Genomic DNA, 55,763 nt, shown 5'->3' with positions numbered 1-55,763 from the left:
CGGCCTCGTAGCCCGCGATCGCGAAGGCCTTCAGCATGACCTCGGGCTCGTGGTTGCGGATGGCGCCGGAGGACAGCTCGATGCCGTTGCAGACGATGTCGTACTGCCACGCCAGGATGTCGAGCGGGTCCTTCTCCTCCAGGTCCTTCATGCCGCCCTGCGGCATGGAGAACGGGTTGTGGGAGAAGTCGATCTTGCCGGTCTCCTCGTCCTTCTCGTACATCGGGAAGTCGACGATCCAGCAGAAGCGGAAGACGTTGTCCTCGAAGTGGCCGGCGCGCTTGGCGGCCTCGACCCGGACCGGGCCCATGATCTTGGAGACCTCGTCGAACTCGCCCGCGCCGAAGAACACGGCGTGGCCGGGGACCAGGCCCAGGCGCTCGGTGAGGACCTTGACGTTCTCCTCGGTGAGGAACTTGGCGATCGGGCCGGTCAGCGAACCGTCCTCGCCCACGCGCACCCAGGCCAGGCCCTTCGCGCCCAGCGAGACGGCGAAGTCGCCGAGGCCGTCGAAGAACTTGCGCGGCTGGGCGGCGGTGTCCGGGACGGCCAGGGCGCGCACGTGCTTGCCGGCGAACGCCTTGAACTCCGAGGCCTCGAACACGTCGGTGATGTCGACGAGCTCCAGCTTGGCGCGCAGGTCGGGCTTGTCGTTGCCGTACTTCAGCATCGACTCGCGGAACGGGATCCGCGGGAACGGCGAGGTGACCTCGCGGCCGCCGCCGAACTCGGTGAAGAGCTCGGTCATCAGGCGCTCGATCGGCTGGAAGACGTCCTCCTGCTCGACGAAGGACATCTCGACGTCGAGCTGGTAGAACTCACCCGGCGAGCGGTCGGCGCGGGCGTCCTCGTCGCGGAAGCAGGGCGCGATCTGGAAGTACCGGTCGAAGCCGGAGATCATCAGCAGCTGCTTGAACTGCTGCGGGGCCTGCGGCAGGGCGTAGAACTTGCCCGGGTTCAGGCGGGACGGCACCACGAAGTCACGGGCGCCCTCGGGGGAGGTCGCGGTGAGGATCGGGGTCGCCATCTCGTTGAAGCCGAGCGCCACCATCTTCGAGCGGATCGAGGCGATGACCGCCGAGCGCAGCATGATGTTGCGGTGCATGCGCTCACGGCGCAGGTCGAGGAAGCGGTACTCCAGGCGGCGCTCCTCGTTCACACCGTCGTCGGTGTTGATGGTGAAGGGCAGCGGGGCGGCCGCGCCGAGCACCTCGACCTCGGAGACCTCGATCTCGATCTCGCCGGTCGGCAGCTCCGGGTTGATGTTGTCCGCGCCGCGGGAGACGACCTTGCCGTCGATGCGGACGACGGTCTCCTTGGAGACGCTGCTGAGGGCCTCGTTCGCGGCGGTGCCGGGGCGGGCGACCAGCTGCGTGATGCCGTAGTGGTCGCGCAGATCGATGAAGAGGATGCCGCCCAGGTCTCGACGGTTGTGCAGCCAGCCGCTCAGTCGGACGTCGGCGGCGACGTCAGAGGCGCGGAGCTCGCCGCAGGTGTGGGACCTGTACCGATGCATCAGTCATCCAGTTCTACGCGATACCAGGGTGGATTCAACCGTCCCAAGGTTACCGTCCGGGACGGTGACGGGTCGGGCACTGGGGCCCGCCTGCGCAAATACACCCGGCAGGGAGCGAACAGGCACGTATCGGATGCGACCTGTAAAGATGACCGGGTGCGTACCGAGGATGTCCTGGCCGCCGTCGCCACGGGTCTGTGGCGATGGGACAACGCCTCCGGGACGGTCTCCCTCGACGGGGAGGCCGCCCGGCTCCTCGGGCTGCCCGCCGAACCGGTGGTCCTGCCGGAGGCCGCCGTACGGTCCCGCTTCCACCCGGTGGACTGGAACGAGATCAACGGGATCGTCAACCTGGCCGTCGCCGAGGGCACCCTCGCCGAGGCCCGGCTGCGGATCATGGACGTGGACGGGCGGGTGCTGCGGACCGTGCGCAGCCGTTCCAGACCGCTGGAGCGGTGGGCGGCCGACGGGAGCCCGGACTACGAGCTGATCGGCACCATCCAGGAGATCGCCGAGCCGCAGCCGGGCACCACGGCCGTCCACACGCCCATCACGGGCGACTGGCGGCGCTCCCGCGAGGCCTTCCTGCTGGACGCGGGCCGGGCGCTGGCGGAGGCCCGGTCCACGGCGGAGGTGCTGCGGGTCGCGGCCTCGCTGTCGATGCCGGGCTTCAGCCCCGACGGGCTGGCCGTCTTCGGCGTGGCAGGGGACCGGCTGTCCGTCATCGGGCACCACGGGCACGACGCCGGCGACGAGGGCCCCTTCACGGACATGCCGCTGGAGACGGACTACCCGGCCGCGGAGGTCGTCCGTACCGGCCGGGCGATCTACCTGGCCTCCCCCGAGGACTACAAACGGCGCTTCCCGGCCACCTGGCCGCTCGCGCAGCGCTTCGACCGGGTCTCCTGGGCCTTCCTGCCGCTGATCGTGGCCGGGCGGACCATGGGCGCCTGGATGGCCGCCTTCAAGCAGCCCGCGTCCTTCTCCCCCGACGAGCGGTCCGTCCTGACGACCGTGGCCCGGATGCTGGCCCAGGCCCTCCAGCGGGCCGGGGTGGCCGAGTCCGAGCGGGAACTGACCACCGGCCTGCAGCGGTCGATGATGCCGCAGCTCGGCCCGGAGATCCCCGGCATGCGGATCGCCGCGCGCTACGTCCCCACCGGCGGCGGGCTCCAGGTCGGCGGCGACTGGTACGACATGATCCCGCTGCCGTCGGGCCGGTTCGCCCTGGTCATCGGCGACGTCCAGGGCCACGACGTCCGGGCGGCCGGGCTGATGGGCCAGCTGCGGATCGCCGTACGGGCCTACGCGTCCGAGGGGCACCGGCCGGACGCGGTGCTCTCGCGCACCTCCCGCTTCCTCGCCGGGCTGTGCGCCTCCCAGGAGTCCGGCGCGCAGGAGGACCCGGACGCGCAGAGCCCGCGGTTCGCGACCTGCCTGTACGTGGAGTGCGACCCGCGGACCGGAACGCTGGAGGTGGCCCGCGCCGGCCATCCCGACCCCGCCGTGCGGATGACCGACGGCACCGTCCTGATGCGCCCCACCGCGGGCGGGCTCCCCCTCGGGATCGTCCCCGACACCGACTACCCGACCACCCGGTTCACCCTGGAGCCGGGCGAGACGATGATGCTGTGCACCGACGGGCTCATCGAGACCGGCGGGCACGACCTCGACACGGGCTGGGCCCGGCTGCGCGCGGTCCTGGAGGCCGGCACCCACGAGGCCGCCGGCCACGAGGACGGGCACCTCGAAGCTCTGGCCGACCTGCTGGTCCAGGCCGTGCACGGACCGTCCTCGCACCACACCACCGGCCCGCTGGCCGATCGCCGCGAGGACGACATAGCCGTGGTCCTGCTGTGCCGCGAGGGCGCTGCCTGCGGCTGCGGCACCCCGGCGGCGCACCCGGCCCGGCCGGCCCGCCGCACCATGCTGACCGTGGCCCAGGCGGAACCGGAACGCATCGCGGGCGCCCGCCGGCAGGTGAGGGAGCTGCTGCACGACTGGGCCGACGAGGAGCAGCTGGACTCGGTGGTGCTGATGGTCTCCGAGATGGTCACCAACGTCCTGGTGCACACCGACGGCGACGCCCTGCTGGTGGCGGAGGCGGTCGGCGAGCTGGGGGAGCGCCGGCTGCGGGTGGAGGTCGCGGACTCCAGCGACGAGCTCCCGCACAAGCGGCACCCGGGGGAGATGGCCTCCAGCGGCCGCGGGGTGCTGCTGATGGAGATGCTGGCCGACGCGTGGGGCGTGGACCCGCGCGGCGAGGGCAAGTCGATCTGGTTCGAGCTGTACGAGGAGTCGAAGCGGCCGGACGCGTAGGAGCGGGCGCAGCCGTGGTCGGCCGGCCGCGCAGGAGCGGGCGCAGCCGTGGTCGGCCGGCCGCGCAGGAGCGGGCGTACGCGTGGAGCGGACGGACGCGCGTATTGCGGTCGGGCCCGGGGGCCGTTGCGAGGCCGCGTGGTTGGATGACGCCGTGCCGAACTCCCTTCTCCCCGAACCGGTGCGGCGGCTCGCCGCCTGGTGCGCCGTCGTCCTGCTGGCCACCGCCGTCCTCGCCGTCGGCGTATGGCTGTGCACGGTCCTGCAGACCGTGGTCACGCCGGTGCTGCTGGCGGTGCTGGGCACGGCCCTGCTCGGGCCGATGCACCGCCGTCTGGTGGGGATGGGGGTGAACCGCTCGCTGGCCGCGGCCCTGACCTGCCTGGCCGTGGTGGCCGTCGTCGGCGGGGCCTCGTACATCGTCGTACTCGCGCTCATCGAGACCGGCGACCAGATCATCGACGCCCTGCGGCGGGCCGGGCAGATGCTCGCCGAGCACTTCGGGGCGGTGGGCACCTCGCTGGAGGACATCACCGCGAACTCCAAGGACCTGCTGGCGAAGTTCGGCAGCACGGCGGCGTCCGGTGTGGTCGCCGGGCTCAGCGTGGTGGGCTCGGTGCTGGCGATGGTCCTGCTCGCGATGGTGCTGATCTTCTTCTTCCTGCGCGACTCCGACCGGGCCGTGGTCACTCTGCGCTCGGTCGTGCCGAGCCGTTCCGGGGACCTGATGGAGGCGATGGGGCGGCGCGCCTTCGAAGCCGTCGAGGGCTTCATGCGCGGCACCACCTTCGTGGCCCTGATCGACGGCGTGCTGATCGGCGTGGGTCTGCTGATCCTCGACGTGCCCGGCGCGCTGGGCCTGGCCGCCCTGGTGTTCGTGACGGCCTACATCCCCTACCTCGGGGCGATCCTCTCGGGCGCCGTCGCGGTCCTCGTCGCCTTCGCCGACCGCGGCTGGGTGATCGGCCTGTGGGCACTGGGCCTGGTGCTGCTGGTCCAGATGATCGAGGGGTACGTACTGCAGCCGGTCGTGCAGAGCCGCACCGTGCAGATGCACCCGGCCGTGGTGATGCTGGCCATCACCGCCGGAGCGAGCGTCGCCGGGATCCTCGGCATGCTCCTCGCGGTCCCGCTGACCGCGGCGGTCTTCGGCGTGATCTCGGAACTCCGCGCCCGCTATGCCGAGGCGGAGGCGCCGCCGCAGCCGGCGGACTCCGCCTGACGGACTCCACCACGACGGCACGGGCCGCGTCCCCGGAAGGGGGCGCGGCCCGTGCCCGCTTCGTGGCCCGTTCCTGGGCCGTGGCCCGTTCGACCTCACCTCCCCGCCCGACACCACCTGCGCCCAGGAGATCCTCGGCGGCCTCACACCCGAGCCCGAGCCCTCGGCACACAGCTGACGGCCCAGTCCTGACCTCCTAGCCCCTCGGGACCACCGTCCAAGGCATTGGCCCCGAGGGGAACCGGTTCGAGTTCATCGCTTCCCAGACGTCATGACGATAATAGTGCTACGCTCACTAGCATCATGTTGCTGAGACTGGACACCACGGACAGCCGTCCACTCCACGAACAGGTAGCGGGGGCGATCCGGCGCGCCATCGCCGAGGGCGAGTGTGCGCCGGGGGATCGACTGCCTCCGGCCCGGGACCTCTCCCAGGCGCTCGGAGTGAACGCCAACACGGTCCTGCGCGGGCTGCGGGCTCTGCGAGACGAGGGGGTGCTGGAGTTCCGGCGGGGTCGCGGGGTCACCGTCGCCGAAGGCGCGGACCAGCGGTCCGAACTGCTGAGCAGGACTCGGCAGTTGGTGGCCGATGCCGCACGCCTCGGATACAGCAAGAACGATCTCATTGAAATGATCAGGGGGCTTTCGTGACTGACCGTACGAAGCGGACGAGCGGCACGCGCTGGGGAGCGGCGGCTTGGGCGGTGGGCGTACTGGCTGTGCTGGCGGGGCTTCCGCCGGCCGCGAGCAGCCGGCTGCCGCAGCACCTTGCCACGCATTGGGGCGGTGGGGCTCCTGACGGTTCGATGCCCTTGTGGGCGGCTGCCGTGTTCCCCGCACTGATCTGGGCGGTTCTGGCGCTCTCCATCGCCATGGCCGGCCGGCGCGGAGGCGCGCCCGCAGGGGCGTGGATCGGGGTGTCCCTGCTGTCCGGCGGCGTGTTCCTGGCAGGCGCCCAGGCTTCGATCGTCCGTGCCAATCTGGACCGGGCCGACTGGCGGGATGCCGGTTCGGTGGGCACGGGGATGGCCGTCACGGCGGCGGTCGCCGTCGCCGCCGGCACTCTCGGATGGCTGGCCGGACGGCGTGCCTCGCTCCCGGTCCACGCCGAACAGGACGCACGCGGCGAGGTCATGGAGATCCCTGAGGGTGAGCGCCGCGTCTGGCTCTCCCGTACCGCGAACCCCTGGCTGCACCTGACCGCAGCCCTCACCGGCCTCGTGGCGGCGGCCGCCGTACTCGCGGCCGCAGGCGGTCTCATCGGTCTGCAGTGGGCACTTGTCGCCCCGTTCGCGATCGCTTCGGTCCTCGTGCTGTTCTGCGCCTCGGTGCAGGCACGGGTGACGAAGTCCGGACTGGAGGTCGCCTTCGGTCCACTCGGCTGGCCGGTGCGTCGCTGGTCGGCGCAGGACATCGTTTCGGCGCGTGCCGAGATGCGGACCCCGGCGCAGGTCGGCGGCTGGGGCTACCGGCTCAGCGGCCTGGGCACCACGGTGATGCTCCGGGCCGGCGAGTGCCTGGTCATCCGTCCGGCCAAGGGCACGGAATTTGCCGTGAGCGTCGATGACGCCGAACGCGGCGCCGCACTGCTCAACGCCCTGTCGACCCGACATGCCAGCTAATCAATTAAGCCATTCTGGCGAAAACGATTCGCCCGAATGACCCCGATTGACACCCCTCGGATACCCGAAGTCAAGCACCCTCGCCGACGCTGGCCGGAAAGAAACGGAAGATCGCCGGAAGACGCCTTTCCACTTAAACCTGCTGTGAGCGCAGTCATATTTGCTCGACTCATGATCATTTCCTATGCGAATATCACGGAGGAAGTTCACACATCGGGGGGCGAGTGAACAGCCATCTTGCTGCTCCCTGATGTTTTTCTAACGAGGGGAATGACGTTGAACATCAAGCAGCGCGGCATCCTGGCGGTCGCGGGCGTTACGGCAGCAGCCCTGTGCGTGGCCGCAGCCCCGTCGGCGATGGCCGACGCGGGTACCAAGTCCGTCGCGACCGCCTCGGTCGCGTCACCGGCCTCGGCCAAGGCCGATGGCGAGAAGGTTTTCCGGGGCCTGTTCTTCGGCCAGGGCGAGGTCGGCAGCGACCTGTCGAAGCTCGAACTGTTCGCGGAGGCCCGCCAGCACGTCGACAACGACGACCTTGACGAGGTTCGCGCCTCGAACGCCGTCATCGACCTGATCAACAAGCGGTCCCCCGCCTTCTTCGCGGAGCTCAGTGCGAAGACTCGCAGTGGCGACCCCCGCCAGGTCGAGAAGGCCGTCACGGACGCCCAGAACATGCTGATGGCAGTGGCGCAGAAGGACGACAAGGCCACTCCCATCGAGAACGGCCAGCTGTGCGGCGTCACTGTCGCGGTCGGCGCGGCGGTCGTCCACGTCGCCGCCGTCGTGACCGCGGCCGGCGCCGTGGTGACGGTCACCGTCGCGGTGGGAGCGAACTTCGTCAAGGGCAAGAACTGGTTCTGGAGCCCGCAGCCCACCACCGGTGACGGCACCCCGCTGTCGAAGGACGAGGCCGTCGCCCAGGTGACGAAGGCACTCAAGGCCGCCTGAGCGAAAGGGGGCGGAGAGGCTGCAGACTCTCCGCCCCCGATGCTGCGTTCCCGTCCCAGCGGCAGAGGATCCTCCCTTCCCTCATGAACAGCAAAATCCGGGCGGCCTGTGCCGCATTCACCCGCAGCGGTAACGGCGCCGTCTCCGTATCCCTTAAATCGGTCGTCATCGTGTGTGCCACTTGGTCGGTGATCGTGCTCTATGCAGTGCAGGAACAGGTCCCGAAAAACGTCATCACATTGCCAGCGCAAAATAAGGTGAAGCACACGGTGGTGAATATCGCACCACAGGGCTGGGCCTTCTTCACCAAGTCCCCGCGTGATCCCGAGGTCGTCCCCTACAAGAAGACCCCAGAGGGTTGGCAGACACTCTCCCTCACCCCGCACGCCTCTCCACACAATGCCTTCGGGCTCGACCGCGAATCACGCGCCCAGGGCGTCGAAATCGCCATGCTGCTCGCGGCCGCCCAGAAGTCGGACTGGCGCGACTGCACCGACAGCGGGCAGACCTGCCTGTCCAGCTCCGGTGATACCGCCCGCCAGCTGGAGAACAGTTCCCCCGACCCCACACTGTGCGGAACCGTCGGCCTACTGCAGGAACGCCCCACGCCGTACGCGTGGCGTGACCTCGTGCCCGAGCCCCACTCCACCGAACGCGTCATGGTGCTTGAGGTGACCTGCTGATGCGCAAGCGCACCATCACCCTCCCATGGGCCGCCGGCTACGGCCTGGCCCGCACCCTTCTGGCGCTCGGCACCTTGGGCACGCTCGCATTCAGCGACAGCGCGACCCTCTTCCGGGAAGTCGCCACCGTCGGCCACTACCCGCTGTGCCGGGGCGTCACCGGAGCAGGAGCCTTCTGCCTGGTGCCCCCCGATCATTTCGAGGTGATGCGCTGGATCTGTTGCGTCGTCCTCGTCATCGCAGCCAGCGGCTGGCGCCCCCGGTTCACCGCCATCCCCCACGCCTACGTCGCGTTCAGCGTGTTCACCGGCATCTCCATCCCCGACGGCGGAGACCAGATCACCTGGATCCTCACCTTGATCCTCGTCCTGGTGGCCATCGGCGACCCACGACGCTGGCACTGGCAGCCACAGCCGTCCGAGCCCACGGAGAGCACCCGCCCAGCCCTGGCCCTGATCGGGGTCAGCGCGATCACCGTGGCCCGGATCCAGATGGCCGTCGTCTACTTCCAGTCCTGCGTTGCCAAACTGCCCCACGCCGAATGGGCAGACGGCAGCGCCCTGTACTACTGGATCAACAACTACGCCTTCGGAGCCCCCGACTGGCTCCGCCCTGCCCTGAACACCGTGGTGGACAACCCCCTGGGCGTCGCCGCGCTTACCTGGGGCCCCCTCGTACTGGAGATCGTTCTCGCCGCCGCGCTCCTGCTGCCGCAGAAGGTGCGGTGGGCCCTTCTGCCCGCGGGCGTCCTCTTCCACCTCGGCATCGCCATCGTCATGGGCCTGTGGAGCTTCGCCTTCGCCATGTGGGCCGGCCTGCTGCTGCTCCTCGCCCCCTACGGACACGACCCTCGTCTCACACGGTTGTGGCGCAAGCGGACCCAACCCGCCAAACCCGAACGCCCGGCCGTCGAGACACCTGTCAGCGAGCCCGTCCAGGCCTAACCGACGGCCCACGTAGAAGAACCTGCCGATCACTCCACGTAAGGACCGTGCCCGTGCGCTCCAGCACGCGAAAGACCCTCACTGTCGCCCTCGGCTCGGCCGCCGCGATCCTGCTGGCCGCCTCCCCGTCCTCCGCAGCCGGACTGCCGTGGTCAGCCGGCCACGGCACCGCCACCGCCAGCGGCACCCGATGGCTCGAAAAGGGCAGCGGCATCCTCACCTCGACGCTCGCCGTCGAGGGCGAGCTCAAGAACACCGGCCCCGGGTGCTACTCCCTGTGGTCCATGACGATCCACGACTTCGCCCCCATGCCCGCCCGCAACATCGCCACGCAGTGCGGCCCTGGTACCAAGCCTGTCAGCTTCAAGGCCTACTACGCTCCTACCACCACAGGCAGTGTCTACGTCTGCAAGGGCGAGGGAGCCCAAGACTGCGGCCAGCAGATCTCCGTCACCACCTGGCCCATCCGGAAGCCGACCTCGCAGCCCGCCGCCTCCGAGTAGCCGAGCAGCCGAGCAGCCGAGCACAGGGTGGGCCGCAGACAGATCCTCAGCCCGCAACTGCGAGCGCCGCAAGGCAGCAGCCGTCGTAGAACCAGCTGGCTCGCACCGGCCGACGGCGCGGACGGTACTGGCTGACACCAGTACCGTCCGCCCCTCAAGCGTGCCGATCCGGACGGACACCCAACCACGTACCGAGGAGCGAACGACATGTCTCCGGACGCGGTAATCGTCGGCACGGGCCCAAACGGGCTGGCCGCCGGCGTCACCTTGGCGCGCGCAGGGCTTTCCGTCGCACTCTACGAAGCACGCGACACCATCGGAGGAGGCCTACGCACCGAGGCCCTCTTCGACAGCGACATCCCGCACGACATCTGCGCCGCTGTCCACCCGATGGCCCTGGCCTCCCCCTTCTTCCGCGAGTTCGAGCTCACCCAACGGGGGGTGCAGATGCTGCACTCCCCCGCCAGCTATGCCCACCCCTTGCCCCACGGAGCCGCAGGCATCGCCTACCGCGACCTCGACGCCACCTGCGCCGGTCTGGGAATCGACGGCCCGCGCTGGCGCAGCCTCATGCAGCCCCTCCTCGACCACTCCGACGGCATCGTCAGCCTCCTTCTGTCCGGTCACCGTGCCCTTCTCCGTGACCCGATCGCACCGCTGCTTCTGGCCCGGGACGTTCTCGGCCACGGCACGCGCCTGTCCGCAGCCCGGTTCGCGACGCAACAGGCACGCGCCTTGCTGACCGGCGTCGCAGCGCATGCCGTCGGCCGGCTCCCCTCGCTCGCCTCCGCCGCGGTCGCGATGCTGCTTGGCCACCTGGCGCACGGCAGCGGATGGCCGGTCGTCGGCGGCGGCAGCGCTCGCATCGCTGACGCCCTGGCTGCGGAAATCACGGCGCGTGGGGGAACGTTCCACACCGGCCACCTGGTCTCCGACCTGGCCGAGCTTCCCCGGACCACGGCCGTCCTCCTGGACGTCAGCCCCAAGATATTGGCCCGCATCACAGCGGGCCGCCTGCCAACCGCCTATGAGCGCGCGCTCACCCGCTACCGTTACGGTCCCGGCGCTGCCAAGGCGGACTTCCTCGTCACCGAACCCATCCCCTGGGCTGACAGCACCGTCGGCCAGGCCACCACCGTCCATCTCGGCGGCACTCAGGCCCACATGATCCGGACCGAGACCGCCACGGCGGCCGGCATCCTCACCGACGAACCGTTCGTCCTCGTCGTCGACCCCGCCATCGCCGACCCGGGAAGGGCGCGCCCCGACAAGCGCCCGATCTGGGCATACGCCCACGTCCCCAACGGCGACACCACCGATCCGGTCGAGCTGATCAGCGCACGCATCGAGCAATACGCCCCCGGGTTCCGTGACACCGTCATCGCAAGCCGAGGGATACCGGCCGCAGCGTACGAGACCTACAACCCGAACTACGTGGGCGGAGACATCGGCACGGGCGCCATGACCATCCGCCAGTCCCTTCTGCGCCCCGCTCCACGCCTCAACCCCTACCGCGTCCCCATCCCCGGCGTGTATCTGAGTTCCGCCGCGACACCACCCGGACCGGGCGTTCACGGAATGTCCGGCTACTACGCTGCTTGCGCCGCACTGCGCCGCGAATTCGGCATCCCCGTACCGCCTCCGCTCGGCCCCGAACCCCCAACCGCCGACAGGAGCCGAAGCCGACGCCTGCTCTGAGTCATCGGAAGCAGGCGATGCAAGAGGGCAGGCCGGCGATCTCAACGGGCGTGTCGCCGGCGCCAGACGCCCTGCCTCAGGGGCTCAATCGCGCGCTGGTGGGCGAGGTCACTCGCCCACCAGGTCTGCGTCGTGGCCGTGCCCGCTTCGTGGCCCGTCGGCGTCAGTCCTCGTCCGCCTGGCCCGCGCCGCGGTGGCCGAGGCCGGTGCGGGCGGTGGTGGGGATGCGGCCGAGCCGGCCCGCCTGGAAGTCGTCGAAGGCCTGCTGGAGCTCGTGCTTGCTGTTCATGACGAACGGCCCGTAGTGCGCCATCGGCTCACGGATCGGGCGCCCGCCGAGGAGGACGATCTCCAGGTCGGGGGCGCTCGAGTCCTGGGACTCGTCCGCCCGCACCGTGAGCGATCCGCCCTCGCCGAAGACGGCCGTCTGCCCGGTGTGGAGGGGCCTGCGGTCCTCGCCGACCGACCCGCGCCCGGCCATCACGTACGCCAGGGCGTTGAAGTCCTCGCGCCACGGCAGGGTGATCTGCGCTCCCGGTGCGACGGTCGCGTGGATCATGGTGATGGGCGTGTGGGTGATGCCGGGGCCCTCGTGGCCGTCGACCTCACCGGCGATCACACGGAGCAGCGCACCGCCGTCCGGGGTGGTCAGCAGGGTGACCTTGCCGCCGCCGATGTCCTGGTAGCGCGGGGGCATCATCTTGTCGGCGGCCGGGAGGTTCACCCACAGCTGGAGGCCGTGGAAGAGACCGCCGCTGACGACGAGGGACTCCGGCGGGGCCTCGATGTGCAGGAGGCCCGAACCGGCGGTCATCCACTGGGTGTCGCCGCCGTTGATGACTCCGCCACCGCCGTTGGTGTCCTGGTGGACGAAGGTTCCGTCGATCAGGTACGTGACGGTCTCGAAGCCGCGGTGCGGGTGCCACGGGGTGCCCTTCGGCTCGCCCGGCGCGTACTCCACCTCGCCCATCTGGTCCATCATGATGAACGGGTCGAGGTACTGGTAGTTGATCCCGGCGAACGCGCGCCGCACCGGGAATCCCTCACCCTCGAACCCACTGGGAGCGGAGACGACAGCCAGCACCTTGCGCGGGACGGCGGCCTGCGGCTCGGCCACTCGCGGAAGCGTCAACGGGTTCTCAACAGTCACTGCGGGCATGGTCAGGACCTCCTTCTGATCCGAGTTTAGTTGAAACTCGAACTTTCTGCCACACCCCACAGAACAGAGGAGCCCCGGAGGGAATTCCCTCCGGGGCTCCTAGCCGTCCGACCTGCGGTTACGGGCCGACGATGCGCAGTGAGTTGTAGGGCGTGAGGTCCACGTCGACGTACGTCCACGGGGCGATGGTGATGTCGCAGTTGGTGCCGTTGCCGTTCCGGCAGAGCTGTGCGTACCAGCCGGGCGACTGGTTGTTGAACACGCGCTTCACGCCGTACTGGTTGTAGAAGGGGTGGTTGCCGCGGGTGAAGTACTCCTTGGGCCAGCCGTTCCAGTTCGCACCCCCGTAGATGCACGCGGCACCGTAGGAGCAGTTGGCGAAGGTGCCGCCCGCGGCAGCCGCGCCGGCCGGGGACGCCGCCAGGACCCCCGTGCCCAGCGCCATCACCCCCGCGGCCGCGACCGTCGCCAGCTTCGTGCGTATCGACGTACGTGACATCGCAGTCTCCCTTTCCGTAGGAGCGGGATTCCCCCCGCGGCACCGATACTCGGCAGCCGCCGGCACCGGCGCGATGCTTTCGGGCGTCGCCGAAACGTTCAGCCGCCGCTGTGCAGCAGGTCCACGCCCAGGCCCGTCGCCGAGTGCAGGACCGCCTTGCCGTCCCGCCGGGTGGTGATCAGGCCGGCGGCGCGCAGGGTCCGGGTGTGCTCCGACACCGACGGCAGGCTGATGTCGAGGTCCCGGGCCAGCTCACTGGTGGTGCGCTGCTGGACCAGCAGCTGCAGCACGGCCGCCCGGGTACGCCCCAGCAGCGCGTCCAGCGCGCCCTCTGCCGGGCCAGGGCCGACCAGCGGCAGCGGGGTCATCGCGGGGTACAGCAGCACAGGGCGCCCCGAGGGGTGCCCGGCGAGCAGCGGGCGCCCCGTCCAGAACGGCGACGGCATCAGCATCAGGCCCCGGCCCGCCAGCCGGACCTCGTACGCCGGGTCCTGGTCGACCTCGAAGGCCGTGCCCGTCCAGCCCGCCGCCGGGTGCGTGCTCGCCAGCGCCGCCCTGATGCCGTGACCGGCCAGCAGCCGGGTGCGCCAGGCCACGTCCGCCTGGAAGGACTGCCGGATGCGCGGCCAGTGCGGGGCGACGAGCACCTCGTACGCCGACCGCAGCGCGCCGTCGAGCTGGTCCCACGCCTCGCGGTCCTGCCCCCACAGCGCACGCAGCCAGGACCCGCCGCCGGGGGCCCGGGCGGCGACGCGGCCCAGCTCCTCGGGGGCGAGCCGCGCGCCCGCCTCCCGTACGGCCGCCAGGCCTTCCTCCAGGGTGCGCGCGTACGGCTCGACGAACTGCGGGTTGTCGCCGTCCGGGCGCAGCAGATCCAGCACGGGGCGCACCCTGCCCGGCAGGCCCTGCGTGGCACGGGACCGCCAGCGGCCGAAAACCGCCGCCTCGTCGGTGCGCTGCCAGGCGACCAGCGCCATGGCCAGCTCCACCATCGGCAGCGGCTCGCTCGCGAAGGTGACGTTGAACAGGTCCTCGGCGGTGAAGTGCACCCTCAGCAATGCCGCCCCCGTCAGGTCCGGCGCCGGTCAGCCGTCTGCGAAGCAACGGCGTCTAGCCATACATGCGGCGCATCGCGAAGTCGACCATCTGCTCGACCGCCTTCGCGTCGAAGACCATGCGGTGGTCGCCCTCCATGTCGAGGACGAAGCCGTACCCGGTCGGCAGCAGGTCGATCACCTCGGCGCCGGTGATCACGAAGTACTTGGACTCCTTGCCGGCGTACCGGCGCAGTTCCTTGAGCGTGGTGAACATGGGGATGACCGGCTGCTGCGTGTTGTGCAGCGCCAGGAATCCGGGGGTGTCGCCGCGCGGGCAGTACACCTTCGACGTGGCGAACACCTGCTGGAAGTCCTCGGCGGAGAGGGACCCCGTGGTGAAGGCCCGCACGGCGTCCGCGAGGGAGGGCGGGGACGGCTCCGGGTACAGCGGCGCCTGCCCGTACCCCTGCGGGGGCTGCTGGGCGGCGTACTGCTGCTGGGCACCCGGGTTCTGGTCATAGCCGTACATGGGCCGAAGCCTACCGAGCGCCTGCGGTCATACCGGCCGGTACCGGCCACCGATCCCCTACGGCTCCCCTGCGGCTCCCCTGCGGCTCCCCTGCGGGGTGCGGTCAGCAGCCCTTGAGCGCGGCCACGAAGGGCCCCCAGGCCGCGGCGCCGATCATGACCACCCCGCCGTCCGGCCTCTTGGAATCCCGAACGGGGACCACCCCGGTGAGCCCATCGGCCACCTCGACGCAGTCGCCGTTGTCACCGTTGGTGTAGGTGCTCGTCCGCCAGACGGCCTTGCTCAGATCAGTCCCGCTGGTTGCCATTTCGGAGATCCTCGACTGTCGTTTCGATCATGGCGAGGGACGCCTCGGACGACAGTGCGGCGGCCCTGAGCCGATCGTATGCCTTGGCATACCGCTTCACGATGGCCGGATCGTCGATGAGTTGCCCGTGGTACGGGCCCTCCGTGTACATCACGGGCGGCTCGTCGTCGAACTCCATGAGCTTCACCGAGTGCGCCATGAAGGGGCTGAGGGGTGCGTTCCACGGAAGAATCTGTGGAACGATCCGGCGACTGCGCGCGAGGGTCGCCACGTGGTCCAACTGCTCCGCCATCTCCCCGGGCGGCAACAACGGGCTCCGCAGCAAAGGCTCATGCAGCACCACCCAGTACTCCGGCCGTTTCGGGTCTTCGAAGAGCCGGCCCCGCCGAAGGCGGTTCCGCACCTTCTCGTCCACCTCCTCCGGGAGGTCCAGCGGGTGCGTAACGTGTGTGATCGCCCGGGTGTACGGAGCCGTGTGCAGCAGTCCGGGGATGAGCGCGGGGCCCCACTCCTCGATGGACCGGGCCCGCTTCTCCATTTCGGCGACGGGCGCGAAGTACTCGGCCAGCCCTCCGCGTCGCGCGTTCCGGACGTCCTCACAGCACCTTGCGAAGAAGCCGTCCGTGCCGAGCACCTGGTCCACGTGCCGCGCCAGGTCCAACGGCATGCGGCGCCGGGCTCGTTCGATCTCGCTGAGGTAGCTCACACCGTAGAAGCTCCCGGCGACCGTCTCCTCGAGCGTGAGCCCGAGTTGCTCCCGCCTCCAGCGCAGCTCCTTGCCGTAGAAGGCCGGCACGCTCGCCGAGCCGTCGATCTCCTTGCGTGCGGCCATCGCAGGGCCTGCCTTCCACACTCCGTGCTGTGGACCGGAAACCCTTCCCACGGTAGGGGGCCGGGCGCCAGCCTGTGAGGGCTTCGTCACACTCCGCCACGGAAGGGTTTGCCATGAGCGACCACCCCCACGACCGCGAGGCCGCCGCGGCCCTCGACGCGCTGCGCGGCGCGCTCGCCGCGCACGGGATCACCCTGCCCTCGCTGGACCTGCACCTGCCCTCCTACGCCGGGCGCTACGGCACGCCGCCGCTGATCACCCTCGGCAACTGCAGCGCCGCCACCGCGCAGCGGATCGCCTCCGCGCTGGCGAAGCCGTGAACGAACTCGTGATCCGGCTGAACGCCACCGCCCGGGCGGCCCGGACACTGCGGCACGCCGTGCGGGAGCACCTCGGCCCGGAGTCCGGCGACGCCGAGCTGTGCGTCACCGAGCTGCTGGCCAACGTCGTCCGCCATCTCGGCGAGGGCACGCCCGTCACCCTGCGGATCAGCGGAAGGGCAGCCCGTACGCGGGTCGAGCTCACCGACCCCGCACCGGCGGCCCGGCCCGTACGGCGGGAGGCGGACGCAGCCGACGAGTCCGGGCGCGGGCTCGCCCTGCTCGAGGCGCTGGCGCTGCGCTGGGGGGTCACCCAGGGGCACGGCACCAAGACGGTGTGGTGCGAGCTTGACCCTGGTCACAGTCGGCGCGGAAGGGTTGCCGTTATTACCGGCGGGTAGCATCATGTTGTTACCGATTGGTATGTACGAGGAACCTGTCTCCCCGAGCCTTAACGGAGCCGTCGCCATGGGGCACTACAAGTCGAATCTCCGCGACATCGAGTTCAACCTCTTCGAGGTGCTCGGCCGCGACCAGCACTACGGCACCGGTCCGTTCGAGGAGATGGACACCGAGACCGCCAAGAGCGTCCTGTCCGAGATAGCCCGCCTCGCCGAGAACGAGCTGGCCGAGTCCTTCGCGGACGCCGACCGCAACCCGCCCGTCTTCGACCCGGAGACCAACACGGCGCCGGTCCCGGCCTCCTTCAAGAAGAGCTACAAGGCCTTCATGGACTCCGAGTACTGGCGTCTGGGCATCCCGGAGGAGATCGGCGGCACCGTCTCCCCGCGCTCCCTCGTCTGGGCCTACGCGGAGCTCCTGCTCGGCTCGAACCCGGCCGTGTGGATGTACTCCTCCGGCCCGGCCTTCGCCGGCGTCCTCCACGAGGAGGGCAACGAGGCGCAGAAGAAGATCGCCCAGATCGCCGTCGAGAAGCGCTGGGGCTCCACCATGGTCCTCACCGAGCCGGACGCCGGCTCCGACGTGGGCGCCGGCCGCACCAAGGCCATCCAGCAGGAGGACGGCTCCTGGCACATCGAGGGCGTGAAGCGCTTCATCACCTCCGGTGAGCACGACATGGAGGAGAACATCCTCCACTACGTCCTCGCCCGCCCCGAGGGCCACGGCCCCGGCACCAAGGGCCTGTCCCTCTTCCTCGTCCCGAAGTTCCACTTCGACTGGGAGACCGGCGAGCTGGGCGAGCGCAACGGCGTGTACGCCACGAACGTCGAGCACAAGATGGGCCTCAAGGCCTCCAACACGTGCGAGATGACCTTCGGCGACCAGCACCCCGCCAAGGGCTGGCTCATCGGTGACAAGCACGACGGCATCCGCCAGATGTTCATGATCATCGAGTTCGCCCGCATGATGGTCGGCACGAAGGCCATCGCCACCCTCTCCACCGGCTACCTCAACGCGCTGGAGTACGCCAAGGAGCGCGTGCAGGGCCCGGACCTGGCGAACTTCATGGACAAGACCGCGCCCAAGGTCACCATCACGCACCACCCCGACGTGCGCCGCTCGCTCATGACGCAGAAGGCGTACGCCGAGGGCATGCGCGCCCTCGTCCTCTACACCGCGACCGTCCAGGACGAGATCCAGGTCAAGCAGGCCGCCGGCGAGGACGCCTCCTCCCTCATCGGCCTGAACGACCTGCTCCTGCCGATCGTGAAGGGCTACGGCTCGGAGAAGTCCTACGAGCAGCTCGCGCAGTCCCTGCAGACCTTCGGCGGCTCCGGCTACCTGCAGGAGTACCCGATCGAGCAGTACATCCGCGACGCCAAGATCGACACCCTCTACGAGGGCACCACGGCCATCCAGGGCCAGGACTTCTTCTTCCGGAAGATCGTCCGCGACCAGGGCGCCTCGCTGAACATCGTCTCCGAGACGATCAAGAAGTTCCTGGCCGAGGCCGTCGGCGGCGAGGAGCTGGCCGGCGCCCGCGACGCGCTCGCCAAGGCCGCCGTGGACCTGGAGGCCATCGTCGGCCAGATGATCGTCGACCTCACCGCCACCGGCGAGGACGTCAAGAACATCTACAAGGTCGGGCAGAACACCACCCGCCTGCTGATGGCCTCCGGCGACGTGGTCGTCGGATACCTGCTGCTCAAGGGCGCCGCCGTGGCCGCCGAGAAGCTGGCGACGGCCTCCGCCAAGGACGTCCCCTTCTACACCGGCAAGATCGCCGCCGCGAAGTTCTTCGCCGCGGAGGTCCTCCCGGGCGTCTCGGTCCAGCGCCAGCTGGCCGAGGCCGTCGACAACTCCCTCATGGAGCTCGACGAGGCCGCCTTCTAAGGCACCCCGCCCCACCCGCAGCAAGCGCTGCGCCCGCACCCGCACAGCGGCCGGGTCCCCCGCACAGGGACCCGGCCGCTGCCGCGTACCCGGACCCCCACCAAGGCCCTGTACTGCGGCTTTCCCCCGATGTCAGTCGTTCATGGGACGCTCGTACGCATGAGTCCACAGGATCAGCACGGCAGCAGGGGGTACTCCGTCCCCACCGGGCGGCCGTACGCCCTCAAGGAGCTGCAGGCGAGCCTGGGCAGCCTCGGCGACCACCTGCGCGAGCTCTACGACGGCGCCCACCCCGCCGAGTACGACACCATCGCCGACGCGCTGTACGTGGCCTTCCAGACGGCCGCCGGACTGGCCCCCGCCAGGAGCTACACCGGCTGCCCCGAACACCCCAACGGCGCCCTCGACCCCGAGGCGCCCGACGGCTGGGGACGCTGCCTCATCTGCAACGACCGCCGACGCCTCGGACAGCGCCGGCACGGCCGCCCCGCCGCCCCCGCACCCGCCGGCGAGCAGCGGCGCCTGGGCTACCCGGTCCCGGACGGCCCGTACACCCTCCACGCCCTGCGCACCCATCTGCGCACCGTCGAGGACCAGCGGTTCCACCTGGGCCTGTCCTCCCCCGCCGAGGACTTCGTGCGCATCGCCGACGACCTGCACCGCGCCTTCATCGTGGCCCGCGAGCTGTCCCGCCCGCGCAACGCCTCGGGCTGCTCCGAGCACCCCGGCGCCCCCATCGACCCCGACGCACCCCCCGGCGAGGCCTGCATCTTCTGCGCCGGACGCCGACGGCGCGCGCAGCGCTCCCCCCAGACCCCCGAGATGCTCCCGCGGATCCGCCGGGGCGAGCGCAGGCAACTGCAGCGCAGGTTCGAGCGCCCGCCGGGCTGAGCCGGGCCCGAGCCGATCCGAGCCCCGCCGGTCCCGACCGATCCGCGATGCGCCGATCCGCGATGCGCCGATCCGAGGTGAACCGATCCGAGATGAACCGATCCGGGCCGGGCTGCCCGCAACGCGCCCGGTCCGGCCATGCCCAACACGAACCCGACGCTCGTTAAGGTGAACCACTCGGCTTCCACCCCTCCCGAGCGGGAGGGATTCCCACACTCACGCGTGAGGGGTCCCGTCCCGCCACGGACCGCCCCGACCGAGAGGAGGACTCCCGATGAGGTCCCGCACCCGCCCCACCCCGAGCAGCATCCGGCCCGGCGGCCGGCGGACCGACCGCGGCGTTCCCGTCCCGGCCGTCGGCGGCCCTCCGGGCCGAGCGCACCGACCGCGGCTGTCCGAAGGCCCGCGACCGTTCCACGGCCCGCGCGTCCGTCGGATAGAAACGGTATGTGAACGACCGCTGCGCGGCAGGAACACCCACACCGCCGCCGCGATCGCTCACGATCCGCACACCAGCACAGGTCACAGCCTCACGCCGCGGCACACCGCCGCAGCGAGGCTCCGAGCCGGAAATGCGTTTCCTCACCCGGCTGAAGCCGGGGGCTTCCACACAAGGGAAATACGATGAGCTCTCCCGCCCGCTTCGATCGCGGCCACACCGACGATCTGATGACCTTCCTGACGGCCAGTCCGTCGCCGTACCACGCCGTGGCCAACGCGGCCGAGCGGCTGGAGAAGGCAGGCTTCCGGCAGTTGTCGGAGACGGACGCCTGGGACGCGGGCACCGGGGGCAGGTTCGTGCTCCGCGGCGGCGCGCTCATCGCCTGGTACGTCCCCGAAGGCGCCTCGGCACACACCCCGTTCCGCATCATCGGCGCCCACACCGACTCGCCGAACCTGCGGGTCAAGCCGCTCCCCGACACCGGCTCCCAGGGCTGGCGGCAGATCGCGGTCGAGATCTACGGCGGCACCCTGCTCAACACCTGGCTGGACCGGGACCTGGGCCTGGCCGGGCGGCTGACCCTGCGCGACGGCACCGAACGCCTCGTCAACATCGACCGGGCGCTGCTGCGCGTACCCCAACTGGCCGTGCACCTGGACCGGTCGGTGAACACCGACGGCCTCAAGCTCGACAAGCAGCGGCACATGCAGCCGATCTGGGGCCTGGGCGAGGCGCACGAGGGCGACCTCATCGCGTTCCTGGAGGAGGAAGAGGGCCTGGAACACGGCTCGGTGGCCGGCTGGGACCTGATGGTCCACTCGATCGAGCCGCCCTCCTACCTGGGCCGCGACCGCGAGCTCGTGGCGGGCCCCCGGATGGACAACCTGCTGTCCGTGCACGCCGGGGTCGCGGCGCTGGCCGCCGTGTCCGGCGCCGCGAAGCTCGACCACATCCCGGTGCTGGCCGCCTTCGACCACGAGGAGAACGGCTCCCAGTCGGACACCGGCGCCGACGGCCCGCTGCTGGGGAACGTGCTGGAACGTTCAGTCTTCGCGCGCGGCGGTTCCTACGAGGACCGGGCGCGGGCCTTCGCCGGCACCATCTGCCTGTCCTCCGACACCGGGCACGCCGTGCACCCCAACTACGGCGAGCGCCACGACCCCACGCACCACCCGCGGGTCAACGCCGGCCCGATCCTGAAGGTCAACGTCAACCAGCGGTACGCCACCGACGGCAGCGGCCGCGCGGTGTTCGCCGCCGCGTGCGAGCGGGCCGGCGTCCCGTGGCAGACGTTCGTCTCCAACAACTCGATGCCGTGCGGCACGACGATCGGCCCGATCACGGCCGCCCGCCACGGCATCCAGACCGTGGACATCGGCGTCGCGATCCTCTCCATGCACAGCGCGCGCGAACTGTGCGGCGCGGACGACCCGTACCTCCTCGCCAACTCCCTGGTGGCCTTCCTGGAGGGCTGACCCCCCAGGAAGGCGGACCGCCTCGGTCCCGGTCGCCGGTGCCGGCGTCAGTCCTGGTCGTCGTCCATCCCGGCCAGGACGAGGGGCAGCCGGGCGGCGCCGTCGGCGGTGACCCGGACCGGTACGCCCCAGTCCTGCTGGTGGACGTGGCAGGCCGGGTACTCGTTGGCCGGGTCGTCGTCGCAGGACGCGGCCATCGCCGAGACGTGCAGCACGCCCTCGGTGACGGCCGGGTTCAGCTCCAGCTCCCGGAACAGGTCCGTCCCGGCACCCTCGCCGCCCGTCAGCAGCTCCGGCGGGGTCGAGGAGACCAGCAGGCGGGTGGAGGGACCGTAGCGGGTGTCGAGCTTCTGCCCGCTCGGGGCCCGGAAGACCACGTCCAGGCGCAGCGTGCCGGGCGCCACCTCGGTGGCGGCCCGCTGGGTGCGGTGGGCGACCGCGTCCACCCGTACCGCCTCCTCCGGAAGCCGCAGCCGCGTCAGGCGGTGCCGGGCGGACTCGACGACCACGATGTCCTCGCCGGCCAGCACGGCGTCGCTGGGCTCGCGCAGGTCGGTCGCCAGGGTCGAGACCTGCCCGGTGACGGGGTCGTAGCGGCGCAGCGCGTGGTTGTACGTGTCGCACACCGCGACCGAGCCGTCGGGCAGGGCGGTCACCCCGAGCGGGTGCTGGAGCAGGGCCTGGGCCGCGTCCCCGTCCCGGTGCCCGAAGTCGAACAGGCCGGTGCCGACGGCGGAGGTGACCGCGTACCCGGTGTCGGTGGGGTGGACGTACCGCAGGGCGCTGGTCTCGGAGTCGGCGACCCACAGCCGGTCCCCGGCGGCGGCCAGCCCGGACGGCTGCGCGAACCAGGCCTCGGCGGCCGGCCCGTCGTGCAGCCCCTCGTTGGTGGTGCCGGCGGCGACCTCGACGGTCCCCGCCTCCGGGTCCCAGGTCCACAGCTGGTGGACGCCGGCCATGGCGATCCACACCTTGCCCTGCCACCAGGCCACGTCCCACGGCGAGGACAGGTCCACCTCCAGGGCCGGGCCGGAGGTCGGCGAGCCCTGCCACCACTGCCGCCCGGTCCCGGCGACCGTCTCGACGGCCCCGCTCCCCAGGTCGAGGACGCGCAGCGCGTGGTTGACGGTGTCGGCGACGACCACCCGGCCGTCGGGCAGCAGCGCCAGCCCCTGCGGCTCGCTGAAGCTGTCGCCGCCGAAACCGCGCTCGCCGCTGCCGATGCGGCGTACGACGCTCTCCCCGTCGGCGGCCAGCTCCACCAGCTGGTGCCGCGTCGAGTCCGAGACGAGGAAGTTCCCGCTGGGCAGGAGCAGCGCCTTGCCGGGGAAGCGCAGGTCGCTCGCGACGGGCTCGGGCGCCACGTACGGGCCGTCGCCGCGCCGCAGGGTGCCCTTGGCCTCGTGCTCGGCCTCCAGCTCCTCGACGAGCTTCGCGATGGCATGCGCGTGCCCCTCGCCGGCGTGCTGGGCGACGATGTACCCCTCGGGGTCGATCACGACGAGCGTGGGCCACGCGCGCACGGCGTACTGCTTCCAGGTGGCGAGCTCGGGGTCGTCGAGTACGGGGTGGTGCACCTCGTAGCGCTCGACGGCGTCCACGACGGCCGCATGCTCCGCCTCGTGCACGAACTTGGGCGAGTGCACACCGACGATCACGACGGTGTCGCGGTGCTTCTCCTCCAGCTCGCGCAGCTCGTCGAGGACGTGCAGGCAGTTGATGCAGCAGAAGGTCCAAAAATCCAAGATCAATGTGCGACCTCGGAAGTCGGCGAGCTTCAGGTCCTTCCCGCCGGTGTTGATCCATCCGCCCTTGCCGATCAGCTCGGGAGCACGGACACGGGCACGGCGGGGCGCGGGCGCGGGGGTGGGCGCCGGGGCAGCATCGTTCATGTTTCAAGCTTGCCATCCGCTTGTGAAGGCGGGATCACGCCCGTACGAAGCGACTCAGGGCACCCGTTCGACCGTCATTCCGTCACTTCGTCACCCCCTGACTCCTCCCCAGCACCGTCTCTCGTCGCCCAGACGATCCGGCAGCGCTCGTCGCCATCGAACCTCACGCCCACCCGGCCTCGCCGGACCTCCACTCGATCGATTGCGAGGCCGAGACGGTCACGCCTTCCGGCCGCATCGTCGGCGTCCCAAGCCTCACGCAGCAGGTCCGCGTCCAGGAGGGGAGCGATGTCCGCGGAAGGGATCGGCGTCCGCATCAGGTCCGCGCGCAACCCCTCGATCCGGGCACGAAGTCGTCCGGCGAGCCGGTTGTACCGGTCGATCGCGTCTGCGCCGGTGAACTCGCCACGGACGTACCTGGCCTCCTCCAGGTCCGCCAGACGGGCCACCTCGTCGGCGATCTCCGCCTCGATCGCGTCCCGCTTCGCGAAAACCTCCGGGTCCTCCCTCCGCACCCAGCGATCGGTGATCACGGCGAGCAGCGGGTCCTGGGGCTCCAGGGACGGCAGGCGTGAGAGGAATGCCCGGGTCACGTAGTCGTCGATGCTCTCCACCCGAGCTGATACGCCCGAGCATCCCCGCCCCATCCGGTGGCTGGAGCACTGGTACGACGTGCCGGCCTTGCTCATCCGGGCCCCACAGAGCCCACAACGCGCTATGCCAGTGAGCAGTGACTTGCCCTGCTTGTGGCCGTGCCGCTTCCCCGCCAGAGGGAACGTGCGCGCTTCAAGCTGGCGGAGGATGAGTTCGCGCTCCCCGACCGTGATGATCCCCTCACCGATGCTCACGGTCTCCAGCGTCTCCGGGTCTCGGTAGGCAGAGACCCGGTTCATGTACTTGCGTGTCCCATCCGGCTGCTCCTCGTACTCGGTCTGCGGCATGAGACCGGCGAAGGCCGGTGATCGAAGGAGTTGCATGACGCTGGACGAGTTCCACTCGCCTCCACGGGCGGACTCCACCCCGTGCTCGTTCAGCAGCCGGGCGATGTGGACGAGCGCCTTCCCGGACAGCGCTTCGTCGGCGATCAGGCGGGCATAGACGGCGGTCTCGGGGTCGTGGACGAGCTTCTTCGCCTCCGGATCCACCAGCAGCCCGTAAGGCGGCTGTCCGCCGATCCACTGGCCCCGCTGCCGTAGGTACCGCTTGGCGTTGCCGACGCGCATCCCAAGGTTGCGGGACTCGTTGCGCGCCAGTTCCGCCAGTATCGCGATGGTGACGCGGGCACTGTCGTTCTTCGTGTCCAGGCCGTCCATGACGGAGACCAGCCGTCCGCCGGCCCGGCCTATGTCGTCCAGCGCCTTGCCGACCTCGCCGATGCCCTTGCGGGACAGGCGGTCGAGCTTCCAGACGATCAGAACGCCCACGACGCCGGCCGTGGCTGCTGTGATCGCTGCATCGAACCCCTTGCGGCTGACGTTCTTGTAACCGGAACGTCCACGGTCGATGTGGACCTTGCGGACGGTCAGTCCGTTGCGCTCCGCCCATGCGCGGCAGTCGGCTTCCTGGCGGTCGATCGCCGTCTTGCCCTCCCGGTCCAGGGACAGGCGCAAGTACAAGTCAGCAGTGGTGTGTTGGTGCACCTTCCCAACGCTAGCGAGGGGTGCTCATATTGGTTCAGGAAATCCCAAAAACGACGACAATGCACTTACCTCGCAGATCGGCGACTTCAGATCCTTGCCACCGGTATTGATCCAGCCCCCCTGGCTGATCAGCTCGGGGGCACGGACACGGGCACGGCGGGGCGCGGGGGTGGGCGCCGGGGCGGCGTCGTTCATCCTTCAAGCTTGGTATCCGCCCCTGAACGTCCCGTCACGCCCGTACGACAATGCGCCCATGGGGCAATCAGTGATCGATCTGGGGTTCGTCACCGCGCCGTCCGGGGTGCTCGTGCTCGGCATGGGCGGGTGGATCGACGTCTGGCAGGAGACCGGGCGGCCGCTGTCCGAACGGGCGGCGGAGGCCGTGCGGGCGGGGGGCGGGCATCTGCGGGACGACGAGGCCGAGGCCGTCGCCGTGGCGGCGGCCGCCGACCGGTCGCTGCCGGTCCGGGCGACCGCCCAGCGGTCACCCTTCGACGGGGAGCCGACGATCGCGGTCCTGGAGGTCGGTCTGGGGCTGCCGTGGACCGGGGCCGCCGAGGTCGTGGTCGGGGACCTCCCGGTGGACCGCTGCGGCATGGTCCTGGGCGACGCGCGCGCCCTGGACTCCTTCACCGGGCTGGGGGACGCCGTGGGCAACGGGCTGGCCGATCTCTCGTACTGGGGACTGCACGCAGAGGCCGCGCACGGGGTGTTCGGCGGCAGGCCGATCGGGCCGGCCCACGACGGCGGCCCCCATGGCTGGCAGGACCTCCCGCTGTCGGACGCCCGGGAGCTCGCGGGCCGGCTGGAGGCCTGGGTCGAGCAGCACGCGCAGGGCCGGGGACTGATGGTTTCGGTGGAGCCGCACACCGACCTCCACCTCGCCCGGCGCGCCGGGCGGGCCCATCCCCTGCTCGCGGGACAGGTCGAGGTCGCCGGGTGCGCGGTGCTCGGCATCGACTGGGACCCGGGCGACCACGCGATGCGCCATGGCGGCGAACGGGAGTACGGGCAGGTCTACCCGGTCACGCTGACCGGCGACGCCTCGGGACGGTCGGTGCTGCGATGGACCATTCCTCCGTACGTGGACGAGGACAAGGGCGAGCACCCGCAGGGGTGACGACGGGGGGCGGGAGCCCGTGGGAGCGTGGGCACGGGAAGGAAGGGAGGCGTCCGGCATGACCACCGCGCACGACGACAGCGAGGGCATCGATCCCGAACGCGCGCTGAAGTACGCCGTCCGGCACCACAGCGGAGACCGCACCGAGATCGTCGAAGGGGTCATCACCGACCGGACGCCGAGCTGGGACCACGAGAACGCGGTGGAAGAGATCCGCGATCAGATCCGCCCTCGGGTCAAGGAACTGGACTGCGTCACCGGCTCGGGGAACCTGGACCTGCCGGGCTCACCGAACTGGTACATCCCCGATCTCGCTGTCGTTCCGAGGGCGATGGCCAAGGGCGGGGGCGCGCTGCTGCCGGACCAGGTGCTGCTCGTCGTCGAGATCACCTCCGCGTCCAACGCCGAGACCGACCGCTTCGTGAAGCGCAAGCGGTACGCCGAGTACGGCGCGCCGCTCTACCTGCTCGTCGACCGGCTGGAGCGGTCCGTCACCCTGTTCGCCGAGCCCGGGAGCCTGGGGTACACGAAGGTGGACGGGCCGCATCCGTTCGGGACGGTCGTGCGGTTGCCGGAGCCGTTCGGGGTCGACCTCGAAACCGGTGGGCTCTAGGACCGCAGGGGCAGGCGGGCCAGCCGGCCCGATTCCAGGGCTACGTACAGGGCTCCGTCCGGGCCGAAGGCGAGGCCGTGGGGTTCCGTGCCGGGGGCGGGGAGCAGGTGTTCCTCGATGCGGCCGTCGGGGGTGATCGCGCCCACCCGGTTCGTGCCCCACTCGGTGAACCAGCACCGGCCGTCCGGGCCCGCCGTGATGGCGTGCGGCCGGCAGGCGGGGTCGGGCAGCGGGTACTCGGTGACCTCGCCCGCGGTGGTGATCCGGGCGATCCGCCCGACGCCGATCTCCGCGCACCACAGCGCACCGTCGCCGCCCGCCGTGATGCCGACGGGGCCGGCGTCCGGGGTGGGCAGCGGGTGGACGGTGATCCGGCCGTCGGTGGTGATGCGGCCGACGGCGTTCGCCCGGTTGAGGGTGAACCACAGCGCCCCGTCCGGGCCGGGTGTGATGAAGGAGGCGAAGGCGGCCCGCACCGGCAGCGGGTATTCGGTGACCTCGCCGGCCGGGGTGATGCGGCCGATGAGGTCGGCGTGCAGGGCGGTGTACCAGAGCGCGCCGTCGGGGCCCGCGGCGATGCCGAACGGGCCGCTGCCGGGGGTGGGCAGGTCGTACGCGCCGAGCTCCCCCGACACCGTGACGCGGCCGATGCGGTGGTCCCGGGCGCGGGTGAACCACAGCGCGCCGTCGGGGCCCGCGGTGATGACGGAGGGCCCGCAGTCGGCGGCTCCCGTGTCGTACCGGGTGACCTCGCCGGCCGTGGTGACGCGGGCGAGCGCGCCCGCGTGCACGAGGGTGGTCCACAGGGCGCCGTCGGGTCCGGCGGCGAGCGAGTAGGGGCCTTCGCCGGCAGCGGCCACGGGGAGGGCGGTGGCGGTGGGGGTGTTCGTCACAGGGCTCCTCGCAGGGGTGCGGGGGTGGTGAGGTCGAGGCGGGCGCCGCGCCAGCGGTCGAGCAGGCGCCGGTCGTGGCTGACGACGACCAGGGCTCCCGGGTAGTGGTCGAGGGCGGCTTCCATCTCCTCCGCCAGCGCGAGGGACAGGTGGTTCGTGGGCTCGTCGAGCAGCAGTACGTCGGCAGGCCGGGCCACGAGGCGGGCCAGCGCGAGGCGTTGGCGCTGGCCGGTGGAGAGCTTCCCGACGGGGGTGTCGAGCCGGTCGGCGGCGAACAGGCCCAGGGAGAGCAGCCGTTCGGTGCCCTCGGGGCCGAAGGCCTCGCGGACGGTGCGGCCGGCCGGGCCGGGGTCGGGCTGCTGGGGCAGGTGGCCGGTGCGGCCGCGGCGGGTGATCCGGCCGCTGTCGGGCGCGAGGTCACCGGCGAGGACGCGTAACAGGGTGCTCTTTCCGGCCCCGTTCGGTCCGGTGACCAGGAGCCGGTCGCCCGCGGAGAGTGCGATGTCGAGCGGGTGCAGGCGGCCGTGTACGCCGATGCCCCGGGCGTCGAGCAGCGGGCCGGCGGCTGCGGGCACCGTCGCGGTGGTGCGCGGCACCGTGGTGAAGCGCAGCGGGGCCGCGGGGGCGGGGACCGGCGCGGCCAGCAGACGGCGCAGCCGTTCCTCGGCGTTGCGGACCCGGCCGGCCAGGGACTGCTGGACGCGTCCGGCGGCCCGGTCGTAGGCCATCTTGTTGCCGTCCTTCATGGCCCGGCCGGGGGCCACGCGCCGTGCGGTGGTGGCGGCGGTCTCGCGCAGCCGCTCGGTCTCGGCGCGCCAGTCGTCGTGGGCCTGGGTGCGGCGGGCGCGTTCGGCGGCCTTCTCCGCGAGGTAGCCGGTGTAGCCGCCGCCGTAGCGGGTGAGGGTGCGGGTGTCGGCGTCGGCCTCGACGAGGGTGGTGGTCACGCGGTCGAGGAAGGTCCGGTCGTGGGAAACGGCGACGGTGGTGCCGGCCCGGCCGCGCAGGTGCTCCTCCAGCCAGGTCAGGGCCGTGTCGTCGAGGTGGTTGGTGGGCTCGTCGAGCAGCAGGACCTCGGGGGAGGCCGTCAGCAGGGCGGCGAGGCGGAGCCGGACCCGTTCGCCGCCGGAGAGGCCGCCGACGCGGCGGTCGCGGTCCAGCGTGACCAGGCCGAGGCCGTGCAGGGCGCGCTCCAGCCGGGCGTCGGCGTCGTAGCCGCCGCGCAGTTCGAAGGCGGTCAGGAGGTCGCCGTACTCCGGCAGGCCGCTCTCGTCGCCCTCGGTCATGGCCCGTTCCAGTACGCGCATGCGGGCCTCGACGGTGCGCAGGTCCGTGAGGCCGCGGTCGATGACGTCCTGGACGGTGAGGTGGCCGGGGAGGTGTTCCTCCTGGGCCAGGTGGCCGAGTCCGCCGGGGGCCAGGACGGTGACGGTGCCCTGGTCGGGGGTTTCGAGGCCGGCCAGGAGGCGGAGCAGGGTGGACTTGCCCGAGCCGTTCTCGCCGATGATCCCGGTGCGCTCGCCGGGGGTGAGGGAGCAGGTGACGGAGTCGAGGACGAGGCGGCCGTCGTAGGACTTGGTGACGGTGCGGAGGCTGAGCTGGGTGAGTTGGGCGAGGCGGGCGGGCCGGGTGGTTCCGGTGGTGGGGTGCGAGACAACTCCCTAAAGCGACGACTGTTGCGTTAGAATGCTGACATGCCCACCACCACCTCCGCAAGCGGTTCTCGTCCGGGAGGCCGCAGCGCCCGGGTCCGCGCCCAGGTCCTCGAAGCCACCGGGGCGCAGCTGGTCGAGCACGGGTACGACGGGCTGACCGTCGACGCCGTGGCCGAACGGGCCGGAGTGCACCGCACCACCGTCTACCGCCGCTGGCGGGACATCGGCGGGCTGCTGGCCGACCTCCTGGACGCGGCGGGCGACGACGGCTGGGAGCCGGCGGACACCGGAACGCTGGAGGGCGATCTGACGGCGCTGAACGAGGAGATCCTGGCCGGGGTCGCCGCCGATCCCCCGCTGACCACGGCGCTGATCGCCGCGTCGTTCCGCTCGGCCCAGGCCGCCCGGGCGCTGCGGGCCTTCTGGGAGGACCGGTACGCCCGCTGCGCGGTGGTCGTGGTACGCGCCGAGCAGCGGGGCGAACTCCCGCCGGGCACCCGGTCCCGGGAGCTGCTGGTCACGGCGACCGCGCCGATGTACCACGAGCTGGTCCTGCTGGGCACGCCGCCGGACCCGCACCTCCCGGCCACCGCCGCCCGCACCGCCGCCCTGGCGGCCCGGGCCGGCGCCTTCACCGGGCCGTGACGGGCCCAGGCCGGTAGCGTGCGGGAGCGTGACGGACAGCACTCCGCCGAGCGGGCGGACATTCGAGGCCCTGAACGCCGACGCCATACGCAGCACCGGGCAGTTGCGCGAACTGTACGAGGATCCGGGGGAGATGGCCCGCCGCAAGACCGTCGACCGGATCCACGACGCCGCCCGCGCGGTCATCGGACGGTCGTCGCTGGTGTTCGTCGCGAGCGCCGGGGCCGGGGGGACGTGCGACGTGACGCCCCGGGGCGGGCCGCCCGGATTCGTCGCCGTCCTCGACGAGTTCACCCTGGCGATCCCCGACGCCACCGGCAACAAGCGGCTCGACACCGCCCACAACATCGTGGAGACGGGCCGGGCCGGGCTGATCTTCGTCATCCCGGGCCGGGCCACCACGCTGCGCGTGAACGGCCGGGCCTGTATCAGCGCCGATCCGCGGCTGCTGGAGCAGCTGACCGCCGTCGGCAAACCGCCGCGCAGCGCGATCGTCGTCGGCGTCGAGGAGGCGTACCAGCACTGCCCGAAGGCGTTCCTGCGCAGCGGCGCGTGGCAGCCCGGGCAGTGGCTCGCCGAGGACGCCGCCCCGAGCTCCGCCGAGGTCACGCTCTCCCACCTGGACATGCCCGGGCTGACGATCGAGGACGTCCGCCGGCAGGAACGCGAGTCGCTGCTGTACCGCTACGAGTAGCCGGGCGACCCGCGGCCGACACCCCGGCGGCCGGGGCAGCCGGGGCAGCCGGGCAGCCGGGCAGCCGGACTACGCGTCGCCGAACAGGGCGCTCAGGCGCGGCAGCCGGGCGGCCAGCTCGGCCTCGTCGTCGAAGTCGAAGTCCCAGGCCGGGTCCAGGGGCGGGTAGCCGATCGTGAAGGAGTCGGAGGGGAGTTCACGGCCGGTGGCGTTCTCGTACGCGGTCCACGCGATCGAGAGCGCCTCCTCGTCCTCCAGCTCCAGGCCCTCCGCCGCCGCCTCGCGGACCGCGGGGTGCTCCGCGAGGGAGTCCGGGTCGGCCAGGGCGGCGTCGAAGACCTCCCGGCCCTGGGTGAGGAGCCAGCCGCGGAAGTAGTCGAAGCCGTCGTCCGAGCAGCCGCCGTTGATCATGTAGGCGGCGGCCCAGAGCGGGCTGCGGTAGGACTCGGCGAGCAGGTCCCACAGCACCTGCTGAGCCGCGAGCATCTCCGCCTCGGGGCGGGCCGCGAGCAGCTCCGCGGCCCGCCGCGCCACCGCGTCCCGGTCCGCGTCCCCGTCCGCGTCCCGGCCCGCTTCCCCCTCCGCCGCCGTGTCCGCGCGCGCCGTCTCGATCAACTGCCAGAACGTCTGCTTGTCCATGCCCAGAGCCTGGCACCCGGCACTGACATCAGCCGAGGAAGGAGCGGAGGGATCCGGCGAGCGAGGTGACGAAGGCGTCCCGGACCCCCGCGGGGACGAGGTCGAGGGACAGGTAGGGGTTGAGGTCCTCCAGCTCGACGAGGAGCAGTTCGCCGGAGGGGGCCCGGCAGGCGTCCACCCGCTGGATGCCGTGGGAGAGGGTGTTCCACTCGACGAAGGAGCGGGCGAAGGCCAGGTCCTCGCCGGTCGGCTCGTACGGGCGCAGCTCCCAGCGGCGGGCCGGGTCCGGGGCGTGGAGCGCGTACTGGAAGGTGTCGTCGACGAAGTAGAAGGACACCTCGTACGCGAAGTCGATGCGCGGCTGGATCAGCACCTCCCCGGCCGGGCCGTCGGGCGTGGCGGTGAAGGTGAGGCCGATGGAGTCGGCGCCCTGCTTCGGCTTGACCACGTACTCGGGCACCTGCGGCAGCTCGCCGAGCCGGGCCGGGTCGTCGACGGTCGGGATGACCGGGTAGCCGGCGGCCGTGAGGTCGAGCAGGTACTGCTTGCCGGCCATGTCGGCGCGGCCGGTGAGGGGGTTGTAGACGGCCGTGCCCGCGGCCAGGGCGGCGGCACGGAAGGCGTCGTACTCCTCCTGGTAGTGCAGGACCGGGCCGCTGTTGCGGACGATCACGGCGTCGAAGCCGGGCATCAGGGCGCGTGCGTCGGCGGGGTGGCACAGGGCCAGAGCGAAGTGCTCGCGCAGGCGCGAGGTGAGGAATATGTCCTCGTCGCAGTAGCGGCGGCCGCGTGCGGGGTACGCCAGGTCGGTCACGTAGAGCAGGGGCATGAGGGCAACCTATCGCGGGCACCGATGAGCGGATGAAATACCTCGTTCGGGACAAAACGCCGACCATCGGGGACGACTGACCATCGGGGACGGCGGCTGGATCGAGGGCGACTGAGTACGCGGCCCGGGGGAAGTGAGCATCCGCGCTCATGCCGCGGCGGCGGCCGGCGGCGAGGATCGTGGACGTCGACGTCGACGTCGACGAGACCACGAGAGCACGGCAGCACAGCAGCACAGCAGCACAGCAGCACGAGACCACGGCCCGAGGAAGGAACCCACGGTGAACCCCAGCACCCACGCGGCCCTGTACGGTCCGCGGCAGCCCGCGCGGCCCGTCCGCAGGGAACGGCCCGCCGTCGTCGTGCTCGCCGCCCTGCTGTGGGTGGTCACCGCCCTCTCGGTCTCCCTGGTCGGCGGCCTCGCCTGCATCGCGCTGCTCTGGACCGCCGCGGCCGGGGAGCCCGTCGCCGGCCTGGTGCTGCCGGTCCTGCTGATCCCGGCGGGCGCCGCCGGGATCACCGCCCTGGCCCGTGCGCCCCGGGTCCGTGACCTGGCCGCGTCCACGCGGATGCTGCTCCTGGGCGCGGTGGCGTGCCCGGTTCCGACCGCTCTCGCGGTCTGGTTCTGGACCCTGTCCGGCTGACCGGCTGCCGGACCGGCCGGGCGTCAGCGGCCCAGGCGGCGGTCCTTGAGGGCCGGGAACTGCGCGCGGGTGTCGGCGACCCTGGCCGGGTCCAGGTCCACCGTGAGGACCTCCTCGCCGGGACCCGCCTCCGCCAGGACCTCGCCCCACGGGTCCACGACCAGACTGTGCCCGGCCTGTTCGACGCCCGCGTGGGTGCCGGCCAGCCCGCACGCCAGGACGTACGACTGGTCCTCCACGGCGCGCGCCCGGTTCAGCAGCGTCCAGTGCGCGCGGCGGCGCGCGGGCCAGCCGGCGGCGACGATCATCGTGGTGGCCCCGGCGTCGACCAGGCCGCGGAACAGCTCCGGGAAGCGCAGGTCGTAGCAGGTGGCGATGCCGAGGGTCTGCTCCGGCAGCTCCACCGTGGTCAGCGAATCACCGGCGGACATGAGGACCGCCTCGCCCTGGTCGAAGCCGAAGCGGTGGATCTTGCGGTAGGTGGCGGCCAGCTCGCCGGCCGGGGAGAGGACCAGGGCGGTGTTGTAGAGGGAGCCGTCGCCCGCGCGCTCCACGACCGAGCCCGCGTGCAGCCAGACCCCGGCGTCGGCCGCCGCCTTCGACATGACCTCGTAGGTCGGCCCGTCCAGCGGCTCGGCCTCGGTCTCGAACTGCTCGTAGGCGAAGGCGCCGACCGTCCACAGCTCGGGCAGCACGACGAGATCGCAATCGTCCTGTTCCCGTACGAGATCGGCCACGCGGGTGCGTCGGGAAGATACCGACTCGCCCTCGTTCACTGCGATTTGGATCAGCGAGGCGCGCACATTACCACCGTCCTGGCGTTCAAGCCGTCAACTCGGGCCTATGAATCGTCACACGAAAGCACTGCCGGGGTGCTCACAGGCAGCGTAGTTTTGGAAACTGAGTCCACCGCTTCCGAAACGCGCCACTGAACGACGCCACTGAACAGCACCGCGAGGGGTCCCGTTGACCGTCCATCCGCATCCCAGTCTTCAGCCCTATGCCGACGCGTGGACGCACTCGATCGAGGCGATATCCGAGCTGGTCCTCCCCCTGACGGAGGGCGAGTGGAACCGGGCGACGCCGTGCCCGGGCTGGTCGGTCCGTGACGTCGTCTCCCACATCATCGGCATCGAGTGCGAGCAGCTCGGGGACCCCCGGCCGATCCACACCGTGGCCCGGGACCTGCGACACGTGGTGGACGAGTTCAGCCGGTACATGGAGGTGCAGGTCGACGTGCGGCGCCACCACACCGCACCGGAGATGACCTCGGAGCTGGAGTACACCGTCATCCGCCGCGCGCGGCAGCTGCGCAACGAGAAGCGGGATCCGGACACCATGGTGCGGGGGCCGCTGGGCGACCAGGTGACCCTGGAACACGCGCTGCGGCTGAGGGCGTTCGACGTGTGGATCCACGAGCAGGACCTGCGGTGGGCGCTGGGGACGCCGGGGAACTGGGACTCACCGGGCGCGTACGTGGCGCAGGACATCCTGCTGGCCGGGCTGCCGAAGGTGGTGGCGAAGCGCGCGGGGGCCCCGGCGAACTCGGCGGTGGTGATCGACGTGCACGGTCAGCTGGAGTTCATGCGGACGGTACGGGTGGACGCGGACGGCCGCGGCACGGTGGACAAGTCCCCGTCGCTGGGCCCGGCGGTGACGCTGACCCTGGACTGGGAGACGTACGTCCGGCTCGCGGCGGGCCGGGTACGGGCGCACACGGTCGCCGACCGGGTGAAGGTGGAGGGTGACGCACAGCTGGCGGAGGCGATCCTGACGCAGTTCTCCGTCACCCCGTGACCCTGTGCCCCACCCCGTGACCCCGTGACCCTTTCACGCCGTGACGCCGTGCGCGGGCCCGGTCCGGCGCCGCTCCGGACGGAGGCGGCTACGGCGTCTCGCGCCCCGCTGTTCCCGGCAGGGGACACGCGGTGGGGCGCGGCTGCGGCTGCGTCCCCGGGCCGGGCACCCGCGAGGCCGCCGCACCGGTCACCGGTGCGGCCGGCCCGCCCGGGGCCGTGGCGCGGCCGCGGTCGGCCTCGCGGGCCAGTGCACGCCGCCGCAGGCCGAGGATCCGGCTGACGCCGAGCGCTTCGAGCACGAAGACCGCCGAGAAGGCGATGCGGTAGTCGTCGCCGGTGGCGTCCAGCAGGAGGCCCACCGTCAGCAGGGTGGTCATGGAGGCGATGAAACCGCCCATGTTGGTGATCCCGGAGGCGGTCCCCTGACGTTCGGGAGGGTTGGCCGGGCGGGCGAAGTCGAAGCCGATCATCGACGCGGGGCCGCAGCCGCCCAGCACCAGGCACAGGGTGATCAGCAGCCACATCGGGGCGTGTCCGCCCGGGTACGCGAGGACCGCGCCCCACAGCAGGGCCGTGAGGCCGACCGTCCCCAGGGCGAGGGGTATCCGCGCGGCCTGGCGGCGGCCGATGATCTGGCCGTAGACCAGCCCGAGCGCCATGTTCGAGGCGACGACCAGCGTCAGCAGCCCGCCCGCGGTGCTCCGGGTCAGTCCCTGCGCCTCGATCAGGAAGGGCATGCCCCACAGCAGCAGGAACACCATCGCGGGGAACTGCGTGGTGAAGTGCACCCACAGCCCGAGCCGGGTGCCCGGTTCGCTCCAGGACTCCTTGATCTGGCGGCGCACGAAGCCCGCACCGCCGGTCCGCGCCCGCGGCGCCGGCTCCTGTCCCTCCGGGTGGTCGCGCAGGAACAGCACCAGCGGCACCAGCACCACCAGCCCGGCCGCCGCGCTGCCGGCGAAGGCCGCGGTCCAGCCGATCCCGTGCAGCACGGGCGCGAGGACGAGCGTGGAGACGAGATTGCCCGCCATGCCGACCAGCCCGGCCAGCTGGGCCATCAGCGGCCCGCGCCGGGCCGGGAACCAGCGGGTGCCGAGCCGCAGCACGGATATGAAGGTCATCGCGTCGCCGCAGCCCAGCAGCGCGCGGGCGGCGAGCGCCATCTCGTAGGAGGGGGAGAGCGCGAAGCCGAGCTGACCGGTGGTGAAGAGCACCGCGCCCAGCGTCAGCACCTTCTTGGTGCCGAGCCGGTCCACCATCAGGCCGACGGGGATCTGCATGCCCGCGTAGACCAGGAGCTGGAGCAGGGAGAAGGTGGCGAGGGCGGAGGCACCCACGTGGAAGCGGTCCGCCGCTTCGAGACCGGCGACCCCCAGGCTGGTGCGGAAGATCACCGCCACGAAGTAGACGGAGACGCCGATGCACCAGACGGCGACGGCCTTGCCGCCGCCCGGCGGATCCTCCGGCCCGGCGCCCCGGGCCGCCGCGGTGGCGCCCGTCGGCCCGGCGCCCGTCGGCCCGGGGCCCTTCGGCGCGAGGCCCTTCGGCCCGGCGCTCACAGGCCCGGCCCCCGCACCAGCGACTCGACCCGGCCGATGTGCCCGCGGACCGCGGCGGCGGCCGCGACGGCGTCCCCGGCCCGCAGCGCGTCCAGGATCTCGGCGTGCTCGGCCAGTGTCCGCTCCAGCCGGTCGGGGTGGGCGTGCAGCAGGGCCACGCCCATCCGCAGCTGCCGGTCCCGGAGTTGGTCGTAGAGGCGGCACAGGATCTGGTTCCCGGCGCTGCGCACGATCTCGGCGTGGAAGCCGCGGTCCGCGGCCATCATCGCGGCGAGGTCGCCGGCGGCGGCGTGCCGGCGCTGTTCGCCGAGCAGCGCCTCGAGCCGGTCCAGCAGACCGGGCGGCGCCGGCACGGCCCTGCCTACGGTGAACTCCTCGACCAGCAGCCTGGTTTCCAGGACGTCGTTGATCTCCTGCGCGGAGACCGGCAGGACCAAAGCGCCCTTCTTCGGGTACAGCTTCAGCAGCCCCTCGGTCTCCAGGCGCAGCAGCGCCTCGCGGACCGGTGTCCGCGACACCCCCACCGCTGCGGCGAGTTCGCCCTCGGTGAGGAGGGTGCCGCCCTCGTAGCGCCGGTCGAGCACGCCGTGCTTGACGTGGCTGTAGACGCGGTCGGCGGCGGTCGCGGTGCTGGTGGCGGCGGGCATGCGCACAGCATAGATACAACAGAGGTGCAACCTGGGGTCCGGTCCGGGATGTGGACGACGCGGACGGGGCGGACGGGGCGGACGACGCGGACCGGCGGCCCCGCGTGGCAGGACCTCCGCCGCACCGCGTCGTCGTCCCGTGGCAGGAGGCGCCCCCGGGGCTTCTCCGACCTCGCCCGCGCCCGCCTGCACCGAAGGATGTACCGCGCCTTCGTCCGCCCGCACGACGTACCCGGCCCGGCGCGCCGGGAGCCTGAAGTCATGGCCGACACACTCGCCCCGGTGGTCCGTACGACCACCCGGCTCCCCCTGCTGGACGTCCTGCGCGGCGCCGCCATCCTCGGCACCCTCATGACCAACGTCTGGATCTTCGCCTCCCCCGGCTCGGAGTGGAGCGTGCTCCAGGGCGGTCTGGGGGCACCCGACCCGATCGCGGACCCCTCCGCGGCGAACGTCGCCGAAGCCGTCTTCCGCTTCCTCGCCGACGGCAAGTTCCTCGCCCTGCTCACGGTGCTCTTCGGGGTCGGCCTGGCCATCCAGTACGACTCCGCCGCCCGCCGCGGCGAACGGTGGCCCGGCCGCTACCCGAAGCGCGCCGCCTTCCTCTTCGTCGAGGGCACCGTCCACTTCGTCCTCGTCTTCGCCTGGGACGTGCTGATGGGGTACGCCGTGACCGCCCTGCTCGTGGCCTGGCTGCTGGCCCGCTCGGAGAAGGTGCGCCGCGCGGCCATGTGGACGGCCGCCGGCGTGCACCTGTCGCTGGTCGCCCTGGCGACCCTGGCCGCGACGGGCACGGCCGACTCCGCGCCGGACGGGCCCGAGGCGGCCGCCGTCGAGCTGTACGCCCGCGGCGGTTACCCGGCCCAGGTCGCCTTCCGCCTGGAGAACGCCGTCGCCCTGCGCATCGAGCCCGTCTTCTCCTTCGCACTGCTGGTCTTCCTCTTCCTCCTCGGCGTACGGCTGCACCGCGCCGGCGCCTTCACCGACACCGCCGAAGGCCGCCGCATCCGCACCCGGCTGGCCGCCTGGGGCCTGGGCCTCGGGCTCCCGCTGAACGCCGCGGCCACCCTCGGCGGGGACGACTTCTTCCTCCTGGGCCGCTACGGCGCCGCGCCGCTGCTCGCCCTCGGCTACCTGGGCCTGATCGGCATGGCCCTGGACCGGCTGTGGATCCCGGCGACCGTGACCCGCGCCCTCGGCTCCGTCGGCCGCACCGCGCTGTCCTGTTACGTCGCCCAGAACCTGCTGTGCATGCTGCTCTGCTACGGCATCGGGCTGGGCCTCGCCGACCGGCTCGGCGGCAGCGGCCCCTGGTGGGTGATGGGCCTGTGGGCGGGCGTCGGCCTGGTGCTGGCCGCCGGGTCCCGGCTGTGGCTGCGCCGCTTCGACCGCGGCCCCCTGGAGGCCGTGCAGCACAAGGTCCTCAGCCCGCGCCGCCGCTCCCCGGCGTGACCCCGCCGCCCGGCGTGACCTCGACGTCCAGCACGTACTCGTCGTACGGCGCCTCGTCCGGGTAGGGCGGCCGTACCTGCGCGAAGCGGATCCTGGCCCGGCCCCCGCCCGGGGGCCGGGCCCTGACGACGTAGCGCAGCTCCACCGCGGCGCCCGGAGCGGCGCCGGGGGCGGCCGGCCACGGCCCCGGCGCCACCGACACCAGGTCCGCGTCCCCCGTGACCCGCCAGGTCCACACGTACCCGCGCGCGCCCCGTCCGGTGAGCCGCACCGCGTACGTCTCACCGGGACTCAGCACGACCCTGCGTACCTCCACGGCCGCCCCCGGTCCTCTCAGACGGGGCCGATCACCGGCCCTTCGTGCCAGCCCGCGCCGTCGCGCCAGTAGTGCTGGAGGCGGCGGTCGGTGCGCAGGACGACGACTTCCAGGTTGAACCCGAAGCTGCCCTGGAGCATCCCGGTGACCGCGGCGACGTCGTGGCCGAAGACCGCGCTGCGCCGCCACGGGGAGCCGCCCGCGTTGCCGCGCCACCAGTGCTCCACCTGCCCTCCGGCCACCGCCACGCACAGCTCGTAGTTCCCGGCGGTGTCCTCGTCGGCGGCCCCGTACTGCCCCTCGATCAGGCAGGGCGCGCAGATGGCGGGCGTACCGCTGCCGAAGACCTCCCCGGCGCGCCAGACGAAGCCGTTCGGGTCGTCGCGCCACCACAGCTGCATGCGGCCGTCGGTCCGGGCGGCGACGAGGTCGAGGTGGCGCGCGCGGGTCTGGACGAGCGCGGGGCCGTAGTGGGCGATGCCGGAGGCGAACCGGCCGCCGTCGTTCCAGGTCCAGGGGGCGCCGTTGATCCGCCACCAGTGGTTCAGGCGCCCGTCGGCGGTGCGGACCACCACCTCGAAGTTGCCGGGCTTGCCGTAGTCGCTCTGGATGAACGCCGGGGTGGACCCGATCGCGGCGTCCCCCGGGCCGAAGGCACCGCCGTCGCGCCACACTCCGGCGGACTGCTCGTAGTACCAGTGGCGCAGCCGGCCGCCCGTGGTCACGTGCAGGGACTCCATGTTGCGGTTGTAGGTGGTCCCGGTGAAGGCCGGCTGGCCGGAGGCGTCGTGGGCGAAGGTGCGCGCGCGGGCCCACGCGAAGGGCGCGTCGCCCTCGCGCCACCAGTGCTGGAGGCGGGCGCCCGTGGTGGTGGCGAGGAGCTCGAAGTTGCGGTGGGCACGGCCGTTGCCGCTCTCGTAGACGTTGCCGGTGTGCAGGCGGCGCTTGGTCCACGGGTCGGGGTTGGTGCCGCGCAGTCCGCACTTGGCCCAGTAGTCGATGTTGACCTCGCCGTAGGCGATCCGGCCGTAGCCGCCGACGTGGTAGCCGGTGCCCCAGGAGTTCTTGAACAGCCAGCAGCCCGCCGCGTCGTCGTAGCCGACGACCAGGACGCAGTGGCCGCCCGCGAGACGGTCGCTCGTACGGTGGTAGACGCCGGAGCCGAGGCCGAAGAAGTCGTCGTAGACGTCGAAACAGGCCGTCAGCGGGCCGACCGTGTCCAGCCACACCTTCTGCTGCTCGACATCGCCGAGCCGGACGTAGTCGGTGACCCTGACGGTCCGGCCGGAACGGTCCCAGCTGGGCGTGTACTCGGCGCGCCAGGCGTCGCGGCGGGCGGCCGGCAGCCCGGCCGGCGGGATGCTGTACGGCCAGCAGTCCGGGTCGGCGAGACCGCCGTTCGCCGTGATCCAGTCGAGGGCGGTCTCCGGGTTGCTGCCCTGGCCGCAGCTGAAGCGCAGACCGTCGTGGACGTCCCCCTCGGAGCGCTCCGCCCACACGTCGTGCTCGATGCGGGCCATGGACTCCACCAGGCCGGCGGCTCCGAAGGCCCAGCAGGAACCGCACGGGTTCTGGTCCTTCACCTTGGTGATCCACGGCCAGCCCCAGCGGTTGCGCCAGTCCACGGCGGCCGGCCGGGCCCCCGCCGACGGCGTCCGCGGCGTGGCGGCCAGCAGGCCGTGGGCGGCCCGCCGCCGGGTGAGGTGCGGGTTGCCGCTGGGGTGCCCGATGAGCCCCGGCAGGTCGACCGGGCCCACGGCCCCGGCGGGCGTCAGGTTCGCCCCGGGCTCCAGACCGAGCGAGGGCCGCGGTACCGGCTCGTCGTCAGCCAGGTGCTCCAGCACCGACCAGCGCGCCCCCCGCGCGATCAGCTGCGCACGCAACTCCCCCACCGATTGAACAGACTCCTGCGGCATGACGGCCCCCCGGCTGCAACCGTTCGGATCAGAGATCCGGGGAGCGTCCCTCCGCCGCCGGAGGCCGTCAAGGGGGTCCGCACGGTCGCGCGGTGGCACAAGGGGAGCGTGCCCCCACCCCCACCCGGACCCGCCTCCAAGGGAGCCGGAACGGGCCCGGTCCGGCCGGGGAGGGGTCCGTATAAGGTCCCCGTATGGGCACCTGGATCGCGCCGAGCGTCATCGAGAGAGAGCTGTACGAGGCCAAGAACGCCGGCGACTGGGCCGCGTACTTCGATGTGCTCGCCCGCGCCCAGCTCTACCTGGTGCAGCCCCGGGTGCAGTCCGACGCCCACCCCGGCTCGGTCTTCTTCCACCCCACCCCGGACCGCATGATCGTCGTCCGCACCGCCGGCATGCTGCCCGCGCCCACTCCCGAGACGGTCTTCGAGTCCCGCAGCCTGGGCTGGTTCTCCACGGTGTGGGCCGCCGGCGATCCCGCCTTCCTCGCCGTGAACCCGGGCTCCCCCGCCGAGGCCTACCTGACCACCACCCCCGCCGACCTGGCCCGCTGGCGCGCGCACGCGGACGCCGCGCCCTGCTACGGCCTGCCCGGCGGCAAGGTCCACGCCCTCTTCACCGGCGGGCCCCTGCACGGGGACATCGCCCACGGCCTCGCCGTCGGCGCGCATCTCGCCGTCACCAACGGCGAGTTCTGGAACGCCCTCGCCTACCACGGCAGCGGCTACCAGCACGAGCGCCGCCGGGTCGCGAAGAGCTGGGGCATCACCGACCGGGCCGACTGGCTCGCCACGCTCGAAGAGCTCCTGAACACCACGGTGGTCAGCCCCGTCTGGGAGTTCGCGCTGCGCGTCCGCCGCGTCCTCGCCTCGGACTTCGCGGGACCGGTGGACGTGGAGCACTGGCGGCACGCCGCCGAGGCGAGCATGCGCCGCAACGCCGAACGCGCCGCCGAGCCGCAGCTCACCCCCGACGGGGTCACCGTCGCCCGGCCGCGCCCGGCCGCCGAGGTCGAGGGGGAGATAGCCGGCGTCAAACGCCTCATCGGCCGGATAGCCCGCTACGAACAGCGTTTCCGGGCCGACGGACTGCTCCCCGAGGACGGCTGGGTCCGCTCCGTCGAGGCCTGGGACCTCGGCCGCGCCTCCCAGATGGCCCGCTGGGGCATCGGCTGCCGCTACGGCACCCTGCACGAGGCGGAGAAGGCCGTGCTGCGTGCCGGGGAGTCGGCCCGCGGCACGTACCGCTCGTGGGAGGAGTTCTCCGCCGGGTACGTGCTCGGCCGGTGCCTGCACTTCGACGAGGAGGAGTTCGGCACCTGGTACACGGGCGCCCTCGCCGCCCACGTCACGCTGACCACCGACCCCGCCAGCCCGTGGCGCAACATCCCTTGGAAGTGCCCGGCCTCGGGACCGGCCTCGGGGACCGGCTCCGGAACCGACCTCGGGTAGTCGGCGGCCGGGCCGGAATCCGACCGCGGCCCGCACCACCCCGCAACTACGCTCTGTTTCATGACTGTTGAGCTGAACGAAACCGTGCGAGGCCTGCTCGACGCGCCGCACCCCGCCGTCCTGTCGACCATCAACCCCGACGGGAGCCCGCAGAGTTCGGTGATCTGGGTGACCCGCGACGGCGGCGACCTGCTGATCTCCACCGAGCAGGGCCGCCGCAAGGAGCGCAACATCGTCCGCGACGGCCGGGTCGGCCTGACCGTCTTCGACCTGGCCAACCCCTTCCTCTACGCCGAGATCCGCGGCACGGCCACGGTCACCGAGGACGTCGGCCGGGCGGTGGCCGTCCGGATCGCCGAGGAGTACATGGGCCCGGGCGCCGGCAAGGAATACCAGGACGCCCCGGCCGAGGACGTCCGCGTGGTCGTCCGTATCACCCCGACCAAGGTCCTCGGCAACGCCGCCCGCCAGGACTGAGCCCCCCGGGCCCGGCCCTGATGCGCCGGACATCCCCTAGGGCAGGAGGGCCCTGACCTGTGTCCAGGCGTCGACCGAGGCCGACAGCGGGTCGTCGTCCGCGAGGTGGGGGCGGACGGCCGTCAGCCAGGGGATCAGGGACTTGATGCGGCGCAGGTGCCGGATGCGGTGGTGCGGGAGGTCGCGCCAGACGCTGCCCTGCGCCGCCGCCTGCGCCGGGGCCAGGTCGATCAGCGCGAGCAGCTCCCGGCACAGGGCCGCCGGGTCGCCGCCGCGGTCCGGGCCGAACTGCTGGATCAAATAGCCCTGTACGCAGGCAAGTTCGGGCGCCCTGACCAGTTCCGGCATGGCTTCGGCCGCCGCGCAGCGGTGGGTGGCCGTCAGGGCGACCCGGCCCCAGCGCAGCCGGACCTCGTCCGGCAGCCGCTCGTCGCGCATCCGCACGCCGGCCAGGACCCGCAGGGTCCGCGGGTGGGGTTCGTCGTTCAGCGGCGGGGTGGTGGCCAGCCAGGCCTCCAGGTCCTCCAGCGAGTGCCCGTCGGGCGGCACCGAGGTCAGCACCTGCCCGCGGGAGAGCAGCGCGACCATGGCGCCCGTGAAGTGGACCTGCGCGGTGTGTCCGGCGTCGAAGGAGCCGACGGCCCGTCCGTACCGCTCGATGCGGCGCAGTCCCATCCGCGACTCGCCGACGGCGTAGACCTGCCCGGTGCGGGCCGTGCCGCCGATGCAGCGCACCACGCACACGCCACCCGTGACGTCGGCCTCCTCGACCGAGTAGACCTGCAGTTCGGCGATGGACACCCCGGCCCCCTTCCCCGGGCGGCAGGTTACCTCCCGGGGGTGCGGGCCGTGCTCACAAGGAGCCCTGGAGGCAGACGCGGGTGCGGGTGACGGCGGAGGCGGCGGCCGAGAAGCTCAGGCTGCGGCTCGGGCCGGTCACCGAGACCCGCAGGCGCCCGCCGCCGCCCGCGTCGAGGCGTACGAGGTCGCCGCCGTCGGGGTGGCCGGCGGCGAGACCCGTCATGCGCAGGTCCTCCACGCCCGTGAACACGACGAAGAAGCGCAGGGTGTTGTAGGCACCGCGCGACCATTGCGGCTCGGGGCGGTCGGGCAGCCGCCCGGTCTCGAAGCCGAGGGTGACGGAGGTGTCCCGCTCGTCGACGTGCACGTAGTACAGGGGGCAGCCGGACAGCTCGGGCGGAGTGTCGTAGAGCGCCGCCAGTTCGGGCCAGGGTGCGCGGCTCATCAGGCCCTTTCGTAGAAGGCGTTGACGTGGGTCGGCGGCAGCACCGGGTACAGCCGGTCGAGGACCGGCCGGAGGTGGCTGCGCGGCCCGCCGTCCCCGCCGTCGGCGTCGCGCGTGAAGACGCCGATGCCGCCCAGCGACAGCGAGGCGACCGTGGTGAAGGACACCTCGGTGCCGGGCCCGGTGACGCGGACGGCCAGCCGGTTGCGGGGCAGCGCGGTGAGCCGGACGTCCGCCGTCACCGGCGGCCGCCAGCCCTCCATCACGAAGTCCTCGACGTGGCCGAAGCCGATCCGGCACTGGAGCGTGTCCCCGGGGCCGCCGTCCCAGCGGTCGGGGAACCTCGGCAGGTCCAGCCGCAGGACGACCCCCGAGCCCCAGCCGTCCGCGTGCACCGACCTCAGCCGGACGCCCGTCAGCGCGGGCACCTCGTCGTAGTACGGCGCGAGGGCCGGGGGGCCGGGGACGAGGTCGGCCCAGTTCACCGCTCGGGCGCTTCCAGCACCAGGCGGATCTCGGTGACCTGGTAGCCGGCGCGGTCGAAGGCGGCGGCCATCGGCAGGTTCACGGTGTCCGTGGTCGCGGTGATGCGCTCGGCGCCCGCCGCCGCGTGGAATCGGGTGATCTCGGCGAGGACCTCGTCGATCAGGCCCCGGCCGCGCTGCTCCGGTACGACGCCCAGGTAGCCGACGTTGCGGTGGTACGGGGTCGCCGAGGGCACGGCCAGACCGGCGAGGCGGCCGTCGGGCAGGTGGGCCAGGCGCCACCAGGAGCGCTCGCCGGGGCATCCGAGGTAGAAGTCGAAGTCCTCGCGGGCCAGCTGCTCGGCGTCCATCAGCTCCAGCTCGTGCTGCGTGGCCAGGTCGAGGCTGCCGTGGGAGAGCCGGGCGAACGCGTCCAGCATCTCCTCGTCGGTGCCCTCGCGGAAGACCAGCCGGCCGGTGGGCTCCGCCGTCCCGGCGGCCGGCGTCCACTCGTAGCGCAGCCGCTCGATCTCGCGGGTCAGCCCGGTCCGGTGGGCGGCCTCCCGGCGCCAGGCGACCGCCGCGGCCAACTCCGGGTCGTCCCGCCAGCCGCGGGGCAGGGAGATGTTGTAGCCGGGTATCCCGCCGAAGGCGGTGTGGCCGGCGTCCAGCAGCCCGGCGGCGACCCCGGCCGGGTCGGCCACCCCGGCCGCGACCTGGAGGCAGTCGAGCGCGATCGGCTGCTCGCTGTCGGCCCGGCCCCACCAGACGGCGCGGGCCAGGATCCGCCCGTCCTCGTCCTCGGCGGTCCGGATCCACTCCGGGCGGATCCGGTTCGCGGCGAGCTCCTCGCGGATCCTCTCGGCGGTCAGGGCGGGGACGGGGCCGTCGGCCGGATGGGCGACGGCGCGGTCCAGGTCTGCGGGGCCTGCGGTGGCGGCACGGAAGATCATCCGCAGATGATCACACGGCTCGAGGGCGCCGGCCAGGGTTTTCCCCCGCGGGAACGGCCGATGGCCGGTCTCTTCGGGGGAGACCGGCCATCGGTGTCGTGCCGCGTACGCGTGTCCGCTACGACCAGGTGATCAGCCGGCGCGGGTGTTCCAGGACCGCCGCGATGTCGGCGAGGAACTTGGAGCCGAGCTCGCCGTCGATGAGACGGTGGTCGAACGACAGCGCCAGCGTGGTGACCTGGCGGGGCTTGACCTTGCCCTTGTGGACCCACGGCTGGAGCTTGATCGCGCCGACCGCGAGGATCGCGGACTCGCCCGGGTTCAGGATGGGCGTACCGGTGTCGACGCCGAAGACGCCGACGTTGGTGATGGTGATCGTGCCGTTCTGCATGTCGGCCGGGGAGGTCTTGCCGTCGCGGGCCGTGGCGACCAGCGAGGACAGGGACTCCGACAGCTCGCCCAGGGTCTTGGCGTGCGCGTCCTTGATGTTCGGGACGATCAGCCCGCGCGGGGTGGCCGCCGCGATACCCAGGTTGACGTAGTGCTTGAGGACGATCTCCTGGGCCGCCTCGTCCCAGGACGCGTTGACGTCCGGGTTGCGGCGGATGGCGACCAGGACGGCCTTCGCGATCAGGAGCAGCGGATTGATCCGCAAGCCCGCGAGGTCCGGGTCGTCCTTGAGCTCCTGGACCAGCTTCATCGTGCGGGTCACGTCGAGGGTGATGAACTCGGTCACGTGCGGCGCGGTGAAGGCCGAGCCGACCATGGCCTGGGCGGTGACCTTGCGGACGCCCTTGACCGGGATACGGGTCTCCCGCGCCGACGGCTCGACCGCCGGGGCGGCGGCCTCGGCCACCGGGGCCGGGGTCTGGGCCTGCGGCGCGACGGGCGCCGCCGCCGCGGGCGCGGCCTGCGGGGCGATCGCCGCGGCGGCCGCCGCGTGGACGTCCTCCCGGGTCACGACCCCGCCGTCACCGGTGGGCACCACCGAGGCCAGGTCGATGCCGAGGTCCTTGGCGAGCTTGCGCACCGGCGGCTTGGCCAGCGGGCGCTCACCGCCCGGCTGCGCCGGGACCGCGGGGAGCACCGGCGCGGCGGCCGGAGCGGCGGCGGGAGCCGCCGTGCCGTTCTGCGCGGCCGTGCCCGCCGGGGCCTTGCGCGGGCGGCGCTTGGTGGAGGCGGTGGAGACGCCGTAGCCGACCAGCACGGGCTGGCGGGCCTCGGCGACGGGCTCCTCGGCGGCCGGAGCCGGAGCCGGGGCGGCCTCGGCGACGGGCGCGGAGGCCTCCTGGACCGGGGCGTCGGCGGCGGCGCCGGCGGTCTGCACCGAGATGATCACCTGGCCGACGTCGACCGTGGTGCCCTCCTCGAAGAGGAGCGCGTGCACGGTGCCGTCGAACGGGATCGGCAGCTCGACGGCGGCCTTGGCCGTCTCGACCTCGCAGACGACCTGGCCGTCGGTGACCGTGTCACCGGGCTGGACGTACCACTTGAGGATCTCGGCCTCGGTGAGGCCCTCGCCCACGTCGGGCATCTTGAATTCGCGGATGGTCATGGAACGTGGCTCCTCAGTACGCCAGCGAACGGTCGACGGCGTCGAGCACCCGGTCCAGGCCCGGCAGGTACTCGTCCTCCAGGCGGGCCGGCGGGTACGGGGCGTGGAAACCGCCCACGCGCAGTACCGGCGCCTCCAGGTGGTAGAAGCACCGCTCCGTGATGCGGGCGGCGATCTCCGAGCCCACGCCGAGGAAGACCGGCGCCTCGTGGACGACCACGAGCCGGCGGGTCCTCTCCACCGACGCCTGGATCCCGTCGAAGTCGACCGGGGACATCGAGCGCAGGTCCAGGACCTCGACCGACTTGCCCTCCTCGGCGGCCGCGGCCGCCGCCTCCAGGCAGACCTTCACCATCGGGCCGTAGGCGGCCAGGGTGAGGTCGGCGCCCTCGCGCACCACGCGCGACTTGTGCAGCTCGCCGGGGATGGCCTCGGTGTCGACCTCGCCCTTGTCCCAGTAGCGGCGCTTCGGCTCGAAGAAGATCACCGGGTCGTCGCTGAGGATCGCCTGCTGGAGCATCCAGTAGGCGTCGGAGGCGTTCGACGGGGAGACCACCTTCAGGCCCGCGACGTGCGCGAAGAGCGCCTCCGGGGACTCCGAGTGGTGCTCGACCGCGCCGATGGCGCCGCCGTAGGGGATGCGCACGACGACCGGCAGCTTGATCTTGCCCAGGGCGCGCGCGTGCATCTTCGCGAGCTGCGTGACGATCTGGTCGTACGCGGGGAAGACGAAACCGTCGAACTGGATCTCCACGACCGGCCGGTAGCCGCGCAGGGCCAGGCCGATCGCGGTACCGACGATGCCCGACTCGGCGAGCGGGGTGTCGATGACCCGCTCCTCGCCGAAGTCCTTCTGCAGACCGTCGGTGATCCGGAAGACACCGCCCAGCTTGCCGACGTCCTCACCCATGATCAGGACCTTCGGGTCCTGCTCCAGGGCCTTGCGCAGCGACTCGTTGAGCGCCTTCGCGATCGACATCTTCTCGATGGCCATGGTGGTCACTCCCCACCCTCGAAGGACGCGAGGTAGGCGGCGAACTGGGCGCGCTCCTCGTCGACGAGCGCGTGCCCGTCCGCGTAGACGTTCTCGAAGATCGCCATGGTGTCCGGGTCGGGCATGGCGCGCACGGCCTCGCGCACGCGCTTGCCCATGGCCTCGCTCTCGGCCTCCAGCTCCTCGAAGAACGCCTCGTCGGCGCCCCCGGTGGCCAGCAGGTGGGCCTTCAGTCGCTGGATGGGGTCCTTGGACTCCCAGGCCGCCCGCTCCTCGTCCCGCCGGTACTTCGTCGGGTCGTCGGAGGTGGTGTGCGCACCCATGCGGTACGTGAACGCCTCGACCAGGGTCGGGCCCTCGCCGCGGCGCGCCCGGTCCAGGGCCCAGCGGGTCACGGCCAGGCAGGCCAGCACGTCGTTGCCGTCGACGCGGACGCCGGGGAAGCCGAAGCCCTGCGCGCGCTGGTAGAGCGGCACGCGCATCTGGCGCTCGGTCGGCTCGGAGATCGCCCACTGGTTGTTCTGGCAGAAGAACACCACGGGGGAGTTGTAGACGGCGGAGAAGTTGAAGGCCTCCATCACGTCGCCCTGGCTGGACGCGCCGTCGCCGAAGTAGGCGATCACGGCCGCGTCGGCGCCGTCCTTGGCCACGCCCATCGCGTAACCGGTCGCGTGGAGCGTCTGCGAGCCGATGACGATCGTGTAGAGGTGGAAGTTGTTCAGGTTCGGGTCCCAGCCGCCGTGGTTCACACCGCGGAACATGCCGAGCAGGTTGGTCGGGTCGACCCCGCGGCACCAGGCCACACCGTGCTCACGGTAGGTCGGGAACACGTAGTCCGCGTCGTTCAGCGCCCGTCCGGAGCCGATCTGCGCGGCCTCCTGGCCGAGGAGCGAGGCCCACAGGCCCAGCTCGCCCTGACGCTGCAGGGCGGTCGCCTCACCGTCGAAGCGGCGGGTCATGACCATGTCGCGGTACAGGCCGCGCAGGTCCTCGGTGGTGATGTCTGCGACGAAGGGGGCGAACTCGGCGTTCTCCGCGTTGTCGACGCGGTCCCCTTCGGGCGTCAGCAGCTGTACGAGCTGAGGTTCAGCGTCCTGCGTCTGCGCGGTGGCAGCGGCGGGCTTGGCGGCGCTCGCCGCACCTGCCGCCCGCTTGGTGCCGCTGCTGCGTCGCGGCTTGCGCGCGGCAGTGCTCTCCACGGTCACTTGTGCTCCTCCGTCGGTCCGGCACCCGGGTTCTCCGGGGTCCAGTGCGGCTCACCTGCATCCGTAACGAGCGCACGGGGTGGGTGCGCGTCGCGTACGGGATTCAGGCGTGACAGGCGTCCCGGCGAGTGCCCTGCGCAATGCACGTTACCCAGTGCGCCGCATAACTGCGAAACCCCGTTTGACCTGCGTTTTTGCTTGGATTTCCAAGTAAATCCGCAGCGGCGGGAACAACCACTGGTCACAGCCTTGCAGGGGCCGGGAACAACGGCACGTTATCCCGGGTAACTCCGGCAGGGAAGGGGTGAGTGTGTGAAACTGACTTGGTGCGCGAAGACGGAAAAATCAAGGTATTCCTCCTGGACGACCACGAAGTGGTCCGTCGGGGCGTCCACGAGCTGCTCTCGGTCGAGGAGGACATCGAGATCGTCGGAGAGGCCGGGACGGCCGCCGATGCCCTGATCCGCATTCCCGCCACCCGCCCCGACGTGGCCGTTCTCGACGTCAGGCTGCCGGACGGCAGCGGCGTGGAGGTGTGCCGCGAGGTGCGCTCCCAGGACGAGGACGTCAAGTGCCTGATGCTGACCTCGTTCGCCGACGACGAGGCCCTCTTCGACGCGATCATGGCCGGCGCCTCGGGCTACGTGCTCAAGGCGATCCGCGGGAACGAGCTGCTCGGCGCCGTGCGTGACGTCGCCGCCGGCAAGTCGCTGCTGGACCCGGTCGCCACCGCCCGCGTACTGGAGCGGCTGCGGGACGGCAAGAGCGGCAGGGGCGACGACCGGCTCGCCAACCTCACCGAGCAGGAGCGGAAGATCCTCGACCTGATCGGGGAGGGCCTGACCAACCGCGTGATCGGCGAGCGCCTGCACCTGGCGGAGAAGACGATCAAGAACTACGTCTCCAGCCTGCTCTCCAAGCTGGGCATGGAGCGCCGCTCCCAGGCCGCCGCCTATGTGGCCCGCCTTCAGGCCGAGAAGCGCTAGGCACGCGGCCGGCAATTCCAATTACCGGACGCTCCGCTCCGGTCGGCGCGGTTCACCGGAACGGGAATCCCGAACGGCTGTGCGGGAGCGTCTTCTGACGGGGCGCCCATGCGAACGGGCCCGGCGGAATTCGATTCCGCCGGGCCCGTCCCCGTACTCACTCCGCGCTGTCGGGTCCCGGCGGCGGCTGGGTCTTGGTCGGCTGCGTGGTGACGGGAGCGCTCTTGGTCGGCGTGGCGGTCGCCGTCGCCGTGGCGGTCCTGGTCGCCGTCGCGGTCGGTGACTGCGTCGCGGTCGCCGTCGGCGACTGGCTGGCGGTCTGTGTCCGGGTGCGGGTCGGCGCCGGCAGGTTGTCGTTGTTCGTCGGCGTGTTGTCCGTGGGCTGGCGCGAGGGCGTGGGGTTGTTCGGCGAGTCCGACGCACTCGGCTTGGCGCTGGGGGCGGTCTGACTCGTCCCCGGGTCCTGCTTCTCGCCGCCCTTGCCACCGCCGCCGCCCCCACCGCTGACGGCGTAGGCCACGCCGCCCGCGATCGCGACGATCGCGAGCACCGCGAACAGCCATACCTTCCAGCCGCCGCCGCTGCCGCCCCGGTTGTCGTAGACCTCGTACCCGCCGCTGTGCCCGCCCTGGCCGCCGGGGGCGCCGGGGAAGGCCGTGCCGTCGTCCGGGTTCAGCGGCGGCACCATCGGCTGCTGGAACTGCGAGGTCGAGGCGTTCGAGGCGTACCGCTGCCCGCCGCCGCCCCCGCCCACGGGCGGCATGGCCGTGGTGGCGGCGACACCGCCGCGCCCGTGCGGCAGCGACATGGTGACCGGGCCGGTGTTCCAGGTACCGGTGTTCGCCCCCTGGTCGTGCAGCATCTGGAGCGCGTACTGGACCAGCCCGCGCATCTCCTCGGCGCTCTGGAACCGGTCGTCCGGGTCCTTGGCGAGGGCGCGCATGACGAGGCCGTCGAGCTCCTGCGGGATGTGGTGGCCCTCCGGCAGCTGCGAGGGCGGCACCGGCGCGTCCTGGACGTGCTGGTAGACCACGGAGAGCGGGGTCTCGCCGGTGAACGGGGGGCGCAGGGCGAGGAGTTCGTAGAGCAGGCAGCCGGTCGCGTACAGGTCGCTGCGGTGGTCCACGGCCTTGCCGAGGGCCTGTTCGGGCGAGAGGTACTGCGGGGTGCCCATGACCATGCCGGTCTGGGTCATCGTCGCCTGACCGCCGTGCAGGGCGCGGGCGATGCCGAAGTCCATCACCTTCACGGCGCCGGCATCGGTGATGATCACGTTCGCGGGCTTGATGTCACGGTGGACGATGCCGTGCTGGTGCGAGTAGGCGAGGGCCTCGAGCACGCCCGAGACGATGATGAGCGCCTGCTCCGGCCCCGGGGCCTCGGCGCTGATCAGCAGATCGCGGATGGTGCGGCCCTCGACCAGCTCCATGACGATGTACGGGACGGTGTTCGGACCGACGCGGTCCTCGCCCGAGTCGTACACGGCGACGACGGCGTGGTGGTTGAGTCCGGCGACGGACTGCGCCTCGCGCGTGAAGCGGGCCTTGGACACCGGGTCCTCGGCCAGGTCGGCGCGCAGCAGCTTCACGGCGACGGTGCGGCCCAGGCGCACGTCCTCGGCGGCGAACACCTCCGCCATACCGCCGCGGCCCAGCCGGTGCGTCATCCGGTAACGGCCGTCGCCCACCAGGCCGCCGTCGCCCCAGTGCTCAGGACCGTCGGTCATCCCGGCGCCGTTTCCCTCGGGTTCGGGTGCCATCAGTCCTCGCCGTCGTCTCTCTCGGCCGCCGCTGCGCGGTAGTCCTCTTCTGTGGTTCTCCGGTGAACGCTACAGCCTCCGAACCGGTCACCGTTCGGACAAGGCCACGGTGTGCACGTGTGGTCACGGAACGGGCACCTGGCTTGACGTGTGCTTGCCCTGGGGCAGACTGGGCGCCAGCCGTGCCCGGCCGGAGGCGCGGGGACACGTCCCGAGGGGAAGCAACAGTCATGAGCCAGGACGGCACTCAGGGCCAGTACGCGGGCGGCTCTCTGGCCGGTGGCCGTTACCAGCTAAGGGACTTGCTGGGGGCGGGCGGCATGGCCTCCGTGTACCTGGCGTACGACTCGGCGCTCGACCGGCAGGTCGCCATCAAGACCCTGCACAGCGACCTCGGCCGGGAGCAGTCCTTCCGCGAGCGCTTCCGCCGCGAGGCCCAGGCTGTAGCGAAACTGTCGCACACGAACATCGTCTCGGTCTTCGACACCGGCGAGGGCGAAGTGACGTTCGGCGGCGGCCGCCCGGACGACGGCGCCGTGATGCCGTACATCGTCATGGAGTACGTGGAGGGCAAGCCGCTCGGCTCGGTGCTCGACGCGGACATCCGGCAGTACGGCGCCATGCCGGCGGACAAGGCGCTGAAGGTGACGGCCGACGTGCTGGCCGCCCTGGAGACCAGCCACGAGATGGGGCTCGTCCACCGCGACATCAAGCCCGGCAACGTGATGGTGAACAAGCGCGGCGTGGTGAAGGTGATGGACTTCGGCATCGCCCGCGCCATGCAGTCGGGGGTCACCTCGATGACGCAGACCGGCATGGTCGTCGGCACCCCGCAGTACCTCTCGCCCGAACAGGCCCTGGGCCGCGGCGTCGACGCCCGGTCCGACCTGTACTCGGTCGGCATCATGCTGTTCCAGCTGCTGACGGGGCGGCTCCCGTTCGACGCGGACTCGCCGCTGGCCATCGCCTACGCGCATGTGCAGGAGGAGCCGGTCGCGCCGTCCTCCATCAACCGGTCGGTGACCCCGGCGATGGACGCGCTGGTGGCGCGCGCGCTGAAGAAGAACCCGAACGAGCGTTTCCCCACGGCCGCGGCGATGGGCGACGAGGTCGCGCGGGTGCTGGGTTCCGGGCAGACGGGCGCGCCGGTCATCGTGCAGGGCCAGGGGCCGCTGAGCAGCGGGGCGGGGGTGTCCTCGGCCGTGTTCCCGCCGGTGGACTCCGGTCTCCAGGCCCCGCCGCCGTCGGTGCAGCAGCCCTACCAGGCGCCGCACACCCCCACGCCGGCCCCGTACGCGCCCGCCCCGCAGCCGCACGCGGCGCAGGGCGGTGGCTACGCCTACCCGCACACGCCCCCGCCGCCGCAGCAGTACGCCCCGCAGACCCCGCCCCCGTACGTGATCTCCCCGTCGGGCACGGCGAGCCCGTCCGGCTCCGGCGGCGGCAAGCGGAACACGCCGGTGGTCGTGGGCGCGGTCGTGGTGGCGCTGCTGGCCGTCGGCGGCCTGATCGCGGCGATCTCGATGAACGGCGACGACAAGGAGAAGGGCGGCACCGGCACCACGGCCGATCCGGGCACCTCGGCGTCGGCGTCCGCGAAGGCCGGGTTCAAGGGGCCCGACGTCTCGCGCACGATCGACCCGAAGAAGTGCTCGGAGCCGGTGAAGCACTACAGCGAGGCCGGCAAGTACTCGGCGCCGGACCTCAAGTACAAGAACCTGCTGTCGGTGAAGGCCTGCATCCAGGCCTCGGGCGGCAAGTACACGATCATCCCCAAGGACGAGGCCGTGTACGGCAAGGACACGGTGCTGGTCCAGTCCCCGGCCGCCGGCGAGAAGATCGACAAGGAGGGCACGGAGTACACGCTCACCGTGTCCACCGGCAATCCGGAGTAGCCGGAGCGGCCGAAGGAGCCGCACGGCGCGGCCCGCACGACACACCGGCATCCCGGGCACCCGATAGGGCGTCCGGGATGCCTGTTTTGCCCCACTATGTAAATCTGAGCGCATCTCGCCGGCTCCGGCGAGCACGCCGGCCGCTCGGGACGGGAGGGGCTCCCCGTGATCCAAGGCTTCCGCCCGTCGCGCTGGCTGGCCTGCGCCGCGCTGACCGCGGCCGCCCTCGCGCCCGCCGCCTCCGCGTACGCCGGACCGCTCACCCCCGCCCACCGGAGCGGAGGGGGCGCGGCGCACGCCGCCCGGCCGGGGTACGTCCCGGCGGCCTCGTCGGCCGCGGGGCGCACCACAGCCGACGAGGCCGACGAGGGCGACGGCCCCCGCGAGGAGCTGGCGGGGAGCGCCGCCGGGGTGGGCCGCGAGCGGCCCGGCCGGCCGGCCGGCGAGCCGGCCAACCCCGAGCTGCTCATCGCCTCCCGGCCGCTGCCGGTGCGCCCGCGCACCGAGCCCGTGCCGCCGCCCGCGCCGCCCTCCGCACCCCCGCCGCCGGTGTCGCAGCCCTCGGCCGCCGACCCGACAGAGCGTGACGCCGTCAGCGCGCTCGGTACCGAGCCGAACGACCGCGCCGCGGACCTGGCCGCGCACATACTGCCGCTGGGCACCGGATTCGCCCTGATGGGGCTGGGTCTGGGCTATCTGGGCGTACGGCTGCGCCGGGGCGCGTAGGCCCGTCCCGCTTCCCGGAAGCGGCCCGACGATGGTTGCCGAGCGTGAACATACTCGGTATACATACCGAGTATGTCGATCCGTCACGGGCTGCTCGCCCTCCTGGAACGGGGTCCTCGGTACGGCTCCCAGCTGCGCACCGAGTTCGAAACCCGGACCGGCTCCACCTGGCCCCTCAACGTCGGGCAGGTCTACACGACCCTCGCCCGGCTCGAACGCGACGGCCTCGTCGCACCCGACGGCGAGGACGCCGCGGGACACACGCTCTACGCCATCACCGACACCGGGCGCGCCGAACTGCGCGAGTGGTACGAGCGCCCCGTCGACCGGGCGAATCCGCCCCGGGACGAGCTGGCCATCAAGCTCGCCATGGCCGTGGGCTCCACGGGCGTGGACATCCGCGCCGTCATCCAGTCCCAGCGGCACGCCACGATCCGCGCGATGCAGGACTACACCCGGCTCAAGGCCACCGCGCTCGCGGCGCTGGAGAGCGGGCAGGCCGGCGAACGCGACGACATCGCCTGGCTGCTCGTCCTGGAACAGCTGATCTTCCAGACCGAGGCCGAGGCGCGCTGGCTCGACCACTGCGAGGCCCGGCTCGTCCGGCTCTCCCTGACGGCCGACCGGAGAGCCGCCGCGCCCGAACCGCCCCAGGCCGCCGCCGACGCCCCGGCCCCGACCACCACCGACCGGCCCCGCACCGCCCGTACGCGGCGCGCCTGAACCACGTTCCAGGGGGGAACCTCATGTCCGACCAGCACCAGACCCGGCAACCCGTCCTGCAGTTGGAGCGGCTCGTCCGCACCCATGGCAGCGGTGCCACCGAAGTGCACGCCCTGCGCGGCATCGACCTCGCCGTCCACCCCGGCGAACTCGTCGCCGTCATGGGCCCTTCCGGCTCCGGCAAGTCCACGCTGCTGACCCTCGCCGGCGGCCTCGACACCCCCAGCAGCGGCCGGGTGCTGGTCGAGGGCACCGACATCACCACCGCGAGCCGCAAGCAGCTCGCCTCGCTGCGCCGCCGCAGCATCGGCTACGTCTTCCAGGACTACAACCTGATCCCGGCCCTCACCGCCGCCGAGAATGTGGCCCTGCCGCTCGAACTGGACGGCACCTCGGCCCGCAAGGCCCGCGTCGCGGCCCTCGCGGCGCTGGCGGAGATGAACCTGGGCGTCCTCGCCGACCGCTTCCCCGACGAGATGTCCGGCGGCCAGCAGCAGCGCGTCGCCATCGCCCGCGCCCTGGTCGGCGACCGGCGCCTGGTCCTGGCCGACGAACCGACGGGCGCCCTCGACTCCGAGACCGGCGAATCCGTCCTCGGTCTGCTGCGCTCCCGCTGCGACGCGGGCGCGGCCGGGGTCCTCGTCACCCACGAGCCGCGGTTCGCCGCGTGGGCCGACCGCGTGGTGTTCCTGCGCGACGGCAGCGTGGTCGACGAAACCATGCGCAGCCAGGCCGACTCCCTCCTCTCCGGGCAGGCGGGCGTCCAGTGACCTCCTCACTCCGGGGCTGGTACCACTCCTGGGTCGCCGCCGTACGCATCGCACGCCGGGACGCCTGGCGCGCCAAGGGCCGCAGCTCCCTGGTCCTCGCGATGATCGCCCTGCCGATCGTCGGGGTGAGCGCCGCCGACCTCACCCTGCGCAGCGCCGAACTCTCCCCCGACCAGGCCGTCAGCCGGGTGGTCGGCGCCGCCGACGCCCGGATCAGCACCTCGCACGCGGGCAGGCCGATCCACCAGGTGCCCGACGGGTCCCACTACGTACCCGTCGGCGGCTTCGACGACGCCGGCACCCCGTCGAAACCGAAGGAGGAGACGCCGGACCAGGTGGCCGCCGCGCTCCCGCCCGGGACCCGGCTCC

55 protein-coding genes and 1 pseudogene (2 of these 56 cut by a window edge) are annotated in these 55,763 nt (G+C 72.1%); 29 read left to right on the top strand and 27 right to left on the bottom strand.

Annotation, left to right across the window (positions count from 1 at the left end; all coding sequences use genetic code 11):
• Positions 1 to 1,516 carry the 5' portion of an aspartate--tRNA ligase gene (gene aspS / locus NRK68_RS17630; RefSeq protein ID WP_183066483.1) on the bottom strand. The gene continues 302 nt to the left of window position 1, outside the view, so the window shows 1,516 of its 1,818 coding nt (coding positions 1-1,516); the start codon lies at positions 1,514 to 1,516; the stop codon falls past the left edge of the window.
• 156 nt (positions 1,517 to 1,672) lie between these two features.
• On the opposite strand from aspS, the gene NRK68_RS17625 reads away from it, so the two are divergent.
• The 9 genes from NRK68_RS17625 to NRK68_RS17585 all read left to right on the top strand — a co-directional run bounded on the left by NRK68_RS17625 (position 1,673) and on the right by NRK68_RS17585 (position 11,455).
• Positions 1,673 to 3,835, top strand: coding sequence for a SpoIIE family protein phosphatase (locus NRK68_RS17625; RefSeq protein WP_257856183.1), 2,163 nt, complete (start codon positions 1,673 to 1,675; stop codon positions 3,833 to 3,835).
• Positions 3,836 to 3,989: 154 nt separating this feature from the next.
• Positions 3,990 to 5,057 carry an AI-2E family transporter gene (locus NRK68_RS17620; protein WP_257856182.1) on the top strand — a complete coding sequence of 356 codons (1,068 nt, stop codon included), beginning with the start codon at positions 3,990 to 3,992 and terminating at the stop codon, positions 5,055 to 5,057.
• Between the two features lie 303 nt (positions 5,058 to 5,360).
• Positions 5,361 to 5,708, top strand: coding sequence for a GntR family transcriptional regulator (locus NRK68_RS17615; protein WP_183066480.1), 348 nt, complete (start codon positions 5,361 to 5,363; stop codon positions 5,706 to 5,708).
• Positions 5,705 to 6,679 (top strand): SdpI family protein, encoded by a 975-nt coding sequence (locus NRK68_RS17610; protein ID WP_257856181.1) that lies wholly within the window; start codon positions 5,705 to 5,707, stop codon positions 6,677 to 6,679. The genes NRK68_RS17615 and NRK68_RS17610 overlap by 4 nt, the downstream gene beginning before the upstream one ends.
• Before the next feature lie 270 nt (positions 6,680 to 6,949).
• Positions 6,950 to 7,627 (top strand): sporulation delaying protein family toxin, encoded by a 678-nt coding sequence (locus NRK68_RS17605; RefSeq protein ID WP_183066479.1) that lies wholly within the window; start codon positions 6,950 to 6,952, stop codon positions 7,625 to 7,627.
• An 83-nt stretch (positions 7,628 to 7,710) separates the two neighbouring features.
• Entirely contained in the window at positions 7,711 to 8,310 is a 600-nt protein-coding gene (locus NRK68_RS17600) for an SdpA family antimicrobial peptide system protein (RefSeq protein WP_183066478.1), read from the top strand.
• Positions 8,310 to 9,254, top strand: coding sequence for a sporulation-delaying protein SdpB family protein (locus NRK68_RS17595; protein WP_183066477.1), 945 nt, complete (start codon positions 8,310 to 8,312; stop codon positions 9,252 to 9,254). The genes NRK68_RS17600 and NRK68_RS17595 overlap by 1 nt, the downstream gene beginning before the upstream one ends.
• A gap of 53 nt (positions 9,255 to 9,307) precedes the next feature.
• Positions 9,308 to 9,757: a hypothetical protein gene (locus NRK68_RS17590; RefSeq protein ID WP_183066476.1), complete on the top strand. Its 450-nt coding sequence runs from the start codon at positions 9,308 to 9,310 to the stop codon at positions 9,755 to 9,757.
• 207 nt (positions 9,758 to 9,964) lie between these two features.
• Entirely contained in the window at positions 9,965 to 11,455 is a 1,491-nt protein-coding gene (locus NRK68_RS17585) for a phytoene desaturase family protein (RefSeq protein WP_257856180.1), read from the top strand.
• Between the two features lie 163 nt (positions 11,456 to 11,618).
• Here NRK68_RS17585 and NRK68_RS17580 read toward each other — a convergent pair whose 3' ends face one another.
• The 6 genes from NRK68_RS17580 to NRK68_RS17555 all read right to left on the bottom strand — a co-directional run bounded on the left by NRK68_RS17580 (position 11,619) and on the right by NRK68_RS17555 (position 15,818).
• Positions 11,619 to 12,614 carry a pirin family protein gene (locus NRK68_RS17580; RefSeq protein WP_257856179.1) on the bottom strand — a complete coding sequence of 332 codons (996 nt, stop codon included), beginning with the start codon at positions 12,612 to 12,614 and terminating at the stop codon, positions 11,619 to 11,621.
• Positions 12,615 to 12,732: 118 nt separating this feature from the next.
• A complete protein-coding gene (locus NRK68_RS17575; protein ID WP_183066473.1) occupies positions 12,733 to 13,113 on the bottom strand; it encodes a hypothetical protein in 381 nt (126 codons plus the stop codon).
• Positions 13,114 to 13,211: 98 nt separating this feature from the next.
• Positions 13,212 to 14,162 (bottom strand): ArsR/SmtB family transcription factor, encoded by a 951-nt coding sequence (locus NRK68_RS17570; RefSeq protein WP_257857876.1) that lies wholly within the window; start codon positions 14,160 to 14,162, stop codon positions 13,212 to 13,214.
• Positions 14,163 to 14,223: 61 nt separating this feature from the next.
• Positions 14,224 to 14,679, bottom strand: coding sequence for an SseB family protein (locus NRK68_RS17565; RefSeq protein ID WP_183066471.1), 456 nt, complete (start codon positions 14,677 to 14,679; stop codon positions 14,224 to 14,226).
• A 103-nt stretch (positions 14,680 to 14,782) separates the two neighbouring features.
• Positions 14,783 to 14,986, bottom strand: a complete 204-nt coding sequence (locus NRK68_RS17560) for a DUF397 domain-containing protein (protein WP_183066470.1) — start codon at positions 14,984 to 14,986, stop codon at positions 14,783 to 14,785.
• Positions 14,967 to 15,818: a helix-turn-helix domain-containing protein gene (locus NRK68_RS17555; RefSeq protein ID WP_183066469.1), complete on the bottom strand. Its 852-nt coding sequence runs from the start codon at positions 15,816 to 15,818 to the stop codon at positions 14,967 to 14,969. Before NRK68_RS17555 ends, NRK68_RS17560 begins: the two co-directional genes overlap by 20 nt.
• A 113-nt stretch (positions 15,819 to 15,931) precedes the next feature.
• Here NRK68_RS17555 and NRK68_RS17550 point away from each other — a divergent pair, with 113 nt between their 5' ends.
• From NRK68_RS17550 to NRK68_RS17530, 5 genes are all read left to right on the top strand, one after another.
• Positions 15,932 to 16,138, top strand: coding sequence for a hypothetical protein (locus NRK68_RS17550; protein ID WP_257856178.1), 207 nt, complete (start codon positions 15,932 to 15,934; stop codon positions 16,136 to 16,138).
• Entirely contained in the window at positions 16,135 to 16,539 is a 405-nt protein-coding gene (locus NRK68_RS17545) for an ATP-binding protein (RefSeq protein WP_183066467.1), read from the top strand. The genes NRK68_RS17550 and NRK68_RS17545 overlap by 4 nt, the downstream gene beginning before the upstream one ends.
• A 67-nt stretch (positions 16,540 to 16,606) precedes the next feature.
• A complete protein-coding gene (locus tag NRK68_RS17540) occupies positions 16,607 to 18,433 on the top strand; it encodes an acyl-CoA dehydrogenase (protein WP_183066466.1) in 1,827 nt (608 codons plus the stop codon).
• 159 nt (positions 18,434 to 18,592) lie between these two features.
• Positions 18,593 to 19,324, top strand: coding sequence for a hypothetical protein (locus tag NRK68_RS17535; RefSeq protein ID WP_183066465.1), 732 nt, complete (start codon positions 18,593 to 18,595; stop codon positions 19,322 to 19,324).
• A gap of 624 nt (positions 19,325 to 19,948) precedes the next feature.
• Positions 19,949 to 21,241: a M18 family aminopeptidase gene (locus NRK68_RS17530; protein ID WP_183066464.1), complete on the top strand. Its 1,293-nt coding sequence runs from the start codon at positions 19,949 to 19,951 to the stop codon at positions 21,239 to 21,241.
• Between the two features lie 47 nt (positions 21,242 to 21,288).
• On the opposite strand, the gene NRK68_RS17525 is transcribed toward NRK68_RS17530, so the two are convergent.
• The 3 genes from NRK68_RS17525 to NRK68_RS17515 all read right to left on the bottom strand — a co-directional run bounded on the left by NRK68_RS17525 (position 21,289) and on the right by NRK68_RS17515 (position 24,968).
• Positions 21,289 to 23,133 carry an NHL domain-containing thioredoxin family protein gene (locus tag NRK68_RS17525; RefSeq protein ID WP_183066463.1) on the bottom strand — a complete coding sequence of 615 codons (1,845 nt, stop codon included), beginning with the start codon at positions 23,131 to 23,133 and terminating at the stop codon, positions 21,289 to 21,291.
• A gap of 74 nt (positions 23,134 to 23,207) precedes the next feature.
• Complete coding sequence (locus NRK68_RS17520) at positions 23,208 to 24,773, bottom strand: recombinase family protein (protein ID WP_257856177.1); 1,566 nt, start codon at positions 24,771 to 24,773, stop codon at positions 23,208 to 23,210.
• 24 nt (positions 24,774 to 24,797) lie between these two features.
• Positions 24,798 to 24,968, bottom strand: coding sequence for a hypothetical protein (locus NRK68_RS17515; RefSeq protein ID WP_257856176.1), 171 nt, complete (start codon positions 24,966 to 24,968; stop codon positions 24,798 to 24,800).
• A gap of 58 nt (positions 24,969 to 25,026) precedes the next feature.
• Here NRK68_RS17515 and NRK68_RS17510 point away from each other — a divergent pair, with 58 nt between their 5' ends.
• Entirely contained in the window at positions 25,027 to 25,893 is an 867-nt protein-coding gene (locus tag NRK68_RS17510) for a hypothetical protein (RefSeq protein ID WP_257856175.1), read from the top strand.
• Between the two features lie 58 nt (positions 25,894 to 25,951).
• Positions 25,952 to 26,506 carry a Uma2 family endonuclease gene (locus NRK68_RS17505; protein ID WP_183066461.1) on the top strand — a complete coding sequence of 185 codons (555 nt, stop codon included), beginning with the start codon at positions 25,952 to 25,954 and terminating at the stop codon, positions 26,504 to 26,506.
• On the opposite strand, the gene NRK68_RS17500 is transcribed toward NRK68_RS17505, so the two are convergent.
• Both NRK68_RS17500 and NRK68_RS17495 read right to left on the bottom strand, forming a co-directional pair.
• A complete protein-coding gene (locus tag NRK68_RS17500; RefSeq protein ID WP_183066460.1) occupies positions 26,503 to 27,399 on the bottom strand; it encodes a Vgb family protein in 897 nt (298 codons plus the stop codon). The two genes, NRK68_RS17505 and NRK68_RS17500, sit on opposite strands and share 4 nt — an antisense overlap.
• Positions 27,396 to 29,009, bottom strand: a pseudogene (locus NRK68_RS17495) (ABC-F family ATP-binding cassette domain-containing protein); the annotation flags it as partial. The pseudogene NRK68_RS17495 and the gene NRK68_RS17500, both read right to left, overlap by 4 nt.
• 81 nt (positions 29,010 to 29,090) lie before the next feature.
• Here NRK68_RS17495 and NRK68_RS17490 point away from each other — a divergent pair.
• Both NRK68_RS17490 and NRK68_RS17485 read left to right on the top strand, forming a co-directional pair.
• Positions 29,091 to 29,696, top strand: coding sequence for a TetR/AcrR family transcriptional regulator (locus NRK68_RS17490; RefSeq protein WP_183066459.1), 606 nt, complete (start codon positions 29,091 to 29,093; stop codon positions 29,694 to 29,696).
• Between the two features lie 28 nt (positions 29,697 to 29,724).
• A complete protein-coding gene (locus NRK68_RS17485; RefSeq protein ID WP_257856173.1) occupies positions 29,725 to 30,390 on the top strand; it encodes an MSMEG_1061 family FMN-dependent PPOX-type flavoprotein in 666 nt (221 codons plus the stop codon).
• Between the two features lie 69 nt (positions 30,391 to 30,459).
• On the opposite strand, the gene NRK68_RS17480 is transcribed toward NRK68_RS17485, so the two are convergent.
• Together NRK68_RS17480 and NRK68_RS17475 are read right to left on the bottom strand one after the other, a co-directional pair.
• On the bottom strand, positions 30,460 to 31,029 hold the full coding sequence (locus tag NRK68_RS17480; RefSeq protein ID WP_183066457.1) for a DUF4240 domain-containing protein: 570 nt from the start codon (positions 31,027 to 31,029) through the stop codon (positions 30,460 to 30,462).
• Positions 31,030 to 31,057: 28 nt separating this feature from the next.
• The gene (locus NRK68_RS17475) at positions 31,058 to 31,858 is read right to left on the bottom strand and encodes a hypothetical protein (protein WP_183066456.1); all 801 of its coding nucleotides are present in this window, start codon (positions 31,856 to 31,858) and stop codon (positions 31,058 to 31,060) included.
• Positions 31,859 to 32,138: 280 nt separating this feature from the next.
• Between NRK68_RS17475 and NRK68_RS17470 the strand changes: the two genes are divergently transcribed.
• Positions 32,139 to 32,501 (top strand): hypothetical protein, encoded by a 363-nt coding sequence (locus NRK68_RS17470; protein WP_183066455.1) that lies wholly within the window; start codon positions 32,139 to 32,141, stop codon positions 32,499 to 32,501.
• Positions 32,502 to 32,524: 23 nt separating this feature from the next.
• On the opposite strand, the gene NRK68_RS17465 is transcribed toward NRK68_RS17470, so the two are convergent.
• Complete coding sequence (locus NRK68_RS17465; protein WP_183066454.1) at positions 32,525 to 33,304, bottom strand: carbon-nitrogen family hydrolase; 780 nt, start codon at positions 33,302 to 33,304, stop codon at positions 32,525 to 32,527.
• 163 nt (positions 33,305 to 33,467) lie between these two features.
• On the opposite strand from NRK68_RS17465, the gene NRK68_RS17460 reads away from it, so the two are divergent.
• Positions 33,468 to 34,298 (top strand): maleylpyruvate isomerase family mycothiol-dependent enzyme, encoded by an 831-nt coding sequence (locus NRK68_RS17460; protein ID WP_257856171.1) that lies wholly within the window; start codon positions 33,468 to 33,470, stop codon positions 34,296 to 34,298.
• Between the two features lie 88 nt (positions 34,299 to 34,386).
• On the opposite strand, the gene NRK68_RS17455 is transcribed toward NRK68_RS17460, so the two are convergent.
• Positions 34,387 to 35,721 (bottom strand): MFS transporter, encoded by a 1,335-nt coding sequence (locus NRK68_RS17455; protein WP_310941952.1) that lies wholly within the window; start codon positions 35,719 to 35,721, stop codon positions 34,387 to 34,389.
• A gap of 134 nt (positions 35,722 to 35,855) precedes the next feature.
• Positions 35,856 to 36,506 (bottom strand): GntR family transcriptional regulator, encoded by a 651-nt coding sequence (locus tag NRK68_RS17450; protein ID WP_183066451.1) that lies wholly within the window; start codon positions 36,504 to 36,506, stop codon positions 35,856 to 35,858.
• Positions 36,507 to 36,767: 261 nt separating this feature from the next.
• Here NRK68_RS17450 and NRK68_RS17445 point away from each other — a divergent pair, with 261 nt between their 5' ends.
• A complete protein-coding gene (locus tag NRK68_RS17445) occupies positions 36,768 to 37,958 on the top strand; it encodes a DUF418 domain-containing protein (protein ID WP_183066450.1) in 1,191 nt (396 codons plus the stop codon).
• Here NRK68_RS17445 and NRK68_RS17440 read toward each other — a convergent pair.
• A complete protein-coding gene (locus NRK68_RS17440) occupies positions 37,930 to 38,274 on the bottom strand; it encodes a hypothetical protein (RefSeq protein WP_183066449.1) in 345 nt (114 codons plus the stop codon). The two genes, NRK68_RS17445 and NRK68_RS17440, sit on opposite strands and share 29 nt — an antisense overlap.
• Positions 38,275 to 38,291: 17 nt before the next feature.
• Positions 38,292 to 40,166: a C1 family peptidase gene (locus tag NRK68_RS17435; protein WP_257856169.1), complete on the bottom strand. Its 1,875-nt coding sequence runs from the start codon at positions 40,164 to 40,166 to the stop codon at positions 38,292 to 38,294.
• 218 nt (positions 40,167 to 40,384) lie between these two features.
• On the opposite strand from NRK68_RS17435, the gene NRK68_RS17430 reads away from it, so the two are divergent.
• On the top strand, positions 40,385 to 41,641 hold the full coding sequence (locus NRK68_RS17430; protein WP_183066447.1) for a DUF1266 domain-containing protein: 1,257 nt from the start codon (positions 40,385 to 40,387) through the stop codon (positions 41,639 to 41,641).
• 60 nt (positions 41,642 to 41,701) lie between these two features.
• A complete protein-coding gene (locus tag NRK68_RS17425) occupies positions 41,702 to 42,118 on the top strand; it encodes a PPOX class F420-dependent oxidoreductase (protein WP_183066446.1) in 417 nt (138 codons plus the stop codon).
• Positions 42,119 to 42,154: 36 nt separating this feature from the next.
• Here NRK68_RS17425 and NRK68_RS17420 read toward each other — a convergent pair whose 3' ends face one another.
• From NRK68_RS17420 to pdhA, 7 genes are all read right to left on the bottom strand, one after another.
• The gene (locus NRK68_RS17420; RefSeq protein ID WP_257856167.1) at positions 42,155 to 42,919 is read right to left on the bottom strand and encodes a hypothetical protein; all 765 of its coding nucleotides are present in this window, start codon (positions 42,917 to 42,919) and stop codon (positions 42,155 to 42,157) included.
• A gap of 52 nt (positions 42,920 to 42,971) precedes the next feature.
• Positions 42,972 to 43,364, bottom strand: a complete 393-nt coding sequence (locus NRK68_RS17415) for an Imm50 family immunity protein (protein WP_257856166.1) — start codon at positions 43,362 to 43,364, stop codon at positions 42,972 to 42,974.
• Positions 43,364 to 43,849: a hypothetical protein gene (locus NRK68_RS17410; RefSeq protein ID WP_183066443.1), complete on the bottom strand. Its 486-nt coding sequence runs from the start codon at positions 43,847 to 43,849 to the stop codon at positions 43,364 to 43,366. The genes NRK68_RS17415 and NRK68_RS17410 overlap by 1 nt, the downstream gene beginning before the upstream one ends.
• Positions 43,846 to 44,781, bottom strand: coding sequence for a GNAT family N-acetyltransferase (locus tag NRK68_RS17405; protein ID WP_183066442.1), 936 nt, complete (start codon positions 44,779 to 44,781; stop codon positions 43,846 to 43,848). The genes NRK68_RS17410 and NRK68_RS17405 overlap by 4 nt, the downstream gene beginning before the upstream one ends.
• Before the next feature lie 118 nt (positions 44,782 to 44,899).
• The gene (locus NRK68_RS17400) at positions 44,900 to 46,336 is read right to left on the bottom strand and encodes a dihydrolipoamide acetyltransferase family protein (RefSeq protein ID WP_257856165.1); all 1,437 of its coding nucleotides are present in this window, start codon (positions 46,334 to 46,336) and stop codon (positions 44,900 to 44,902) included.
• A 13-nt stretch (positions 46,337 to 46,349) separates the two neighbouring features.
• On the bottom strand, positions 46,350 to 47,330 hold the full coding sequence (locus tag NRK68_RS17395; RefSeq protein ID WP_183066440.1) for an alpha-ketoacid dehydrogenase subunit beta: 981 nt from the start codon (positions 47,328 to 47,330) through the stop codon (positions 46,350 to 46,352).
• Positions 47,331 to 47,335: 5 nt separating this feature from the next.
• Positions 47,336 to 48,535, bottom strand: a complete 1,200-nt coding sequence (gene pdhA / locus NRK68_RS17390) for a pyruvate dehydrogenase (acetyl-transferring) E1 component subunit alpha (protein WP_030956672.1) — start codon at positions 48,533 to 48,535, stop codon at positions 47,336 to 47,338.
• Positions 48,536 to 48,861: 326 nt separating this feature from the next.
• On the opposite strand from pdhA, the gene NRK68_RS17385 reads away from it, so the two are divergent.
• The gene (locus tag NRK68_RS17385) at positions 48,862 to 49,521 is read left to right on the top strand and encodes a response regulator (RefSeq protein WP_183066439.1); all 660 of its coding nucleotides are present in this window, start codon (positions 48,862 to 48,864) and stop codon (positions 49,519 to 49,521) included.
• 157 nt (positions 49,522 to 49,678) lie between these two features.
• Here the strand turns inward: NRK68_RS17385 and NRK68_RS17380 are convergent, their stop codons facing one another.
• On the bottom strand, positions 49,679 to 51,280 hold the full coding sequence (locus NRK68_RS17380; RefSeq protein WP_183066438.1) for a protein kinase domain-containing protein: 1,602 nt from the start codon (positions 51,278 to 51,280) through the stop codon (positions 49,679 to 49,681).
• Positions 51,281 to 51,510: 230 nt separating this feature from the next.
• On the opposite strand from NRK68_RS17380, the gene NRK68_RS17375 reads away from it, so the two are divergent.
• From NRK68_RS17375 to NRK68_RS17355, 5 genes are all read left to right on the top strand, one after another.
• Positions 51,511 to 53,175 carry a protein kinase domain-containing protein gene (locus NRK68_RS17375; RefSeq protein ID WP_183066437.1) on the top strand — a complete coding sequence of 555 codons (1,665 nt, stop codon included), beginning with the start codon at positions 51,511 to 51,513 and terminating at the stop codon, positions 53,173 to 53,175.
• A 165-nt stretch (positions 53,176 to 53,340) separates the two neighbouring features.
• Positions 53,341 to 53,901, top strand: a complete 561-nt coding sequence (locus NRK68_RS17370; RefSeq protein WP_257856163.1) for a hypothetical protein — start codon at positions 53,341 to 53,343, stop codon at positions 53,899 to 53,901.
• A 72-nt stretch (positions 53,902 to 53,973) separates the two neighbouring features.
• Positions 53,974 to 54,624 carry a PadR family transcriptional regulator gene (locus NRK68_RS17365; RefSeq protein WP_183066435.1) on the top strand — a complete coding sequence of 217 codons (651 nt, stop codon included), beginning with the start codon at positions 53,974 to 53,976 and terminating at the stop codon, positions 54,622 to 54,624.
• 23 nt (positions 54,625 to 54,647) lie between these two features.
• Positions 54,648 to 55,394 (top strand): ABC transporter ATP-binding protein, encoded by a 747-nt coding sequence (locus NRK68_RS17360; RefSeq protein WP_183066434.1) that lies wholly within the window; start codon positions 54,648 to 54,650, stop codon positions 55,392 to 55,394.
• A gap of 101 nt (positions 55,395 to 55,495) precedes the next feature.
• On the top strand, positions 55,496 to 55,763 hold the beginning of the coding sequence (locus tag NRK68_RS17355) for an ABC transporter permease family protein (protein WP_257857875.1). The gene runs 2,492 nt beyond the window's last position; only the first 268 of its 2,760 coding nucleotides appear in the window; it begins with the start codon at positions 55,496 to 55,498; its stop codon lies beyond the right edge, outside the window.

Origin of the sequence: Streptomyces yangpuensis, from assembly GCF_024666385.1 — a bacterium.
Lineage (GTDB): Bacteria > Actinomycetota > Actinomycetes > Streptomycetales > Streptomycetaceae > Streptomyces > Streptomyces yangpuensis.
Note: the sequence above shows the minus strand (reverse complement) of the source record. Positions and strands in the feature narration are given on the sequence as shown.

Coding starts and splice junctions, on each gene's coding strand:
- NRK68_RS17600 (WP_183066478.1), top strand. CDS start 7,711: ATGAACAGCAAAATCCGGGCGGCCTGTGCCGCATTCACCCGCAGCGGT.
- NRK68_RS17575 (WP_183066473.1), bottom strand. CDS start 13,113: ATGTCACGTACGTCGATACGCACGAAGCTGGCGACGGTCGCGGCCGCG.
- NRK68_RS17550 (WP_257856178.1), top strand. CDS start 15,932: ATGAGCGACCACCCCCACGACCGCGAGGCCGCCGCGGCCCTCGACGCG.
- NRK68_RS17365 (WP_183066435.1), top strand. CDS start 53,974: ATGTCGATCCGTCACGGGCTGCTCGCCCTCCTGGAACGGGGTCCTCGG.
- NRK68_RS17425 (WP_183066446.1), top strand. CDS start 41,702: ATGACTGTTGAGCTGAACGAAACCGTGCGAGGCCTGCTCGACGCGCCG.
- NRK68_RS17615 (WP_183066480.1), top strand. CDS start 5,361: ATGTTGCTGAGACTGGACACCACGGACAGCCGTCCACTCCACGAACAG.
- NRK68_RS17535 (WP_183066465.1), top strand. CDS start 18,593: ATGAGTCCACAGGATCAGCACGGCAGCAGGGGGTACTCCGTCCCCACC.
- NRK68_RS17380 (WP_183066438.1), bottom strand. CDS start 51,280: ATGGCACCCGAACCCGAGGGAAACGGCGCCGGGATGACCGACGGTCCT.
- NRK68_RS17580 (WP_257856179.1), bottom strand. CDS start 12,614: ATGCCCGCAGTGACTGTTGAGAACCCGTTGACGCTTCCGCGAGTGGCC.
- NRK68_RS17445 (WP_183066450.1), top strand. CDS start 36,768: ATGGCCGACACACTCGCCCCGGTGGTCCGTACGACCACCCGGCTCCCC.
- NRK68_RS17395 (WP_183066440.1), bottom strand. CDS start 47,330: ATGGCCATCGAGAAGATGTCGATCGCGAAGGCGCTCAACGAGTCGCTG.
- NRK68_RS17450 (WP_183066451.1), bottom strand. CDS start 36,506: ATGCCCGCCGCCACCAGCACCGCGACCGCCGCCGACCGCGTCTACAGC.
- NRK68_RS17595 (WP_183066477.1), top strand. CDS start 8,310: ATGCGCAAGCGCACCATCACCCTCCCATGGGCCGCCGGCTACGGCCTG.
- NRK68_RS17480 (WP_183066457.1), bottom strand. CDS start 31,029: ATGGACAAGCAGACGTTCTGGCAGTTGATCGAGACGGCGCGCGCGGAC.
- NRK68_RS17565 (WP_183066471.1), bottom strand. CDS start 14,679: ATGTACGGCTATGACCAGAACCCGGGTGCCCAGCAGCAGTACGCCGCC.
- NRK68_RS17375 (WP_183066437.1), top strand. CDS start 51,511: ATGAGCCAGGACGGCACTCAGGGCCAGTACGCGGGCGGCTCTCTGGCC.
- NRK68_RS17415 (WP_257856166.1), bottom strand. CDS start 43,364: ATGAGCCGCGCACCCTGGCCCGAACTGGCGGCGCTCTACGACACTCCG.
- NRK68_RS17490 (WP_183066459.1), top strand. CDS start 29,091: ATGCCCACCACCACCTCCGCAAGCGGTTCTCGTCCGGGAGGCCGCAGC.
- NRK68_RS17525 (WP_183066463.1), bottom strand. CDS start 23,133: ATGAACGATGCTGCCCCGGCGCCCACCCCCGCGCCCGCGCCCCGCCGT.
- NRK68_RS17405 (WP_183066442.1), bottom strand. CDS start 44,781: ATGATCTTCCGTGCCGCCACCGCAGGCCCCGCAGACCTGGACCGCGCC.
- NRK68_RS17540 (WP_183066466.1), top strand. CDS start 16,607: ATGGGGCACTACAAGTCGAATCTCCGCGACATCGAGTTCAACCTCTTC.
- NRK68_RS17475 (WP_183066456.1), bottom strand. CDS start 31,858: ATGCCCCTGCTCTACGTGACCGACCTGGCGTACCCCGCACGCGGCCGC.
- NRK68_RS17585 (WP_257856180.1), top strand. CDS start 9,965: ATGTCTCCGGACGCGGTAATCGTCGGCACGGGCCCAAACGGGCTGGCC.
- NRK68_RS17360 (WP_183066434.1), top strand. CDS start 54,648: ATGTCCGACCAGCACCAGACCCGGCAACCCGTCCTGCAGTTGGAGCGG.
- NRK68_RS17430 (WP_183066447.1), top strand. CDS start 40,385: ATGGGCACCTGGATCGCGCCGAGCGTCATCGAGAGAGAGCTGTACGAG.
- NRK68_RS17510 (WP_257856175.1), top strand. CDS start 25,027: ATGGGGCAATCAGTGATCGATCTGGGGTTCGTCACCGCGCCGTCCGGG.
- NRK68_RS17505 (WP_183066461.1), top strand. CDS start 25,952: ATGACCACCGCGCACGACGACAGCGAGGGCATCGATCCCGAACGCGCG.
- NRK68_RS17560 (WP_183066470.1), bottom strand. CDS start 14,986: ATGGCAACCAGCGGGACTGATCTGAGCAAGGCCGTCTGGCGGACGAGC.
- NRK68_RS17530 (WP_183066464.1), top strand. CDS start 19,949: ATGAGCTCTCCCGCCCGCTTCGATCGCGGCCACACCGACGATCTGATG.
- NRK68_RS17555 (WP_183066469.1), bottom strand. CDS start 15,818: ATGGCCGCACGCAAGGAGATCGACGGCTCGGCGAGCGTGCCGGCCTTC.
- NRK68_RS17605 (WP_183066479.1), top strand. CDS start 6,950: ATGACGTTGAACATCAAGCAGCGCGGCATCCTGGCGGTCGCGGGCGTT.
- NRK68_RS17400 (WP_257856165.1), bottom strand. CDS start 46,336: ATGACCATCCGCGAATTCAAGATGCCCGACGTGGGCGAGGGCCTCACC.
- NRK68_RS17515 (WP_257856176.1), bottom strand. CDS start 24,968: ATGAACGACGCCGCCCCGGCGCCCACCCCCGCGCCCCGCCGTGCCCGT.